This is a genomic window from Pseudomonas serboccidentalis (genome assembly GCF_028830055.1).
Lineage (GTDB): Bacteria > Pseudomonadota > Gammaproteobacteria > Pseudomonadales > Pseudomonadaceae > Aquipseudomonas > Aquipseudomonas serboccidentalis.
The window spans coordinates 4442270-4491679 of sequence record NZ_CP101655.1; the positions used below are offsets into that span (position 1 = coordinate 4442270).

Here is a 49410-nt window from a genome sequence, read left to right on the forward strand (position 1 = left end):
GGTTTATTCATTCTTTGTACGTTTATCGGCGCGGGTGTCGCCAGTTTGCTGTGGCTGCTGATCGCGCCAAGAGTCTGGCTTCATACGAGTCAAGGGCTTAGAGAACATCTTCGATATATGGAGCCGGGAGTGTCAAAGAAGCAGCCTTTTGCACCGTTCGTGCTGGTGGGAGTACTGCTGTCAGTGCCTTGGATCCATTAGTCGCAACTTGCCACTAGTCCTATGTACATAGTCGGAAAGTGCGTCTACTTTCAAAGGAAGTCGTTACACCGCCAAAGTGCAGAAAAAGTCAGCTTTGGCCCGAGCAATGGAGTGGTTCGTGAACAAGCTTACGTCTGCGGTAAAAGTGCTCGTGGTCGATGATCAACCGTTGATTGTCGAGGAGTTGTGCGAGTTTCTCGAAAGCAGTGGTTACCGCTGTGTGCCATGTGAATCCAGTCAGCAGGCGATTGAACGTTTCAGCCAGGACGCGGAAATCGGCCTGGTGCTGAGCGATCTGCATATGCCGGACATGAATGGCATCCAGTTGGTGCAGGAGCTGCAACGTATCGGCGGCAAACACCGGGTGTTCGAAGCGATCATGCTCACCGGTCGGGCCGATAAACAGGACGTGATCAAGGCTCTGCGCGCAGGGATTGCCGACTACTATCAGAAACCGGTCGATCTGGATGAACTGCTCGAAGGCGTGAAACGTCAGGAAGCGGCGCTGCAGGATCGGCACAAGAATGTGCAGTTGGGTCATCTGAACCAGAAGCTGCAATTTCTTTCCGAGTCCATCGACGATCTCTACCAGGACCTGGACAAGGTCCGGCGCAATCCGGCGGCGGTGGTCAGCGACATGCTCGGCGGCGAAGGCGCAGGCGCCGCGCAGGAGATTCCGGCGATCTTCAATCAGTTGTCGCCACGGCAACTGGATGTGGCGCGCCTGGTGGGCAAAGGGCAGACCAACTATCAGATCGCCTGCGAGTTGGGCATCACCGAAAACACCGTAAAGTTGTACGTCTCGCAGGTGTTGCGCCTGACCCACATGCACAACCGCACCCAGCTGGCACTGGCGCTGTCGCCGAGTGCTTCGGCGGCTCGTCAGCGTGTAACCGCACACTGATTTCGATTGCCTGTCCATCCCGGACAGGCAGTCAATTCTGCCAAAAACACCTCGCCTGAATTACTCTGGCTACGTCTTCGGTTTGGGGAACAGATTGTCCAGGGTTTCCAGCAGGCGCACGTGGTAGATCGGCTTGCGAAACAGGTCCAGCACCTGCAGGCGCAGCATGTCGCTGACGTCCTCCATGTCGGCGTGTCCTGACGTGACGATCACCGGCAGATGCTGGCGCGAAGTGTGCTCGCGCAGGCGCTTGATCAGCGACATGCCGGACTCTTCCGGCATGCGCAGATCGGTGATCACCAAGGCGATATCCGGATTGCGGGTGAGGTGGTGCAGGGCGAGCTTCACCGAAGTCGCGGTGTGGCAGGTAAAGCCCTCGCCCTCCAGTAACTCGGCCAGCTCAAGCAACGCATCCTCTTCATCGTCAACCAGAAGCAACTGTTGGCGGGGGAGTGAGGAAGCATTCATGGGCAATCCCTGAGAAGCTGAAAGTGCAATCGAGTGTAGCGCGACATTCGCCTGACGCGACTCACATCAGGGGGTCTGCACCGGAGCCGTTTGCGCAGTGCCGCCGAGCGCCACCAGAACGTTGTTGAAAATCGCAAAGATCTTCGCGCCCAAAGGTGTGATGAACACAACGACGACGACCGCCACCATAGCCACCACAATGGCGTATTCGATGGCTGATGCAGCCTCTGTGCTTGCCAGAAACGACCTCAGGCGCAATATCAGGTATTCAAGGAACATTGACATTCTCCTTCGTAACGGCGGGTGATCGGACTTACGAAATCCGATGAGTTGCCAGTGCCTGAGCGCTGCTGAACGTCAGCATGGGCACGAGCACTGGAAGAGGGGAAAGGTTTTGATCAGGGCGTCGTTCTGACCTGTGCCGTGCCACCGAGCTTGGTCAGCACCACGTTGAAAATGGCCAGCACCTTGTCGCCGATGGGCGTTACGAATACCACGACAACGACCGCCACCATTGCCACCACGATCGCGTATTCAATGGCAGACGCACCTTCTTCGCTTCTGCACAGCAGCCTGGCCCTGGCCAGTAGATAGTCGATGATCATCCGAAACATATGTCCACTCCTTCGCGCCTCTGGCGCCGATCCAACGCTACAGCGGCATGCTTGCACCGTGCTATCAGAGCATTGTCAACAAACCCTCGGTCAACAACTGTAAGAACGGATTAATCACAAAGGATTAACCGGATCGTTAGTCGGGCCGCTCCCTACAGTTAATTGGCCAGGACTCATACTTTAGTGAGTTATTTTCCTGTCAGTAATGGCGTTTTGGCACGGATCAGCTAGCTTGGAAATAGCGAAATAGTTGCATGTTCATAGCTGCCTGATCGCGAAAAATTCTCTCATCGGAAGTACAGGTCGTCGGTGCAGCAGGAAAGGGAGAGCCGTCATGAACAGTCGCGTCACCATGGGTCTTGCAGCGGTGCTGTTGCTGGGTGCAATCATCGTCGGTTACTGGGGTCTGGTTCTCAGTCGGCAACCGGCTCCCGTCGCCCAGGCGCCTGCTGCCCCGGTGGTCGTTATGGAAAAAACCGTCGCCGCCGCCGAAGACCAGACCCGTCAGCCAGTGGTCGTGCTGTTGCACGATGTTCCGCCTTTCACCCCTCTTACAGCTGCCGATGTGGCGCTGGAAAAACTGCGCAGCGCCCCGGCCGGCAGCCTTTCCAGTGTTGATCAAGCGGTGGGGCGCACGCCGTGGCGGCACCTCAGCGCCGGCACCTGGCTCAATGATCAAAGCTTCGAAGCCGGCGGCGCGCTGGCGCGGATGATCCACAGCGATGAGCGCGCGCTCACCGTGGCCGTGGACGAGGTGATCGGTGCCGCCGGGCAATTGGTTCCCGGCGACTACGTCGACGTGCTGCTCTATCTGCGGCAGGACGCGAGCAATCTGCAGCAGTCGGCGCAGATTGTGGTGCCGGCCATGCGCGTGCTTGGCGTCGGTGACCAATACGGTCTGACCAACGATGGCCAACCTGCCAACCCGGCCCTGAGCGCCGACGACAAACTCAAACAGGATCAACGCCGGATCGCCGCACGCACCGTGGTGCTGGCGGTGCCTGAGCAATTGCTGAGCCGGATGATGCTCGCCACCCAGGTCGGCACGTTGCGCCTGGCCGTACGCAGCAGTGAGGAGCAGCGTCTGGCGAAATACTGGGCCGGTGAAAAGCAGTCGCCGGCGCACCTGGACAACGCCAACAGCCAACTCTTCCAGTTCACGCAACTGGCCCTGGGCGCCGCGCCGAAAGCGCCGGCCATTGGCGGCCATGCGCGGACGCCGATGGAAGTGATCCGCGGCAATCAGGTTACCCAACAAGTCCCATGACTGAGCAAGGATCCACGTGCATGCAGAGTCGATTTCGGCCGCTATTAAAACCTGTAGTCCGGGCCTTGGTACTGATGGGACTGTCGATAAACGCGGCCATGGCGGCCACGGGCAATTGCTCGGCACTGGGTCGTATGCCACCGGTGATCGAGATCGGCGAAGGGTTCCAGCAGGACATCCAGTCACCCGTGGCAATCACCCGCGTGGCCATTGGCGACCCGAAAATCGCTGATGTGCACGACACCGGCAGCGCGTCGTTTTTACTGACCGGCGTGGCCCCCGGCGCTACCAGCCTGATGGTCTGGACGGCATGTTCCAGTGAACCTCGCCAGAGCATGGTCTTCGTACAAGGCAGTGCCACCGCGGCATTGACCAGTGCCAACCGCATGCCTTCCGATGATCCGACGCTGCCCTCGCAAGTGCAGACCGACATTCGTTTCGTCGAAGTCAGCCGCACCAAACTCAAGGAGGCCACCGCGTCACTGATTGGCACGCGAGGCAATTTCCTGTTCGGCTCCCCCGGTACTTTGCCGCCCATCGACGGCGTGCCGACGCCGAGACTGCCGGTGGACAACGGCCTGTTCAACTTCTCGTGGATCGGCGGCAAGACCATGGCGATCATCAACGCGCTGGAAACCAGTGGCTTCGCCTACACCCTCGCGCGGCCGAGTCTGGTGGCACTGAGCGGGCAGAGCGCAAGCTTTCTGGCCGGGGGGGAAATTCCGATTCCGGTGCCCAGCGCCGGCAGCGACAACGTGTCGATCGAATACAAGGAGTTCGGCATCCGGCTGACCCTGACCCCGACCGTCATCAGCCACGACCGCATCGCGCTGAAAGTCGCACCGGAAGTCAGCGAACTGGATTTGAGTAACGCCGTGCAGATCGCCGGTACCACTGTGCCGGCCCTGACTATCCGCCGTACCGACACCAGCGTCTCGCTGGCCGACGGCGAAAGCTTCGTGATCAGCGGCTTGATCAGCACCACCAACAGTTCACAGGTGAACAAGTTTCCGGGACTGGGCGATATCCCGGTGCTCGGCGCCTTTTTCAAAGGCTCGCAGATCAAGCGCGAAGAGCGCGAACTGCTGATGATCGTCACTCCGCATCTGGTCCAGCCGTTGGCGGCCGATGCGCAACTGCCGTCGCTGCCGGGAGAAAAACTGCGCAACTACGACCCGAACTTCTACCGCATGTTCTTCCTGGAAAACGGCAACTTCGACAAGCGCAGCGGACTGTCCCAATGAACCAGAACCTGAGCCAGACCTTTCTTGCGATCACCCGTAACAGCACTGATCTGGAGTGGCTGCAAGGCGCTCTCGCGCCGCTGGGCCAAGTGGTGAGCGCCGGGGCCGGGAGCCTGGATGAACTGCTGGCGCTGGTGGACGTCACCTTTGCCAGCCTGGTGTTCGTCGGCCTCGACCGTGACCATGTGGTGGCGCAGAGTGCGTTGATCGAAGGTGCGCTGGAAGCCAAGCCGATGCTCGCCATCGTTGCGCTCGGCGACGGCATGGACAATCAACTGGTGCTCAACGCGATGCGCGCCGGCGCCCGGGATTTCGTGGCGTACGGTTCGCGGGCCAGTGAAGTCGCCGGGCTGGTGCGACGCCTGAACAAACGTCTGCCACCGGTGACGGCCAACACCCAGCTCGGTGGCCTCACCGTGTTGTACGGCGCACAGAGCAATTCCGACGGTGCGTTGTTGACCAGTCACATGGCGCAGGTGGTGCAAAAGAGTGGGCAGCAAACTCTGCTGCTGGATCTGGGCCTGCCCCGTGGCGACAGCCTGGCATTGCTCGGGCTCGAGAGTTCGTTTCATTTCGGCGATGCCTTGCGTCATTTGCGCAGGCTCGACGCCACGCTGATCGACAGCGCCTTCACCAGCACGGACGCCGGCTTGCGGATTCTGGCGTACGCCAGCAGCGACGAGCCGCTGGAAAGCACCAGCGCCGCCGAGCTGTACATGTTGCTCAGCGCCCTGCGCCAACACTTCCAGCACATCGTCGTGAACCTCACCGGGCAGTCCGAGAGCGAAGCCTTACGCACGTTTGTCAGCCATTGCGACAAGCTGCTGTGGTACACCGATCAGAACGTGCTCAACTGCCGCCGCAACCTTGCGGTGCTCAACCTGTGGCGCGAGAAGGGCATGAAGCTCGACCACGCGCGTCTGCTGGTGGACGGCTATCTGGGCAACGTTGCACCGGATGCCGAGACCCTGGGCAAAACCTTCAATCTGGAAGTGATCGCGGTGTTGGCCGCCAACGCCGAAGTGCGCCTGAACGCCAAGAACCAGGGCGTCAGCCTGTTCGAACTGGCCCCGCGGGAAAAACTCACGCAGAGCCTGCGCGCCCTCGGCGAGCTTCTGGCCAAGCGCTCCGAAGGCCTGGCCAAACCCAAGGTCACCTGGTTCGACCGCTTGCGAGGCACCTCATGAGCGCAGAAAAACTGTTCGGCGCGGTGCCGCACGGCGCGGTCGGCAATACCGATCACGAAGGGCTGAAGCTGGTCCTGCACCGCTACATCATCGACGCCATCGAAGAGTCGGGAAAAAACCTGCTGGAAGGCTCGCGCCAGTTGCTGGCGCAGTTTGTCACCGACAAGGCCGCCGAATACATCGCCCGCTTGCACCTGGCGATTTCCCGTTATGAGATGGAGCGCCTGGCTGAGGAAATCGTTGATGAACTCACCGGCTTCGGTCCGCTGGAAGTGCTGCTGCGCGATCAGTCGGTGACCGAGATTCTGGTCAACGGCCCGCACCGGGTGTTCATCGAACGCGATGGCGTGCTGCATCAAAGTGACCTGCGTTTTATCGATGCGCATCACGTCGAGCGGGTCATGCAACGGATTCTCGCGCCGCTCGGGCGACGCCTCGACGAGTCTTCGCCGATGGTCGATGCGCGCCTGCCGGACGGCAGTCGGGTCAACGCGATCATTCCGCCGATCGCCCTCGACGGCCCTTGCCTGTCGATCCGCAAGTTTCGCAAGGACATGCTCAAGAGCAGCGACCTGATGGCGATGCAGACCATCGATCTGGCGATTTTCGAGTTTCTCCAGGAGGCGGTGGGCAAGCGCTGCAACGTGCTCATCAGCGGCGGTACCGGCACCGGCAAAACCACGTTGCTGAACATTCTCAGCCAGTTGATCAACCCGCACGAACGGCTGGTGACCATCGAGGACGTCGCCGAACTGCAGCTCGGCCACCCGCACGTGGTACGTCTGGAAACCCGTCCGCCGAATGCCGAGGGTCATGGTGAAGTGAAGGCCAGCGACCTGATTCGCAACGCCCTGCGCATGCGCCCCGACCGGATCATCCTCGGCGAGATTCGCGGCGTCGAAGTGGTCGATGTGCTGACCGCCATGAACACCGGGCACGACGGCTCGATGAGCACCGTGCACGCCAACAATGCGCAGGATGCGTTGCTGCGCCTGGAGACGCTGGTGGGGCTGACTGGCCGCTCGATCGCCGAGCGCACCTTGCGCCAGATGATCTGCGCCGCCCTCGACGTGATCATCCAGCTGACCCGCATGCCCGATGGCCGGCGCTGCGTCAGCGAGGTGGTGGAAGTGGTCGGCATTCGTGAAGACGTTTACGTCACCAACACCCTGTTTCGCCTTGATCGACGTACCGGTTTCGGCTTCCTGCGCGAAGCGGTCAATCCGGCGGGCGACAAGTTGCGGCACGAGACGAACCTGGGCTGACAGCATGGAACTCGCATCATGATCGGACCGGCCATTCTCATCCTGCTTTGTCTGATCCTGCTCGGGCTGTCGATCTGGTTGTTCCTGCGCGGCATCCACAAGACCAGCAACGAGCGCGTGCTCAACCGCCTCGCGGCGGGGCAGCCACAACTAGCCGCGCAGAAACCGACCTGGGTCGGGCTCGAGCGGATGTTTTTGCGCGCCGGACTGGGGCGGCCCAACGAGCGCTTCGGCCTGTGGCTGACGTTGTGGGGTGTGGCGATTGCCCTCGGTTATCTGCTGGCGAGCTGGATCGGTTTGCTGGCGATGCTGTTGGCGCCGCCGCTGATCTTGCGCCTGTACATTTCCTGGCTGTACCACCGCCGGATCAGACGCATGATCGAGCAGTTGCCGGCGTTGCTCGACCACACCGTGCGCAGCCTCAAGTCCGGACGCACCCTGAGCGATGCGGTCATGGGCAGCATCGAGGCGAGTGACGATCCGCTGAAAGAAGCCATGGGCCGGGTTCAGCGCAACGTGCAGCTGGGCGTCAATCTGCCGGATGCGGTCAGTGACCTTGCCGAACTGTATGAACAGGACGAGCTGCGCATGTTCGCCCTCGGCCTCAAGGTCAACCATCGCTACGGCGGCAATGCCAGCGAGTTGCTGGAGAACCTGATCAAGTTGATCCGCGAACGTGATCAGGGCGCCCGGCAACTGCGCGCGCTCACAGGCGAGACGCGCATGACCGCCTGGGTGCTCGGTTCGCTGCCGGTGATCCTGGTGAGTTACTTCATGCTGACCAACCCCGGCTACATGCTCGGCATGTGGCACGACTCCGGCGGCCAGACCATGTTGATCATCGCCGTGGTGTTGCAAGTGACCGGTTGCCTGGCGCTGTGGCGCATGTTGCGGAGTATTTGAAATGGTTTATCTCGCCGCCCTGATGCTGTTGCTCGGCGCCCTGTTGCTGGTGGTCAACCATCTGCTGACGGAGCGGCGTCGGGTGCGCCAGGTCAACCAGCGGTTGCAGGGACATCTGGTGCGCGAGAGCCGCTTCGGCCATTGGCTGCGCGCATTGGGCAACAGCAAGTTCGGCCAGCGCTCGGTCAGCATCGACAGCGAAACCCAGACCTTGCTCAGCCGCCTCGGCTGGCGCCGCGCCAGTGAGCGCTCGCTGTACGCCGCCTGCCAGATTGGCACACCACTGCTGATGCTGGGGTTGGCAATTTTTCTGCAGGAAGTGTTTTTTCCTCACGCGGCCAATCGCTGGATAGTGCCCATGCTCGCCACCGGCGCCGGTTATCTGCTGCCCAAGCGACTGCTGGCGTACGCCGCCGGGCGTCGGCAGAAAACCATCGCGGTGGAAATCTCCACGTTCATCCCGCTGCTGCGCATCCTCTTCGAATCGGGGATGGCGGTCGAACAAGCCTTGCGCGTGCTCAGCAGCGAAGGGCAAAAACTGCTGCCGGAACTGACCCGCGAGCTGCGCCTGATTCTGGCGCGGGTCGACTCGGGACTCGAGCTGGGACAGGAACTGCACAAGACCTCGGTGATGCTCGCGGTCGATGAGTTCACCGACACCTGCGTGATCCTGCAACAGCTGATTCAGCAGGGCGGCGGGGCGATGAAATCGCTGTTGGCGCTCAAGCAATTGCTCGACGACCGACGCCTGACCCGACTGCAGGAATATATCTCGAAGATGTCCGCGAAGATGTCGGTGGTGATGATGCTGTTTCTGTTTCCTGCTTTGCTGATCGTACTGGCCGGCCCGGGATTCACCGCGATTACCCGGGCGTTTGCAAACTGACGTTGGCTCACGGAGAGCATTTGATGAAAGCACTGATTGTCGTGGCAAGTCTGTTGATGCTCGGTGGTTGCGCCACCGACGGTCAGGCGCCGTGGTCGGCGCTGCTGGCGCCGACCAGTTGCAGCAAGCTCGATTCCGAACAGGAACTGGCCCTGAACCTGGCCGACGACCTGGCCAACGACGGCAAGCTGCACGCCAGCCTGGCCAACCTGCAAAGCCTGCCCGACAACCTGGTCGAGGTGCGCCTGCGCAAGGCCAAGGTCTACCGCTTGCTCGGGCGCAATGAGGCCGAGCCGTTATATCGCGGACTGCTCGGTACGTGCCTGACGGCGGACGCCGAACATGGTCTGGGCCAGCTCTATGCGGCCCGTGGCGATAACGCTCAGGCCCTGACGCACTTGCAGCGCGCGGTGCGTCTGGCGCCAACCAATGAAAAGATTCGCAACGACCTGGGCGTGGTCTACCTCAACCAGTTGCGCCTTGAAGACGCCCGTTTCGAATTCCTCACCGCCATCGAACTCAAGCAGAACGATCAACTGGCACCGCTGAATCTGGTGACCTTGCTGCTCTATCAGAACAACTGGCAGCAAGCTGCCGAAATCGTCAGCCGCGCGCACCTGACGCCGGAGCAATTCTCCGAAGCCCAGAGCCGTGCGGAAAAACTCAAGGTACCGGCCAAGGCCCCGGCGGCGGCCGGCAATCAGGTGGCGGTAGTGGCTGACCCACAACCGTCGACGCTCAAGTGACACTCCGGGAGATCACCATGAACACCTTGCACCGCGTGTGCTGCCTGACCCTGCTCAGCCTGCCGCTTGCAGCCCAGGCAATCGACGCCGGCCCGGCCTCGGCGCAGCAACAGGAAACCGAAGGCTGGCTGGTGCTGCAAAGCCGCAACCAGGCCGCTTCGCCCAAACCGCAAACCGCCACGGCGACCGAGAGAGAACTGGCGATGCAGCGCTGGCTGAAGAAGTACAAGTACGAGATTCCGGATTTCTACGACCCGGATGCCGGTGGCAAGATCGAGACCAAAAACTAGCTTGAGGGCGACACCTGATCCAGCGTTGATCACAGGCGAGGCCGGCTCTCACTCATGACCTTGTGAGAGCCGGCCTCGCCTGTGACCGACGTTTACAACTGATAGCTGAAACTGATGCTGTAACGCGCCCGGCGATTGAACGTATCCAGCGCTTCATCCGACATCGGCTTGGCGGCCTCCAACGCAATGTTGTAGTACTTGGCATCGCCAAAACGCAGCCCCACCGCCGCTGATGACAGGTCGTTGCTCTGCACCTGCAGTTTGTTGAACCAGGTTTTGGAACGGTCCAGCACCACGTACGGCTGCAGAATGCGCACCCAGTTGCCGTCGCGATTGAAGCTGTAGTTGACCTCGTAAGCCGCCCCCCAGCCCTTGTCACCCGACGCTTGATCATCCGGGTAGCCACGGCCGAAGTTTTGCCCGCCAAACACCGCTCGCTCGCTGTCGGGCAAGGTGTCGTCGCTCCAGTACAGGGCGGCCGACAGCACCCCTTGCCAGTTGTCGAAGAACTTGTCGCTCTGCACCCCGGAGAGGCGCAGGCGCAGGAAGTTCAGGTCCAGCGCCGGGTTGTTGGAGTGCGCGCCCATGCTGTCGAGGCCTTGATACAGGCCGCCACTGAGAATCCGTAGCTGCCGGGTATCGGCCTTGCGCCAGTCGCCTTCGAACGCGAGGGCGCGCACGTTGGTGCGCTCCTCGATACTCACCGGGTAGCCGACCACGTCGTAACGGTTTTTGTCATCCACCGCGTACAGCCGCGCTCCACCATTGAGCAGCTCGTTGGATGCCGCAATGAACGGGTGGCTGACGCCGATGGAATAACGATCGTCCTCCTTGTGCGGCTTGAGTTCGAAGCCGTCGCTGGTGAGCACGTTGGTGCCCGGGTCGGCCCGGTAGCGAGAGGCGAACAGGCTCAGTTGCGTGCCTTCGCTGTTGAGGAACTGGTTGTAGTCCAGGCGGTAGTAGTGCTCGTGATCGTCCCCCGGCGGAAACAGACCGCTGAGGGTCAACTGCTCGCCCATGGCCGTCTGAGAATTGCTGCTGACGCCCAGCAGTGCCTGAGTACCGTTGCGATTGTCTTCGGTGGTGTTCAGGCTGCTGGTGAACGCTTTGCGGCTGGCCTGGGCCACCAGCGTGGTGGCGCCGTCGGTGGTGCCGGGCGGCGGTACTTGCGCCTGAAGGGTCACACCGGGGATGCGGGTCATCAGCGTGGTGTAGCGTTCGAACGTCTTGCGGGTCAGCGGTCGTTCGGCCTGGATTTTTGCTGCCAGTTCGTCGAGCAGACCTTTGACCCGACCGATATCGCCCTGCACCTGAACATCACGCACATAACCCTCCACCAATACCACCCGGGCCACACCGCCATCGAAGCGCTGTTGCGGCAGGAAGGCATAGGACAGCAGGTAGCCGTCCTTCTGATAGCGACGGGTGATGTTGCGTGTGGCTTCGATCAGATCGGCCAGGCTGGTCTGGTGGCCGATCAGGGGTTTGTAGACTTCGGCCAGTTCGTTGAGCGGGTAGATCGTGCCGCCTTCGATCTGCACGGTTTTCAGATTGATTTTTGTCTCCATCAGCAATGGTTGCGCTGCGGCCGCGCCAGGTTCTGGGACTTGCAGGGGCGTGGCGGCCGGACGATAGGCATCCGCCGGCAGGTTCGGCACGGGTAGATTGCGAGTGGTTTCGTTGCTGTTGAGAAAGCTGGGAAGGGTGTCGGCGAGGGCGGCGGAACTGATACTGAGGAACAGCAGGGATGCCATTACGCGCATAGGACACTCCATGGTCAGATCACAGCGCTGGACTGAAGTTCTTCTAAGAAAAAAGCGGAAGACTCGTGGGAATCTTCCGCCTTCAACCAAGCGTAGGCGCTGTAGGTGAGGCCGTCGAATCGGCCAGGTGCAATTTAATGTGTGACGCCACCCAGAGTGCCGGTCAGGCCTCCGAGTACACCGCCCAGGCCGCCGGTGGTGCCGCCGGTGTTGGTTGTGCTGGTGGCGGTATTGAGCAGACCGCCGACCGTGCCGACGACCCCGCCGACCGCACCGGCAGTCCCGCCAGTGGTTGTGCCGGTACCGCCGTTGAGCAGGCCGCCGACCGAGGCGACAGTGCTGCCGACATTGTTGACCACCCCACCGACTGCAGTCGTCACCGGGTTATTGGTGGACGCAATGGTGGTGCCGATGCTGCTCACCGCGCCGCCGACCTGACCGGTGAGACCGGCGACCGGTGCGCCCAGGCCCGTTGTGGCGCCGACTTGTTGGGTGACGCTGGTGACCGCGCTGGTCACCGGATTAAGCGCTGCGCCGACAGTGGCACCGACGGTGGCCAGCGGCGAAGTGGTCGCGGTGATCGGTGTGCCCGAGCCGCCGAGCACAGTGTTGACCGAGGCAATGGTGTTGCCCAGCGAGGCGGTGGTGACGCCAGCGGCGCTGACCGTGCCGTTGGTGTTACCGGCGTTCAGCCCGGAACCGACGTTGACCACTGCACCGCCGACGGTTTGCAACAAGCCCGTACCGCCCAGGCCACCGCTCAGTCCACCACCGGAAGTGGTGCCGTTGTTTGCCAGCCCGCCCGCTGTGCTGACGGTGGTGCCGACGTTGCTCAGGGCACCGCCAACGGTGTTGGTCAGGGCATTGCCGCCGCCCGCGCCTGTGACCTGACCGCCGAGGCTTTTCACCGCGCCACCGACCTGGCCGATGACGCCATTAAGCGGAGCGCCGAGGCCGGTCGTGCTGCCCACTTTGTTAGTGGTGCTTTCAACCATCGCAATGACTGGTACCAGGCTGTTGCCGACATTCTTGGTCACCGAGCCGAGTGGGCCGGTGGTGGTGGCCAGGCTCAGGGTGTCGCCGAGCATGGTGACTTTCTCGCCGACGCCGTCAAGCACGGGTGCGACTTTGGTGACCACGCCGCCGACGACCGGAACACTGCCGGTGGCGGTCGCCAGTTTGCCGCTCAGGTCCGAAACACCAGTGCCGACATCCGCGACCACGCCGCCAACCGATGACGCGGTAACGCCCAGGCCATTGTCGACAGTGCCCAGTTTGCCGATGCCGTTGGTCACGCCATCACCCAGGGTGCTGACGACGTTGCCGGCGGTGTTGGCCGCGCTTTGCACGACGCCACCGACCACCGGAACGGTGCTCAACGAGTCGCCGACCTGGCCGACGCCATCGCCAACGCCGCTGACAGTTTTGCCGACATCCTGTACCAGAGTTGTCGTTACCAGTGGGGTAGTGGTCGGGGTGGTCGGCCCAGTCGGATCAGTTCCGCCTGTCCCCCCCGTGCCGCCTGTACCTCCGGTTCCTCCAGTGCCGGTGCCGCCTGTACCGCCTGTGCCAGCGGTACCACCTGTGCCTCCGGTTCCTCCTGTGCCACTCGTCCCACCGGTTCCTCCGGTACCACTGGTTCCGCCAGTTCCGCCTGTGCCTGCGGTTCCTCCGGTTCCGGAATCCGAGCCGCCAGTTCCGCCAGTTCCGCTGGTACCACCGCTGCCACTTGTTCCACCGCTGCCTGCTGCGGCGCTGTCCGGGGAAGAGCTGCCGGAACTGCTGTGATGGCCGCCACCGCCGCTGCTGCAGCCCGCGAGACCAAGGGAGAGGATCAAAGCCAGCGCTGTTGCCGATTTGCACCACACTTGAGTTTTCATGATTGAGATTCCTTGCACCTGTCACAACGTTCGTTGCATTCGATGGCTCACCGATCTGTCGTCGGTAATGCCTCGTCCGTGGTGCCAATCTCGATCGCGTCGCGGGTTCCCGCCATTCTCAAGTTGGTATTAACGCCTTTATATATAGGGCGCGGCGCAGCGCCTAAGGACTAATACCCAGGATATAAAGGCGCAAAAAAAAGCCTTGAAAATCAAGGCTGGATTTTTTTCAGGGCCCTGTGTCGGGCGCGGAAAAACTTAAGTGATATATACACAATTTACAGGTTTGGCCGCCCCGTGACGGCCAGAAAACCTTGTGGCGAGGGATCAGGCGATCGGCTGCCACTGCCCGACCATGTGCTCCAGATCCCCGGCACCGATCAGGCGCAACTCTCCGCTCGACCCCGGCGCACTGGCCAACAGTGAAACCGCACTGGGCAAGCGCACCGGTTTGCGAAAGTGCACGGCAATTTCAAGGTTGGCCTTGGGCAAGTGATCGGCGAGTGCCGCGAGGGTTCGCGCCTTGTTCCACAACCCGTGGGCGATGGCAGTGGGAAAACCGAACAGCCTGGCGCTGGCGGCGCTCAAGTGAATCGGGTTGTAGTCACCCGAGACCTTGGCGTATTGCCGACCGATGTCGGCCGGCGCTGTCCACTGCGCCACTTGCGTCAACACCTGGGAGGTCTCCCAGCTTCGCTCGACGGGTTCGCCATCAAGCTTCACGCCGCGACAGAGCATCTGACTTTCCGCTTCCCACAGCGGCCCGAGTTGGTCATCCAGGGTGGTCAACACCTCGAAGGTCGCGCCTTTGGAATGCGGTTGCAGGTTGTGCACCCGGACACCGACTTGCGCACGACTGATCCCGCCCATCGGGCGCAATACGCGAATGCGGTTGCTCAGGTGAATCAGTCCCAGCAGCGGGAATGGAAAGTCTTTTGCCGTGAGCAATTGCATCTGCAGAGCGAATGCCAGGATATGCGGATAAGTCGGCGGCAACAGGCCGTCATCAGCAAAGCCGCAAACCTTGCGATAGGCCGCCAGTTTCTGCCCGTTGACGTCGACCCAACAGCGCAAACCGTCGTCGGGCAGTTGGGTGCCGGTGATTTTGCGCCGGGTTGCGGCCCGCGCATACAGGCCGGGCAAGCTCGGTTCACGGTCGAGGGTGTGCCATTCAATGCTCATGTCTACGCCCCCAGAACACTTTGTCCACAGACCCGCAGCGCCTGGCCGGTGAACGCGCCGGTGCCCGGTTGCGCCAGCCACGCGACGGCTTCGGCGACATCTTGCGGCAAACCGCCCTGGCCCAACGAACTCATGCGCCGCCCGGCCTCACGCAGGCCGAAAGGGATGTGCGCGGTCATCTGGGTTTCGATGAAGCCCGGCGCCACCGCGTTGATGCTGATGCCGCGTTCGAGCAGTGTCGGCGCCCAAGCCTGGGCCAGGCCGATCAAACCGGCCTTGCTGGCCGCGTAGTTGGTCTGCCCGCGGTTGCCGGCGATGCCGCTGATCGACGCCAGCAGAATCACCCGCGCATCGTCGTGCAGGGTGCCGCTGTCGAGCAGGGCCTTGGTCAGCACCTGCGGGGCATTGAGATTGACCGCCAGCACCGCATCCCAGAATTCCGGGGTCATGTTGGCCAGGGTCTTGTCGCGGGTGATGCCGGCGTTGTGCACCAGAATATCGAGGCCGTCCGGTAACTGTTCGATCAGTTGCGCGGCGGCGTCTTCGGCGCAGATGTCGAGGGTGATCGCCCGGCCAGCGAGGCGAGCGGCGAGGGCTTCCAGATCGGTTTTGGCCGGAGGAACGTCAAGCAGAATCACCTCGGCACCATCGCGGGCCAGGGTTTCGGCAATCGACGCACCGATCCCGCGTGCCGCGCCGGTGACCAGCGCCTTGCGCCCGGCCAGTGGCCGAGTCCAGTCGCTGACTTGTGTGGCGCAGGCGCTCAGGCGAATCACCTGTCCGGAGACAAACGCACTTTTTGGCGAGAGGAAAAACCGCAGCGGGCCTTCCAGCTGGTCCTCGGCGCCTTCTCCGACATAGATCAGTTGCAGCGTACCGCCGCTGCGCAGCTCCTTGGCCAGTGAGCGCGAAAAGCCTTCGAGCGCCCGTTGCGCGCTGGACGCAAAGGGCTCGCTCAGGGTTTCCGGGGCGCGGCCGAGAATCACCAGATGCGCGCTGTGGTCGAGATTCTTCATCAGCGGCTGGAAGAACTCGCGCAGCTGTTTGAGCTGGTCGGTGTGCTGCAGGTCGCTGGCGTCGAACACCACGGCCTTGAGTTTCGGCCCGTGCCCGGGGATCCACGCAGTGGCCATCGAAGGCTCGGTGCCGTAGCTGTAGATCGCATCGGTCAGGCGGTTGGCGAACGCATTGACCCGCTCAGCCAACGGCCCGCCGCCGATCAGCAGCGCACCGTCCACCGGCCGCAGGCGTCCGGCCTGCCAGCGTTCCAGCCGCACCGGCGACGGCAGGCCCAAGGCCCCGACCAAACGGTGGCCGATGGACGAGTTGGCGAAGTCGATATAGCGGTCAGACATGGAACGCTCTCCAAAAGTTGGGGTTCAAAGTGTGGACTACCAACGGCAATCAATCGTTCGATCCACGCAATAAGGCCTACGCTAGAACAGCAGAGTAGTTGGCCGCCGAGGGTTTTGTGGCCGAACACAGATTCAGTAACAACGCTGAACCCTGTAGGAGTGAGCCTGCTCGCGATGAGGCCAGCACATTCGGCATTGTGGTTGGCTGACCCTCCGCCATCGCGAGCAGGCTCACTCCTACAAGAGATTCAGGTGAATTCGACCATTTGGAAAAGGAGCTTTTCATGAGTCAGCTGCGCCGCGTCGCCATCATCGGTGGTAACCGTATTCCTTTCGCCCGCTCCAACGGGCCGTACGCCACTGCCAGCAATCAGGTGATGCTCACCGCAGCCCTTGAAGGCCTGATCGAACGCTACAACCTGCACGGTCTGCGCATCGGCGAAGTGGTGGCGGGTGCGGTGCTTAAATTGTCACGGGATATGAACCTGACCCGCGAATGCGTGCTCGGCTCGCGGCTGTCGCCCACCACCCCGGCCTATGACATCCAGCAAGCCTGCGGCACCGGGTTGGAAGCGGCACTGCTGGTGGCGAACAAAATCGCCCTCGGCCAGATCGATTGCGGCATCGCCGGCGGTGTCGACACCACTTCGGACGCGCCGATCAGCGTCAGCGAAGGCCTGCGCAAGATTCTGCTTCAGGCCAACCGCGCCAAGACCACCGGCGACAAACTGAAAACCTTTCTGCAATTGCGACCACGACACCTGATCCCGGAGTTCCCGCGCAACGGCGAGCCACGCACCGGTCTGTCGATGGGCCAGCACTGTGAGCTGATGGCGCAGACCTGGAACATTCCCCGTGAAGAGCAGGATCAACTGGCCCTCGAAAGCCATCAAAAACTCGCCGCCTCTTACAGCGAAGGCTGGCACAACGACTTGATGACGCCGTTCCTCGGCCTGACCCGCGACAACAACCTGCGCCCGGACCTGACCCTGGAAAAACTCGCCGCGCTCAAACCTGCTTTCGAAAAAAGCGCCAAGGGCACGCTGACGGCGGGCAACTCTACGCCGCTCACCGACGGTGCGTCGTTGGTGCTGTTGGCGAGTGAGGAGTGGGCGAAGGAACGTGGCTTGCCAATCCTCGCCTATCTGCGCGATGGCGAAGCGGCGGCGGTGGATTTCGTCAACGGCGCCGAAGGCCTGTTGATGGCGCCGGCGTATGCGGTGCCGCGTTTGCTGGCGCGCAACGGGCTGACCTTGCAGGACTTCGACTACTACGAAATTCACGAAGCGTTCGCCGCGCAGGTGCTGTGCACGCTCAAGGCCTGGGAAGACCCCGAATACTGCAAAACCCGTCTTGGCCTGGATGCACCGCTGGGCTCGATCGACCGCAGCCGGCTGAACGTGAAGGGCAGCTCACTGGCGGCGGGGCACCCGTTTGCCGCGACCGGTGGACGGATCGTCGCCAACCTGGCGAAACTGCTGGATGCGGCGGGCAAGGGCCGCGGGCTGATCTCGATCTGCGCAGCAGGGGGGCAGGGCGTCACCGCGATCATCGAACGCTAAAAGATCGCAGCCTGTGGCAGCTCCTCCAGGGTGCTCGGCGATCTCATGTAGGAGCCGCCGCAGGCTGCGATCTTTTGATCTTGAATCTTCTGGACGCTGCCGCGTGTCAGATTCTGTCGCAAATGCCTTTGGCTGCCGATAACAACAAGCAAGGTGGGCTCGGCTATGATCGGCAACGGTCGATTATTTCGGCACAGTGTGTGCATCCACAGGGTTCACAGGTCGGCAACCCCTCCCCGTAGCGCGAGGATTGCCGTATAACGAGTGACATTCGCGTGTTTGGTAATAAAGGACCCACAATAAAAGCTGATGAAGACTCCAAAACGCATTGAACCCCTGATCGAAGACGGTCTGGTCGACGAAGTGCTGCGCCCACTCATGAGTGGTAAAGAAGCAGCTGTTTATGTGGTGCGCTGCGGTAACCAGTTACGTTGCGCGAAGGTCTACAAGGAGGCGAACAAACGCAGTTTCCGCCAGGCAGCCGAGTATCAGGAAGGCCGCAAGGTGCGTAACAGCCGGCAAGCCCGGGCGATGGCCAAGGGCTCGAAGTTCGGTCGCAAAGAGACCGAGGACGCTTGGCAGAACGCCGAAGTCGCGGCGCTGTTCCGTCTGGCCGGTGCCGGTGTGCGAGTGCCCAAGCCGTACGATTTTCTCGATGGCGTGCTGCTGATGGAACTGGTAGCCGACGAATACGGCGATGCCGCACCGCGTCTGAACGACGTGGTGCTGGAACCGGATCAGGCCCGCGAATATCACGCGTTCCTGATCTCGCAGATCGTGCTCATGTTATGTACCGGTCTGGTGCACGGTGACCTCTCTGAGTTCAACGTGCTGCTGACCCCGACAGGTCCTGTGATCATCGACCTGCCGCAGGCGGTGGATGCCGCGGGCAACAACCACGCGTTCAGCATGCTGGAGCGGGATGTGGGCAACATGGCTTCGTATTTCGGGCGCTTTGCCCCGGAGCTGAAACAGACCCGCTACGCGAAAGAAATGTGGGCGCTGTACGAAGCCGGCACCTTGCACCCCAACAGCGTGCTGACCGGTGAGTTCGACGATCCGCAAGATCTGGCCGACGTCGGCGGCGTGTTGCGTGAGATCGAAGCGGCGCGTCTGGATGAAGAACGCAAGCAGGCGATCCGTGCGGCGGATGACGAGCCCAAAGGCAAGTCCGACGAACCACCACCGCCACCGTGGATGCAGTAAGCGTTTAAAAAGAAACCGGCTTCGGCCGGTTTTTTTGTGCCTGCTCGAAAACGCCGCAAGTCCCCTGTAGGAGTGAGCCTGCTCGCGATGACGGTGTGTCAGGCAACACTTTTGCTAAATGACACACCGTCATCGCGAGCAGGCTCACACCTACAGGGGTTGTGGTGTTCTGGAAGTGCGTGTGGGATCTTGTCAGCCCCCGCACACTCAAGGATTGAATGTGAACGCTCGCCTTATTGTCACCGCTCGGCTGATCTCCGACTTCGGTGCCTTCCTCAACATGGTCGCGCTGGCGACTTACGTCTACCTGCTGAGCAACAGCGCCATGAGCGTCGGGATCTTTCTGGCCAGCCGTGTCGGCGGGGGGATTTTTGCCAGTCTGGTCAGCACGCGATTCTATCGGCGCTGGAATGGCCGGGTGCCGCTGATCGCCTTCGATCTGTTGCGCGCGGCGCTGCTCGGCGGGTTATTGATCCTGCCGGTCAGTCAGCAGGCCTTGCTGTTGCCGGTGATCGCCTTCGGCCTGGGTTTTGGCAACTCGATGTTCGCCATCGGCCTCAACAGCCAGTTGCCGCGATTGATCGAACCGGCGCAGTTGTTGAAAACCAATGCCTGGATCACCTCTGCGTCATCGGCGGCGATGGTCGGTGGCAGCCTGGTCTCTGGTTTGCTGGTGGCGGCATTCGGTTTCGAAACAGTGTTCGCGCTCAACGCGCTGACCTATTTGCTGGCGGCGCTGTTGATCGCACCATTGCGCTTCGACGCATCAGTAATCAACGTACAATCGGCCAGCGAACAGGGCGAATGGTCTGCCCTCCGGCAGGGCCTGCGCAGTGCTCCGGTGGTCGCGGCGATGCTCGCCGTAACCATGGCCGACACTCTGGGCAGCGCTGCGCACAACGTCGGGTTCCCGATCATTTCCAGACTGCTGACGCCCGATTCGGCCAGCACTACGCTGGGCCTGATGCTGGCGGTGTGGGCCAGCGGCAAACTGCTTGGTGCGCGGATTGCCAGTCGCCTCGAAGGCTCGGACAACCGCCATCTGGAGCGCCGGTTTTTCTTTGGCGTGGCGTTGATGTCCTGCGGTTTTATCCTGATGTTCCAGCAGCACAGTCTCTATGGTCTGTTGCTCTTTTCATTGCCGGCGGGGTTGGGTGACGGTTTTTCCGAGGTCGGCCTGATGTCGCGCCTGCAACGCGAACCGGAGCATCTGCGCCTGCCGATCTTCAGCTTCCTGACCTTGTTGCAAATGACCGGGTTCGGCATCGGTATGCTGATTGCCGCGTCGTTCTATGGCTGGTGGACGCCGGGTGCCGTGGTCCTGTTGTTCCACGGCATCCCGCTCGGCACCTTGTTGACGGTGAAGGGGCTGGCGCTCAGGCGCGAGCGGGTTGCGCGCAGCAGCCCGACGCCAGTTCCTTGAGGATCGGGCAATCGGGGCGCTGGTCGCCGTGACAGTGCTCGACCAGGTCCTGCAAGGTGTCGCGTAGCTCGCCGAGTTCGCGGATCTTCTGATTCAACTCGTCGATGTGCTGACGGGCCAGGGCCTTCACATCGGCACTGGCGCGTTGGCGATCCTGCCAGAGGGTCAGCAACTTGCCGACCTCCTCCAGCGAGAACCCCAGATCCCGCGAGCGCTTGATGAACGCCAGCGTGTGCAGATCGTCGTCGCCGTAAATCCGGTAGCCGCTGTCGGTACGATGGGCCGCCTTGAGCAAACCGATCGACTCGTAATAGCGGATCATTTTCGCGCTAAGGCCACTGTGCCGGGCTGCTTGGCCGATGTTCATCGGTGCTCCTCCAGATCCTTCGGTTTCCAGGTTTTCAACAGTAGCGCATTGCTCACCACGCTGACGCTCGACAGCGCCATCGCCGCGCCGGCCAGTACCGGGTTGAGGAAGCCGAACGCTGCCAGTGGAATGCCGATCAGGTTGTAGACGAAGGCCCAGAACAGGTTCTGGCGGATTTTCGCGTAGGTCTTGCGGCTGATCTCCAGCGCCGCCGGTACCAGCCGTGGATCGCCGCGCATCAAGGTGATGCCGGCCGCGTGCATCGCCACGTCGGTGCCGCCGCCCATGGCAATGCCGATGTCCGCTGCGGCGAGTGCCGGGGCGTCGTTGATGCCGTCGCCGACCATGGCCACCACACCGGTTTTCTTCAGTTCGGCGACGGTGGCGGCTTTGTCGGCCGGCAGCACCTCGGCGTGCACGTTCTGGATGCCCAGGGCTTCGGCGACCACTTTTGCGCTGCCGCGGTTGTCGCCGGTCAGCAGATGGCTGTGGATACCTCGGGCGGCCAGTTGCTGCACCGCTTGCAGTGCGCCGGGCTTGAGTGTGTCACCGAAGGCGAACAACCCGAGCACACGCGGTTCAGGGCTTTGCTCAATCAGCCACGACAAGGTCCGGCCTTCGCTTTCCCAGGCCTTGGCGGACTCGGCGAGGTTGCCGGTGCTCAAACCGCTTTCTTCCAGCAAGCGCCGGTTGCCCAGCGCCAGACGCCGACCCTCAAGATTGCCGGCAATGCCTCGGCCGGTCAGGGATTGGCTGTCGCTGACATCCGGCACACTCAGGGCGCGCTCGGCAGCCGCGTCCAGCACCGCTTTGGCCAGTGGATGCTCGCTGCCGCGCTGCAGGGCACCGGCCAGTGTCAGCAGGGTATTTTCGTCGCCATTCACTGCGCTGAAATGCGCGATGCGCGGGGTGCCGGAAGTCAGGGTGCCGGTCTTGTCGAAGACTACGTTGTCGACTTCATGGGCGCGTTCCAGCGCTTCGGCGTCCTTGATCAGAATGCCGTGGCGCGCCGCCACGCCAGTGCCGGCCATGATCGCCGTCGGGGTGGCGAGGCCGAGGGCGCACGGACAGGCGATCACCAGCACGGCGACCGCGTTGATCAACGCGGTTTCCATCGGCGCGCCGTACAGCCACCAACCGATCAGGGTGGCGAGAGCAATCAGCAACACGGTGGGCACGAACACCTGGCTGACTTTATCCACCAGTTTCTGGATCGGCGCTTTCGCCGCCTGGGCGTCTTCCACCAGCCGGATGATCCGCGACAGCACAGTTTCTGCGCCGAGGGCGGTGGTGCGCACCAGCAGACGACCTTCACCGTTGATCGCACCGCCAGTGACCTTGTCGCCGGGCTGTTTCGGTACCGGCAGGCTTTCGCCGCTGATCAGCGCTTCGTCAGCGTGGCTCTGGCCTTCCAGCACTTCGCCGTCCACCGGGAAGCGTTCGCCGGGTTTGACCAAGACCTGATCGTTCAGGCGCAGGGCGCTGATCGCCACATCTTGCTCGCGGCCGTCGATTACTTGAATCGCCCGTTCCGGGCGCAAGGCTTCGAGCGCGCGAATGGCGCTGGCAGTCTGGCGTTTGGCGCGGCTTTCGAGGTATTTGCCGAGCAGCACCAGGGCGATCACTACGGCTGACGCTTCGAAATACAGATGCGGCATGCGCCCGGCAGCGGTCGCCCATTCGTACAGGCTCAGGCCATAACCGGCGCTGGTGCCGAGGGCGACCAGCAAGTCCATGTTGCCGGCCCCGGCGCGCACGGCTTTCCACGCGGCGACATAGAAACGTGCACCGAAAATGAACTGCACCGGCGTGGCAAGGGCGAATTGCACCCAGGCCGGGAGCATCCAGTGAATGCCGAACGGTTGCAGCAGCATCGGCAACACCAGCGGCAAGGCCAGGGCGATCGCGCAGATCAGCGCCCAGCGCTCATGTTGCAGGCGTTGTTGCTGGTTATCGTTGGCGGGATGTTCGGCTTGCCAGACGCTGGCCGAGTAACCGGCCTTGCTCACGGCGTCGAGCAGCGACTGTGGATCGACCTGACCGAGCAATTCGAGGTGCGCGCGTTCGTTGGCGAGGTTGACGCTGACGCTTTTAACACCGGGGACTTTGTTCAGGGCGCGTTCGACACGGCCAACGCAGGAGGCGCAGGTCATGCCCTCGATGCTCAACTCGACAGTCTGCTGCGGTACGCTGTAACCGGCGTGCTCCACCGCCTCCATCAACGCCGGCAAGCTGTCGCCGGGGGCCTGGACGCGGGCCCGCTCGGTGGCGAGATTGACGCTCACGGCACTGGCACCGCTGACTTTGCTCAACGCCCGCTCGACACGCCCGGCGCAACTGGCGCAGGTCATGCCGGCAATCGGCAGATCGAAAGTGATGGAATCGGACATCGGTCGTACTCCCTGTAGTAGATACCTACAAGGATCAACCTTGCCATGCGGGCAAGGTCAAGCGCAAAAGATCGGACGATCGCTGCCCGAGCCTTCGGCAGCTCCTGCATTGGAATGCAATCCCACCTGTAGGAGCTGCCGAAGGCTGCGATCTTTTACTGGCGACTCAATATTCGAGGGCGGCAGGTCGCAGGTACATACCTTTGGCAGATGCCGCGATCCGGTACTTCACCACGTCTCCGGCCTTGAGTGTGATTTCCTGAGCCGGTGGTGCCAGCATGCCTGGCTTGCAACCCGGGACCTGACTCGGCTCAAGCTTCAGGCGTATGGAAAACGTGCCATGTTGCAGGTTGAACGAGGTGGACTGCTCCTGCAGCAGGCGCCCGGCAAACTGGTCCTGAATGTACACGCCGATCTCGCAGGACGTCGGCACTTCCAGGCGCTCGCGCGAGATGATCAGAACCGCGTAGTCCTCACCGGTCGCATTGGCCTGGGGCAGGGCGGCAAAGAGGCTGAGCAAGCCAAACAGGCTGAAAGCTGACCAGCGCATGGCTGAATCTCCTGAATTTGAGTCATTGATGCGCGCAGCTTGGCTGAGCGCGACGCCGAATGCCAGCCCGGCAGTTTTTTGCAGAACTTGACCTTGCCATGGTGGCAAGCTCGACACTGCCGGCAACCTCACTCAAAGGAGTCAATCCATGCAAGTGTTCAACGTTCAAGGCATGTCCTGCGGTCACTGTGTCAAAGCCATCACCAATGCGCTGCAGGCCAAGGATCCGGCAGCCAGCGTACGGGTTGATCTGGCGGCCAACGAAGTCGGCGTCGAGAGTTCGCTCAGCCCCGAGCAGGTGATCGAGGTCATCAGCGAAGAGGGCTACCAGGTAAAATTGGCCGGATGATCAAAAGCAAAAAGATCGCAGCCTACGGCAGCTCCTGCAAGGTATTGGTGTGGCTCCAGTAGGAGCTGCCGAAGGCTGCGATCTTTTGATCTTTGCAGGCAAGCTCCACAGTGCAGTTCGTCTGACTTTCTAATAGTTAGCGAGCTATCGGAATGTTCAAGGCGTCCCGGCGCGGCTAGACTGTCGGGCTGCCGACTTCAATCCCACCTGGATGCCTGATGAACTTCCGTACCATTCTGATTCTCGGTGCCCTGAGCGCCTTCGGTCCGCTGGCGATCGACTTCTATTTGCCGGCGTTCCCGTCGATGGCGTTGGCCTTTGGCACCGATGAAAAACACGTTCAGTTGACACTGGCAGCGTATTTCGCTGGCCTGTCGATCGGGCAGTTGCTGTATGGCCCGGTGGCCGACCGTTTCGGTCGGCGTGTGCCGCTGCTCGTCGGCGTCGGCCTGTTCACGCTGGCCTCGCTGGCGTGCGCCTACGCACCGAATCTGGAGTGGCTGATCGGTGCACGCTTCGTCCAGGCCTTGGGCGGTTGTGCGGGGATGGTGATTTCCCGGGCGGTGGTCAGTGACAAGTGCGATGCCGTCGGTTCGGCCAAAGTCTTCTCGCAATTGATGCTGGTGATGGGCCTGGCGCCGATCCTGGCACCGCTGCTCGGCGGTCTGTTGGTCAACACCACGGGTTGGCAATCGATCTTCCTGGCACTGACCGGCTTCAGTGCCCTGGCTGGCCTCGCCGTGGCGCTCGGCCTGCCGGAAAGTCTGCCGGATTACGTGCCGCGCCAACCCTTGTCCGGGGCGCTGCGCCAATACGGGCGCTTGTTCGGCGACCGGGTGTTCCTCGGCCACGCTCTGACCGGCGGCATCGCGGTCGCCGGGATGTTTTCCTATATCGCCGGTTCACCGTTCGTCTTCATCAAACTCTACGGCGTGCCGGCCGAGCACTTCGGCTGGCTGTTCGGCGCCAATGCAGCGGGTTTCATTCTGGTGGCTCAGGTCAACGCGCGTTTGCTGGCCAAGCGCGGTCCGGCGTTCTTGCTGGCGCGCGCGGTGTGGGTGTATCTGTTGGCGGGGGCGACTTTGCTGGCGGTCAGCGCGTTGCACACCGAGGCGTTGTGGCCGTTGTTGATTCCGCTGTTCGTGTGCATCGCCAGCCTCGGCTGCATCCTGCCCAATGCCTCGGCGTGTGCGATGAACGGCCAGGGTGCACGCGCCGGCAGTGCCTCGGCGCTGATGGGCTGTCTGCAGTTCAGTGTGGCGTCCGGTGCGGCGTCACTGGTGGGGATTCTGCACGACGGCAGTGCCATGCCGATGGCTATCGTCATCAGCTTGTGTGGATTGCTGGTGGTGAGCGTCGCGATGTACACCCGGCGTTTGCAGAATGCCCGGGCGCTGGCGCAAGCACAGGCCGAAGCCTGATGGCTCAGCCGGCGGCGCGTTGCTGTCCGGGTTGGGGAATCTGATGGGGTGCGTGCAGGCGCGCTTCGAGGGTGCGGGTGAAGGCGAGAGCCTCGGCTTCACTGCGAAATGTCACGGCGTGCTGGTCCAGACGAACCTGCCATTGGGACTTTGCCACTTCTTTTATCAGGATCTTCATTGCTGACCTCCCTTGTGTAAAAGATGCATCGCAGAGGTTTCGAGTGTAGACCTGAATACGATCGGATTTGTGACAACGATCAAGCATCTGACTGACGGCAAAAATCAGCGCCAGCCCTTGGAGAGACTGGCGCTGATGACGACTTTCGGATTCTCAGAAACTTTCTAAAACAATTTTGCCCTTGGCCTTGCCGCTTTCCAGCAGCTCGTGCGCGCGACGCAGGTTCGCCGCATTGATCGTGCCGAAATGCTCGCCCACGGTGGTCTTCAACGTTCCCGCATCAATCAGCGCGGCCACGCGGTTGAGCAGGTTGTGCTGCTCGATCATGTCCGGGGTTTCGAACAGCGAGCGGGTGTACATGAATTCCCAATGCAGCGACAGGCTCTTGCGCTTGAGTTTGGTCACGTCCAGCGACTTCGGATCGTCGATCAACGCCAGTTTGCCCTGCGGTGCCAATGCCTCGATCAGTTGATCGAGGTGATGCTCGGTCTGGGTCAGGCTGGCGACGTGGGTCACGTGGTCGATTCCGGCGCGTTTGAGTTCTTCGCTCAGTGGCTGGCTGTGGTCGATCACCAGATCGGCGCCCAGCGCCGTCACCCAGTCGCGAGTTTGCGCGCGGGACGCGGTGCCGATCACTTTGAGCCCCGTCAACTGCTTGGACAATTGAGTGAGGATCGAGCCCACCCCACCGGCAGCGCCGACGATCAGCAGGCTCTCGCCTTCATCGGTTTGGCCTTCGCGGACCTGCAGGCGCTCGAACAGCAGTTCCCAGGCGGTGATGGCGGTCAGCGGCAGGGCGGCGGCTTCGGCGAAACCGAGGGACTTGGGCATGTGGCCGACAATGCGCTCATCGACTACGTGCAGCTCGCTGTTGCCCCCGGCGCGAGCGATGGAGCCGGCGTAAAACACCTTGTCACCGGCCTTGAACAGGGTCACTTCGCTGCCGACGGCCTTGACCACACCGGCCACGTCCCAGCCCAGCACTTTCGCCGCGCCGTTTTCCGGCGCTACGTTCTGCCGCACTTTGGTATCGACCGGGTTGACCGAGATGGCTCTGACTTCCACCAGCAGGTCGCGCGGCCCGGCGACCGGTTCTGGCAGTTCGATGTCCTGCAGGGATTTTTCGTCGCTGATCGGCAGGGAGGCGTAATAGGCGATGGCTTTCATGACTTGCTCCGTAACGGTAATAGAAGAAGGGCTCGGTGGCTCAAGCCGTGATCAATTTCGATGGACAGATCATTAGCTATTTCTCGGCGCGATAAAACCGGCTAAAAGAGCAGTCTCTTTCAATGATTTTTTGATAATCGAGGCTGAGAATGCTGCGTTTCGATGATTTGCAGTTGTTCGTCCGCGCGGCGGATCTGGGCAGTCTGTCGGCGGCGGCGCGGGTCATGGACATGTCTGCTGCAGTGGCCAGTGCCGCACTCAAGCGCATCGAACAGCAACTGGGCGCCCGTCTGCTGGCCCGCTCGACCCGCAGCCTGCGCCTGACCGCCGAGGGTGAAGGCTTTCTCGAATACGCCCGCGTCGCCTTGAGCCAACTGGACGAGGGACGGCGCTACCTGTCCAGCGCGCAGGATCAGGTCTGCGGGATCCTGCAGTTGTCGGCGCCATCGGACTTCGGCCGCAACCTGTTGCTGCCGTGGCTCGACGAGTTTCAGCGCGAACATCCGAAGCTGACGGTGCGTCTGCTGCTGGGTGATCGCATCGCCGACCTGTTCCGCCAGCCGGTGGACATCGCCTTGCGCTACGGCGAGCCGGAAGACTCCAGCCTGGTGGCCCTGCCTATCGCGCCGGACAATCGCCGCGTGCTTTGTGCATCGCCGGCGTACCTGGCGCGTCACGGTGAACCGCGCCAGCTCGAACAACTGACGCAGCACAATTGCCTGCTGTACATGCTCGGCAGCCGGGTGCATGACCGTTGGAGTTTTCATGATGGCAAACGCGAGATCGGCCTGACCGTCAGCGGTGACCGCTTCAGTGATGACGCCGACGTGGTGCGGCTGTGGGCGGTGGCGGGGGCGGGAATCGCCTACAAGTCGTGGCTCGATGTCGGGGCGGACGTCCTTGCCGGGCGTCTCAAGGTGTTGCTGCCGCAATTGCAGTGCGAGCGTGCTCCGCTGAATCTGTTGTGCGCTCATCGCGCACAATTGAGTAAGCCGGTGAACCTTCTAAGGGAAATGCTCGCCAGCCGATGCGCCGAACTGAGTAGTCAATTTCCGCATTTCCCGAAAGTTGATCATTAGTCGCAGGCAATTAGCGAAATTTCACTCAGGAACTATCACCATTCGTGTCAGCCACGGCGCAGGAAGCGGCGTGCATCCCGCTTATACTAGCGACCGCCTCAAACCTGCACCGATAACCGGCCAGGACCGAATCAGGCCGGTTCCTCCAGAGCCGGGTCAGCGGTGCGCAAACACCGCAGACACGCCCTTGACGGGTGCTGCACCACCGGCCGGCCTTGCTCCGGTTGATGGCGTTTTACGCGTCTTGGCCGACGACACATTACTGGTCAAGATGTCTTCGAGCAGTAGACGATACGATTCAACAGGGAGTGAATACATGGAACATGCACCTTGCATCAGCCAGATCGCCACGCTGCTGGCCGACCCCAAGCGCAGTGCGATGATGTGGGCGTTGATGGATGGCGCGGCCCGCCAGACCGAGGAGCTGGCGCTGCTGGCAGGGTTGTCGCCATCGTCTGCCAGTGCGCACCTGGGGCGCTTGTCCGCCGGCGGTCTGTTGAAAGTCGAGGCCCGTGGGCGCAAGCGCTTTTTCCGCCTGGCCGCCCCGGAAATCGCCGCAGCCATCGAAGCGCTGGCCAGTGCCACGATCGCCAGTGCACCGCGCGACATTCCTCACGTATTCAAGCGCTCGACACCGATCGCCAATCCCCAGACCGCACCGTCTTCGCTGTTGCGCGCGCGTTTTTGCGATGACCATCTGGGTGGCACGCTGGCCGCCGATCTGTATCAGCGCCTGCTCGATACCGGCTGGATCGAACAGATCGAGCAGCGCGTCATGGTGACTCTCAAGGGGTCGACGCAACTGGCCAACCGGGGCGTGTTCATCCAGGCCCTGGCCCATCGCAAGGCTCAGGTGGCGTGCGCCTGTCCGGACTGGAGCGAACGGCGTCCGCACCTGGGGGGCGCGCTCGGAGCGGCGCTGCTGCAGCTGTTCATGCAGTCCGGCTGGCTGACGCTGCCCAAGGACTCGCGTGCCTTGCAGGTGACCCCGGCCGGACAGCGGGAAATTCACCGTTTTGCCAAGGAAACCGAGCTGGAGTTGGCGTAACAGAGCGTTCGCCGGCTGCCAGTTGGGCGTGGGCGTCGCCGGTGACTGCGAACAGGTCGTATCCAGAAAGTGCGCTGAACCGTTATCCCGCACACTCGATCCGCACACATTACGGAGGGGGAGACGGGCCATGGAGACGCGACACTTCAGCGCGGCAGAACGACTGGAGCGGCTGCCGCTCAGCGGTTATCACCGCGTCATTTTCATCATCATTGCCCTGGCGTTCTTTTTCGACTCCATGGACCTGGCGATGATGACGTTCCTGCTCGGTTCGATCAAAAGCGAGTTCGGTTTGAGCAGCGCACAAGCCGGGTTGCTCGCCAGTTCGAGTTTTTTCGGCATGGTGCTGGGGGCGTCGCTGTCGGGCATGCTCGCCGACCGTTTCGGGCGCAAACCGGTGTTCCAGTGGAGCATCGTTCTGTGGGGCGTAGCGAGTTACCTGTGTTCAACCGCGCAAACGGTCGAGAGCCTGACGCTGTTCCGCATCCTGCTGGGGATCGGTATGGGCATGGAGTTTCCCATCGCGCAGTCGATGCTGTCCGAGCTGATTCCGGCCCGGCGGCGAGGGCGTTATATCGCGTTGATGGACGGTTTCTGGCCGCTGGGTTTTGTCGCGGCGGGTGTGTTGTCCTACTTCCTGTTACCGCTGATTGGCTGGCGCGACATCTTTCTGGTGTTGGCGGTGCCAGCGGTGTTCGTTCTGGCGATCCGTTTCTTTATCCCCGAATCACCGCGCTGGTTGGAGCAGGCCGGGCGGCACGAGGCGGCGGACAAAGTACTGGGCGCGATCGAACAGCGTGTGCGCACATCGCTCGGGGTCGCGACATTGCCTGAGCCGGTGCGCTTGCCACGGACGGTGACGCCACCGGGCAACTTCTTCTCGGCCCTCAAGCAGATCTGGTCGCCGCAATACCGCCAGCGCACCACGATGATCTGGAGCCTGTGGTTCTTCGCCTTGCTCGGTTTCTACGGACTGACGTCGTGGCTCAGCGCGTTGCTGCAACAGTCGGGTTTTGCCGTGACTCAGTCGGTGTATTACACCGTGCTGATTTCGCTGGGCGGGATCCCCGGGTTTCTGATGGCGGCGTGGCTGGTCGAACGCTGGGGGCGCAAGCCGGTGTGCATCGTCACCTTGCTCGGCGGCGGGGTGATGGCGTTTCTTTATGGTCAGAGTGCGGTGTTCGGCGGCAACGTCGCGTTGCTGATCGGTACCGGTCTGCTGATGCAGTTCTTCCTGTTCGGCATGTGGGCGGTGCTCTACACCTACACGCCGGAGTTGTACCCGACCTCGGCGCGGGCCACAGGCTCGGGCTTCGCCTCGGCGATTGGGCGTGTCGGCTCGTTGCTGGGGCCGCTGGTGACCGGCTTGGTGTTCCCGATAACCGGGCAGGGCGGGGTGTTCGCCTTGGGGGCGCTGTGCTTTGCGATTGCGGCGGGGGTGGTGTGGCTGTTCGGGATGGAGACGCGCGGCAAGACGCTGGAGGAGCTGACTGAAACCCAAGCCGCCGGCTGAACACAAATCCAATTGCAGGAGTGAGCCTGCTCGCGATGGCGGTGTGTCAGATACAGATGTTTCGACTGACACAACGCCATCGCGAGCAGGCTCATTCCTACAAAGCGTTATGCGCTGAGGCTTACGGTTTTACCAGACGCGCATCCAGGCTGTTCTGCGCCAGGCGCTTGGCCTGATCCTGGGTCATGCCCAGGTGTTCGTGCAGCGCATGGAAGTTCTCGGTGACGTAACCGCCGAAGTACGCCGGGTCATCGGAGTTCACCGTGACCTTCACCCCGCGTTCGAGCATGTCGAGAATGTTGTGCTGCGACATGTGATCGAACACGCAGAGCTTGGTGTTCGACAGCGGGCACACGGTCAGCGGGATCTGCTCGTCGATGATCCGCTGCATCAGGCGTTCGTCTTCGATGGCGCGCACGCCATGGTCGATACGCTGGATTTTCAGCAGGTCGATGGCTTCCCAGATGTACTCCGGCGGGCCTTCTTCCCCCGCGTGGGCGACGGTCAGGAAGCCTTCGTGGCGGGCACGGTCGAACACGCGCTGGAACTTGCTCGGCGGGTGGCCCATTTCGGAACTGTCGAGGCCGACGGCGACAAATGCGTCACGGAACGGCAGCGCCTGATCGAGGGTTTTCTGTGCTTCGTCTTCGCTCAGGTGGCGCAGGAAGCTCAGGATCAGACCGCTGGTGATGCCCAGTTGCTGCTCGCCATCCTTGAGTGCGGCGGCGATGCCGTTGAGCACCACTTCGAACGGGATGCCCCGGTCGGTGTGGGTCTGCGGGTCGAAGAACGGTTCGGTGTGAATCACGTTCTGCGCTTTGCAGCGCAGCAGGTAGGCCCAGGTCAGGTCGTAGAAATCCTGGGAGGTGCGCAGCACGTCGGCGCCCTGGTAATACAGGTCGAGGAATTCCTGCAGATTGTTGAAGGCGTAGGCCTTGCGCAGGGTTTCGACGTCGCTCCACGGCAGGGCGATCTTGTTGCGTTCGGCCAGGGCGAACAGCAGCTCGGGCTCCAGCGAGCCTTCCAGATGCAGGTGCAGTTCAGCCTTGGGCAAGGCGTTGAGCCAGTCGTACATATTCTTTTCTCATCAGGTGCAATGACGGCATTCTACAGATGCTCGCCGAAACAATTGGCAAAACCTGACCAAGCGATCCATCAGACCGCTTCCTGCTCGCGACGATAGGCGTAGGTATCGGCGAAGCGCGAGAGCAGGAATTGCGCGCAAGTGGTGGTCGGATATTTCGCCGGGTGCTGTGCGTCCTGGCAACCGGGCAGGCATTCGATGCGGGTGTCCGGGTGTGGCTCGGCGAAGAACGGCATCGAATAGCGATCCACCCCCAGCGGGCTGATCACTCGATGCGGTGTCGAGCGATAACGGTCGTTGCTCCAGCGCGCCATCATGTCGCCGAGATTGACCACGAAGGTGCTGTCAATCGGCGGCGCGTCGATCCATTCACCGTTGACGTTCTTTACTTGCAGGCCGCCGGCGCTGTCCTGATAGAGCAACGTGATGCAGCCGTAATCAGTGTGTGCCCCGGCGCCTTGCTGCTCGGCGCTGCTGGCGGTGTGGCGCGGCGGGTAGTGGATCATGCGCAGCACGCTGACCGGTTCAACGAAGCGTGAATCGAAGAAATCGCGCTCGATGCCCAGCGCAATCGTCATCGCCCGCAACAGGGTTTGCGCGAGTGCCTGCATGTCGAGGTAATGCTGCTCCATCAACGCCTCCCAGCCTGCTTGCGCCGGATGGCGATTGGGCCCGCGTAGCGGTTTTTCCGCGAGCACGTCGGGATGATCTGCCGGCAGGTGCAGGCCCATGTCGAAGGTTTCTTTGAGGTCGCTGGGTTTGTCCGGGTCGAGCTGCTCGGTGGCGATGGCGCCGTAGCCACGGTGGTGACGGGTCTGGGTGATGTCGATCTGGAGTTTTTCTTCTACCGGTTGCGCAAAAAAGCGCTGCGCGTGATCGAGCAGGGCGGCGATGCGCTGAGCGGAGATCGGATGACCCTTGATGTAGAAGAAGCCCCATTCGCGGCAGGCCTGGTCGATATGCGCGGCGACGGCGGGCCAGGCGTTTTGGTCGTTGGTGTAGAGCGGGCTGATGTCGATGACGGGAAGACTGTTCATGCACAATCCTTGAGAACGCTGAAGAGCCATTGTAGGAGTGAGCCTGCTCGCGATAGCGGAGTGTCAGATGCAGATATCTCGACTGACACTCCGCTATCACGAGCAGGCTCACTCCTACAGGGGATTTGTGTTTTGGCAGGAGGGTTACTTCGGCATCTCGGCCTTCATCCCTTCCACGTAATAGTTCATCGACGCCAGTTCCGCATTCGTCGCGCTCACGCCCGCCGGGATTTTTTCCACGCCAGCCTGATCCTTGATCGGCCCGGTGAACGGCTGCAACGCGCCGCTCTTGATGTCGGCGATGATCTGTTCGGCCTCGGCTTTCACCGGGGCCGGCACCAGGTCGCTGATTGGCAGCTCAACCGTGCCTTCCTTCAGCCCGCCCCAGTAGTCCTGCGACTTCCAGGTGTGGTCGATCACGCTTTGCGTGGCTTGAATGTAGTGCGGTGCCCAGTCGTTGACGATCGAAGTCAGCACCGCTTTCGGGCCGAAGTGCGCCATGTCCGAGGCGTATCCCACGGCGTACACGCCACGCCGTTCGGCCGCCTGGATCGGCGCCGGGCTGTCGGTGTGCTGGAACACCACGTCCACGCCCTGGTCGATCAGCGCGTTGGCGGCATCGGCTTCCTTGCCTGGGTCGAACCACGAGTTGACCCACACCACCTTGATCTCGGTGCCGGGGTTGTACTTGTTCAGGGCCAGCTGGATGGCGTTGATATCGCGGATCACTTCCGGAATCGGGAACGAGGCAACGTAGCCGATCTTCTTGGTCTTGGTCATCTTCGCCGCGAGGAAGCCGCCAACGTAACGGCCTTCATAGGTGCGGGCCAGGTAGGTGCCGAGGTTCTTGTCCTGCTTGTAGCCGGTGGCGTGTTCGAAGGTCACCTTGGGAAACTGCTTGGCGACTTTCAGCGTCGGGTTCATGTAGCCGAAGGAGGTGGTGAAGATCAGGTCATAGTTGTCCTTGGCCATGTTGCGGATTACCCGCTCGGCGTCGGCGCCCTCGGCAACGTTCTCGACGTAATTGGTGGTGATCTGCGGGCCGAACTTTTCCGCCAGCGCCTTGCGCCCCTGTTCATGCTGATACGTCCAGCCGTGGTCGCCGATCGGGCCGATGTAGACGAAACCGACCTTCAGCGGATCGGCGGCGCTGACGCTCAGGCTGATCCCCAGACCGATGGCGGCGCACAGCAGTTTGTGCAGCGGACGTATTTGCATGAATTGGAACTCCATTTTGTTGTGTGTGGTCAGGGCCAATGCAAATTGCTGACCAACAGGACAACAAAGCAGAAGATCGCAGCCTTCGGCAGCTTCTACAGGGGAATGCGAAACCTGTAGGAGCTGCCGAAGGCTGCGATCTTTTCAGCGACGGAACCAACGCAGTGCAAGCCAGTGGATTCACGCTATCGGCTGGTGCGCTAAGGTGTAACGAAACGTTAGCGCCGCCCCGCAGTCAGTAGCTCATTCGAACCTCTCGGCAAAAAGGCCCGTCATGTTCACGATCCTCAAGCAAGAAAGCTTTCTGTTGCTGGCGGTGATTGCCGCATGCATCGCCTACCCGCTGGAACACTGGATGATGCACAGCGGGCAGATCGTCGCGCTGATATCCGGCCTGGTGCTGATCGCCTTCATCGTCGCCGCCTCGATGCGCGTCGCCCATCACGCCGAACTGCTCGCGGAAAAAGTCGGCGACCCCTACGGCACGATGATCCTGACCCTCGCTGCGGTGCTGGTGGAAGTGGTGATCCTGGCGATCATGATGAGCAACGAAGCGTCGCCCACGCTGGTGCGTGACACGATCTATTCGGCGGTGATGCTCGACATCAACGGTATCCTCGGCCTTGCCGCGCTGATGGGCGGGCTCAAGCATGGCGAGCAGTCGTACAACGATGATTCGGCGCGCAGCTACAGCGTGATGATCCTCACCGCCATGGGCGTGTCGATGGTGGTACCGGAGTTCATTCCGGCGGCCAACTGGAAGATTTATTCGGCGTTCACCATCGGCGCGATGGTGGTGCTTTACGCGTTGTTCCTGCGCATGCAGGTCGGCCCGCACAGTTACTTTTTCAGTTACAGCTACCCGGACAAGCGCCGCAAGAAAGAACCGGTGGAGGAGGAGCCGAAACCGCTGAGCCTGGCGTGGTCGATCGGCACTCTGGTGTTCGGGGTGGTGGTGATCGGCGCACTGGCCGAAGTGATGTCCAAGACCCTCGATCTGGGCCTGGAAGGCACGGGCGCACCGCCGGTGATCACGGCGATTCTGGTGGCGGCGATTTCGGCGGCACCGGAGATTCTCACCGCGTTGCGCGCAGCCTTGGCCAACCGCATGCAATCGGTGGTCAACATCGCCATGGGGGCGTCACTGTCGACGGTGATCCTGACGGTGCCGGTGATGGAGGCGATGGCGCTGTACACCGGCCAGCCGTTTCAAATGGCGATGACCCCGGTGCAGACGGTGATGATCTTCATCACGCTGATCGTCAGTGCGATCAACCTGAACGACGGCGAGACCAATGCCATCGAGGGCATGACCCATTTTGTGCTGTTTGCGACGTTTATCATGTTGTCGCTGCTGGGCCTCTAGACCCACCACAAAACAATTGTAGGAGTGAGCCTGCTCGCGATAGCTGAGTGTCAGTCGAGATATTCATATCTGACACACCGCAATCGCGAGCAGGCTCACTCCTACAGGGTTTAACCAGCGGTGGATCAGGTCCCGGCGATCAACTGCCGAGCCGCCTGGCTGTGATCAGCGATCAGCCCCTTCAGATCCAGCCCTTCGACCTGGCCATCCACCACGCGCCACTTGCCACCAATCATCACCCGATCCGCGCGATCCGCACCGCACAACAACAACGCCGAAATCGGATCATGGCTGCCCGAGAAGCGCAGCTCATCGAGCTTGAACAACGCCAGATCCGCCTGCTTGCCCAACGCCAGTTCACCAATGTCGGTGCGCCCCAACAGGCTCGCCGAACCTTTGGTTGCCCAGCCCAGCACGCGTTCCGGGGTGATCTTTTCCGCGCCATAACGCAGACGCTGGATGTACAGCGCCTGCCGTGCTTCGAGGATCATGTTCGACGCGTCGTTGGAGGCCGAACCGTCCACACCCAGACCAAACAACGCGCCGGCATCGGTCAGCTCGATGCTCGGGCAGATACCGGAAGCCAGGCGCATGTTTGAGCTCGGGCAATGGCAGATACCCGTGCCGGCCTGGCCGAGGCGGGCGATTTCGTCCGGGTTGAAGTGGATGCCGTGGGCCAGCCAGGTGCGCGGGCCGAGCCAGCCGACGCTGTCCAGATAATCCACAGTGCGCAGGCCGAAACGCTGCAGGCAGAAATCTTCTTCGTCGAGGGTTTCCGCCAGATGCGTGTGCAGGCGAACGTCGAGCTGGTTCGCCAGTTCGGCGCTGGCCGACATGATTTCCGGGGTCACCGAGAACGGCGAGCACGGCGCCAGGGCGATCTGGATTTGCGCACCGTCGCCGCGCTCGTGGTACTCGTGAATCAGGCGCTGACTGTCGTCGAGAATTACCTGGCCTTCCTGCACGGTCTGCTGCGGTGGCAGGCCGCCGTCCTTCTCGCCGAGGCTCATAGAGCCGCGAGTGAGCATGGCGCGCATGCCCAGTTCGCGTACGGTTTCGACTTGCACGTCGATGGCGTTTTCCAGGCCGTCCGGGAACAGATAGTGATGGTCGGCAGCGGTGGTGCAGCCCGACAGCAGCAGTTCAGCCAGCGCGACTTTGCTGGCGAGGGCGAGTTTTTCCGGGGTCAGCCGCGCCCACACTGGGTACAGGGTTTTCAACCACGGGAACAACGGCTGATTGACCACCGGCGCCCAGGCGCGAGTCAGGGTTTGATAAAAGTGATGGTGGGTGTTGATCAGGCCCGGCAGGATCACATGCTCGCGGGCATCGAACACTTCGTTGCACGGCGCGGACGGTTGTTGACCGGCTGCCAGCACTTCGACGATGACGCCGTCTTGCAGCACCAGACCGCCACGGGCATCGAGCGCGTTGGCCGTGAAAATGGCGAGGGGATTTTTTAACCAGGTACGGGTCGCGGGCATTTTGCCGGCTCCTCTGAAAGTGGGGTTCAGGGTTGCCAGCTCAGTGTTGCCCTGTCTGCTGATCCAGGGTCGCCGCTTGGGCGAGGCGCGCAGTTTCAAACAAATCGCCGGATCGGGCAAGCCCAACCCGACAGCCAACGCATCACCCCCTGTAGGAGCTGTAGGAGCTGCCGAAGGCTGCGATCTTTTGACTTGTTTTTTCAAGATCAAAAGATCGTCCGATTGCGGCCCGAGCCTTCGGCAGCTCCTACAGGTATCTGGGGATTTCAGAGGTCTCGTGTGCTTACCAGGGAATGGTTTCACCCTTGTAGTTGATGAAGTGATGTCCGCCCTTGCCGGTATACGCATTCACCTGATCAATCAGCCCACGCGTGCTGGTGTCCACATCGAGGTCGGCACCTTCGCCGCCCATGTCGGTCTTCACCCAACCCGGGTGCAGCGACAGCACGGTGAGTTTCTGCTCGCCCAATTGCGTGACGAAGCTGTTGGTCATCGAGTTCAGCGCGGCTTTGCTCGCCTTGTACAGCGCCAGCTCCGGTGCGTCGGGTACGGTGACGCTGCCCAGACCGGAACTCATGAACGCCAGCACGCCGCTGCCATCGCGGATCTGCCCGACAAAACGTTGCGCCAGATTGATCGGCGCTACGGCGTTGGTGAAGAACAGCTGGCCGACTTCGGCCAGTGTCGCGCCACCGGGTGTCTGGACTTCCGGGCCTTTGACCCCGGCGTTGACGAACAGCAGGTCGAAGGTTTCGCCCTTGAGTTGCTGACTCAGGGCGATTACCGCCTGCTGGTCATCCATGTCGAGTTTCTCGATGCGCACACTGCCCAGCGCTTGCAGCGCCTCAGCCTTCTGCGGATTGCGCACGGTGGCGGTCACCTGCCAGCCATCGGCCAGCAGGGTTTTCACCAGCCCGAGGCCCAAGCCACGGGAGGCGCCGATGATCAGTGCGTTTTTTGCCTGGGACATGAAGGATTCCTTGAAAGTTACGGTTCACGGATTCAATGGACACGCCTGACCGAGCCGTTGTTGCAACGCTCGTCGCAACACATCGAGCCGGGTCTCTAAAGAGGTATTGACCTTGGAGCATACTCCAGGCTTTACCGTGGTTGCTCCTCAAATTTTGGAGCATGGATGATGTGGACTTCGACGCAGTATCGCAATGTGGTGCGCGGCAGTGCCTGGTATGACCTGATCGTTACAGCGGCGTTTGCCACGCCGTGGAGTTTCGCCGCGTTGCATGGTTTTTTGACGTCGCTGGAATTGCCCGGTGAACTGCCGGCGTTCGCGCCGGCGCACATGTTGATGGCGAACCTGTTGGGTTCGGTGGTTTGTGTGTGGGCGGTGCTGCGCATTTGTGATCCGCAGGCGCTTTATGGGCGCTATGACGCGGTGGCGCGGTTTCTGTTTGCGGCCTGGCAGGCGTATGCCTTGGCCCATGGCGCCAGTTCACTGTTGGTGGTTTTTCTGGTCTTCGAGTTGGCGTGGGGCATCGCTCAGACGCTACCCATTTGTGGCGAGGGAGCTTGCTCTCGCTCGGCTGCGCAGCAGTCGTAAATCCTGAGTGCGAGGTCTTCCAGGCTCAATGTTGAGGGCCACTTCGCGCCCCAGCGGGAGCGAGCTCCCTCGCCACCGGTTTTGTGTCTGCCTAATGCCCTGCCTGCCACGGCTGCCCCAACGAAACCGGTGCATACAACCGAGTTCGAACGGCATCGCGCGACAACAACACCAACACCACAATCGTCGCCACATACGGCAGCATCGCGAGCAGACTTGACGCAATCGCCAGCCCCAAGCCCTGCGCCACCAGGTGCAGGATGCTGGCGAGCCCAAACAGATAGGCTCCGAGCAACAAGCGCCACACCCGCCAACTGGCAAACACCACCAGCGCCAAGGCGATCCAGCCACGTCCGGCGGTCATGTTCTCGGCCCACATCGGCGTGTACGCCAGCGACAGATACGCCCCGGCCAACCCGGCCATCGCCCCGCCGAACAACACCGCGAGGGTACGCACGGTCAGCACCGGCAAGCCCATCGCGCTGGCCGCATCCGGGTTCTCGCCGACCGCCTGAATGATCAGCCCGACACGACTTTTGATGATCACCCACGCCACCAGGGCAAACAGCGCGAACGACAGATACACCAGCAGATCCTGAGCAAACAGCATGCGCCCGATCAGCGGAATCTCACTCAAGTAAGGAATCGCCATCGGCTCGAATCCGGCCAGCGGCTTGCCGACCCACGCGGCGCCGACAAAGGTTGAAAGCCCCACACCAAAAATCGTCAGTGCCAGTCCGGTCGCGACCTGATTGGCATTGAACACCAGCGCCACCAAAGCGAACAGTGACGACAGCAGCATCCCCGCGAGCATCGCCAGCACCACGCCGAGCCACAGGTTGCCGGTATTGAGCGCGACGATGAAACCGATCACCGCGCCGAACAGCATCATCCCTTCCTGGCCGAGGTTGAGCACGCCGCTCTTCTCGCAGATCAGCTCCCCCAGCGCAACCAACAGCAGCGGCGTGCCGCAACGCACCATGGCGTAGAAAATATTGCTCAACAGATCGATATCCATCACAGCGCTCCGGCGGTTACGGCAGTGGTCGACGTGCGCCGTGCCCAGCGCAGTTTCAGGCGTGGCCGATAGAGAATCAGCACGTCACAGGCGAGCAGGAAAAACAGCATCATTCCCTGAAACAGTTGGGTGATCGCTTGCGGCAGATTGAGGGTCATCTGCGCACTTTCGCCACCGATGTACAGCAGCGCCATCAGCAGGCTGGAAAACAGAATGCCGAGCGGATTGAGCCGCCCGAGAAACGCCACCGTGATCGCTGCGTAGCCGTAGCCCGGCGACACTTGCGGCACCAACTGGCCGATCGGTCCGGTCACTTCGCAGACCCCGGCCAGCCCGGCCAAACCACCACTGATCAGTAGCGCGAGCCAGATCAGACGCTTCTCGCGAAAGCCGACGAACCCCGCCGCGCGCTTGTCCAGCCCCAGCACTTTGATCTGGAAACCGACGAAGCTTTTCTGCAGCAACACCCACACCGCGACCAGCGCGAGCAGGGCGAAATACGCCCCGGCGTGCACCCGCCCATCCTCCATCAGCAACGGCAAGCGACTGGCGTCACCGAACATCGCCGACTCGGGAAAGTTGTACCCGGCCGGATCCTTCAGTGGCCCGTGTACGCAGAACAGCAACAGGTTCAGCGCGATGTAATTGAGCATGATGCTGGTGAGGATTTCGTTGGCGTTGAAGCGCGTGCGCAACCACGCCGTCAGCCCGGCCCATGCGGCGCCGGCGAGGGTGCCGGTGAGCAGAATCAGCACCAGCGCCCAACGGCTTTGCATATCAATGATGTTCACCGCCAACGCACTGCCGGCAAGTGCACCGAGCAGCAGTTGACCTTCGGCGCCGATGTTCCAGATTCGTGCTTGATATGCCACGGCCAGACCGAGTGCGCAGAGCAGAATCGGCAGCGCCTTGACCAGTAATTCGGAGACGCCATACAAATCGCTGATCGGTGCAATCAACAGCGTGTGCAAGGTTTGCAGCGGATCATGGCCGAGGGCGATGAACAGCAGCGAGCCGCAGCCCAGTGTCAGCAGCGCCGCCAGCAGGGGCGAGCACCACAGCATCAGGCGCGATTGCTGACCACGGGGTTCGAGGGAAAGCAGCATGTGGGGAAACTCCGTCAGAGCGTGGCCGATGAAGGCGCGTCGTTGAATTGCCCGGCCATCCAGCCGCCGACATCGCTCAGCAAGGTGTCGGTGGTGTTTTGCAGGGGCGACAGGCGTCCGGCGCACAAGGCACCGAGGCGGTCGCTGATCTGGAACAGTTCGTCGAGGTCTTCGGAAATCACCAGAATCGCCGCGCCGGCATCGCGCAAGGCGATCAGCGCCCGATGAATGGTGGCCGCCGCGCCAACGTCGACGCCCCAGGTCGGGTGCGCCGCGACCAGCAGTTTCGGTTGCTGGAGGATTTCCCGCCCGAGGATGAATTTCTGCAGGTTGCCGCCGGAGAGACTGCGTGCGGCGGTCTGGCTATCCGGCGTTTTGACCCCGAAGCGCTGAATGATCTGTTGGGCGAGGGCGTCGACTTTGCCGCGCTCGATCAATCCGTGGCTCACCAGCCCTTGTTGAAAAGCCGTGAGCAGGGCGTTGTCGGCCAGGCTCAATTCCGGCACCGCGCCGTGGCCCAGACGCTCGGCCGGAACAAACGCCAGTCCGAGTTTGCGTCGCGCATCCGGACGCAGATCAGCGACCGCTTGATCAGCAAAACGAATCGTTGAGGCGCTGTCGCGGGGCAGCGGTTGTTCGCCACTGAGCAGGGCGAGCAATTCGTCCTGGCCATTGCCCGCGACCCCGGCGATGCCGACGATCTCCCCGCTGCGCACTTGCAGGTTGATCGCGGCCAGCGAGCAGCCGAACGGATCGGGGTTATGCCAACTCAAGCCGTTGACCTGCAAAAACGCCGCGCCACCCTTGACCTTCGGGTACTCGCCAATCAAGGCCGCCGCTTCGCCGACCATCAACTGCGCCAATTGTTGGTCCGAGCACTCGGCGGGCACGCAATGCCCGGCCACCCGTCCGCCGCGCAGGACCGTGGCGCTGTGGCACAACGCACGCACCTCACCGAGTTTGTGGCTGATGAACAGAATGCTGCAGCCCTCGGCCGCCAGACGACGCAGGGTGGTGAACAACTCGTCGGCCTCCTGCGGGGTGAGCACCGATGTCGGTTCGTCGAGAATCAGCAGGCGGATGTCCTGCATCAGGCAGCGAATGATCTCCACCCGTTGCCGTTCACCGATCGACAGGCTGTGGACAAGTCGCTCCGGCTCCAGCGCCATGCCGTAGCGGCGCGACACTTCACGAATTTTCGGCTCCAGTTGTTTCGGCGTGCCGGCCTTGGCGCCCATCGCCAAGGCAATGTTCTGCGCCACGCTGAGGGTTTCGAACAGCGAAAAGTGCTGGAACACCATGCCGATCCCCAACTGCCGGGCCTGCGCCGGGTTGCGAATATTCACCCGCTGGCCCTGCCAGAGCATCTCGCCCATATCGGCCTGGGTGACGCCGTAGATGATCTTCATCAGCGTACTTTTCCCCGCGCCGTTCTCGCCGAGCAGGGCGTGGATTTCCCCAGGGGCGATGCTCAGGTCGATGGCGTCATTGGCCAGACAACCGGGGTAGCGTTTGCTGATGTGGCGCAGTTGCAGGCGCGGGGTAGGATCGGTGGTCGTAGAAGGGGTGTGCATGACAGGCTCGTCTGGCTTGGCGTTGTGCCTGTGGATAAAGCAATTTCCTGGCCATTGAGTCAGGAACGCCCGCAACCGCTGTTGCTACGCGCCGGCAATAGAGCCCCCTGCTAAAAAACGCCAGGCGGGTGGGCACCAATTCGGAGCAAAGCTGTTGATCCGGCTCCACTTTTGCACTGTGACAAACTGGTTAAAAAACGAGCAACCGCTGCGAAGCTATGCAGAACCTGCGACTGCGCCAGCCATGAACGGGTTATCCACAGGTTGTTCCACAGTATTTGTGCGCAAGCCGCCTGGCCGGGCATAAGCGCTGCGATGCTTTCTTCTAATGGTGATAAACGTAGCTAACCGATTGTTTCTGTATGGAATTTTCGTTTCGTCGAGAGAATTGAACGAAAAATGAACAATCCGCGCAAAGCCACGTGACAGAAGGGTTACAGCGGAATGTGCTCAGGTTATCCACAGTCGGGTGCACAGCAGGTGTGGGCAACTCTGGGGAATAAGGGGAAACGGGGATGCCCTAAAAGATCGCAGCCTTCGGCAGCTCCCACAGGTCGGCGTATTCCAATGCAGGCGCTGCGGCACGCTGTGATCTTTTGATCTCGCTTTTAACGTTGAAGCAGAATCCGCCCCCGGCTCACATCCGCCAGTTGCGTCTGCAGCAAATCAATCTGCGCCTCACCCACCGCCAACTGCAATTCGACGCCGTTGGCGGTGAAGTTTTCTTCCACCACCAAACCACCCAGATCCGCCACCCGCAGCTTCACCAGCGGTAACTCGGCAAAGCCGCAGGCACAGCGCAGCGGCACACGGCTGATCAGCTCGATTTTTTCCGCGTTTTGCAGGCACTTGTTCGCGCCGCCGCCATAGGCTCGGGCCAAACCACCGGTACCCAGTTGAATACCGCCATACCAACGGATCACCAGCACCGCGACCTGATCGCAATCCTGCGCTTCGATCGCCGCCAGAATCGGTCGCCCGGCGGTGCCACCGGGTTCGCCATCGTCGTTGCTGCGGTACTGGTTACCGAGCTTCCACGCCCAGCAGTTGTGCGAGGCGTTCAAATCACTGTGCTGTTCGAAAAACGCCTGCGCCTCGGCAGGGCTGCCGATCGGCGTGGCGAAGGTGATAAAGCGGCTCTTGCGAATCTCTTCGCGGTACTCGCAAAAACCGCTGAGGGTGAAAGGCATAAACGTCTTATACAGAAGGAGTGAGGCCGCAGCCTTTGAGGATGATCCGGATCAGGTTATTGCCGGCGTCTTCCATGTCTTGCTTGGTCAACTTGCTGCGCCCGCTGACCCGGCAGATTTGCGTGGCGAAGTCGGCGTAATGCTGGGTGCTGCCCCACAGCAGGAAAATCAGGTGCACCGGATCCACCGGGTCCATCTTGCCCGCGTCGATCCAGGCCTGGAACACTGCCGCGCGACCCTGGAACCAGGCGCGGTAATCCTGGTTGAAATATTCGCTCAGGCATTCGCCACCGCTGATCACCTCCATGGCGAAAATCCGCGAGGCCTGTGGCTGGCGGCGGGAGAACTCCATCTTGGCGCGGATGTAGCGGGTCAGCGCCTCGGCCGGATCGTCCTCGGCGGTCAGGGTGTTAAAGGTGCTGTCCCACAGTTCGATAATGTTGCTCAGCACCGCCACGTACAACCCAAGCTTGTTGGTGAAGTAGTAATGCAGGTTCGCCTTGGGCAACCCGGCATTCTGGGCGATGGTGTTCATGCTGGTGCCTTTGTAACCGTGACGGGCGAACTCGTCTTCGGCGGCTTTGAGGATGGTCTCTTCGTTCTTCTGACGAATGCGGCTGGCGGGTTTGCCGCCGTGAGCGGGAACTTCAAAGGTCATAGGCACTTCCGGTTTGTCTGTGGGCGCAACCAGTTGCGTTGATAACGCACCCACAGGCATCCGACAAGTCCTGATGCAATAAAACCGTTACGCCTGTTCGATCTTGTTCAACGATGCGACGGACGCGACGGCCGGGGCTTTCGCCTCCGGCAGCAACAGGCAGAGGAGGATCGCGGTCAGCCCGCCGCTGGTGATCGCCGAGTCGAACAGGTTCTGCACCAGTTTCGGCATCAGGTGCAGAAGGTTCGGTTGCGCGGCAATGCCCAGGCCGACCCCGAGCGAGGTGGCGATGATCAACATGCTGCGCCGGTCCAGCGGCGACTGCGCGAGAATCCGCACCCCGGCCGCCGCGACGCTGCCGAACATCACCAGCGTGGCGCCGCCGAGTACCGGTTTCGGGATTTGCTGCAGCACCGCGCCGATCATGGGAAACAGGCCGAGACAAAACAGGATTGCGCCGATGTACAGCCCGACGTAGCGGCTGGCGACACCGGTCAACTGGATCACGCCGTTGTTCTGCGCAAACGTGGTGTTGGGGAAGGCGCTGAAGGTGGCGGCGATCATGCAGCTCACGCCGTCGCCCAGTACGCCGCCGCGCAAGCGGCTTATATAAGAAGGGCCGCTGATGGGCTGGCGGGCGAGCATGCAATTGGCCGTGAGGTCACCGACGGTTTCGATGGTGCTGATCAGATAAATCAGCGCGACGGGCAGGAAAGCCGTCCAGTCGAAGCTGAAACCGAACTTGAATGGTGCAGGAAGACTGACCAGCGGCAGGTCAGGCAATGCCTGTGGAACCAGTTTCCCACTGAACCACGCGGCCAGGCTGCCAAGCAGCAGTCCGATAATGATTGCCGACAGCCGCACCCATGGCGTGTTCGAGCGGTTGAGCAGGATGATCGTCAGCAACACGAACACCCCCAGCGCCAGATTGCCCGGCGCACCGAAGTCCGGCGCATTGAAGCCACCGCCCAGATCGGTGATGCCGACCTTGATCAGGCTGATGCCGATCAGGGTAATGACGATCCCGGTCACCAACGGCGTAACGACTCTGCGCAACTGGCCAATGAAGCGGCTGAGGACGATCTGCACCACGGCGCCGAAAAAGCACACGCCGAAGATCATCGCCAGAATGTCCTCGGGGCTGCCACCGCGCTGCTTGACCAGAAACCCGGCGGACAGCACGGCACCAAGAAAAGCAAAACTGGTGCCCTGCAAACAGATCATCCCGGCGCCGATACCGAACGGGCGGCGCGCCTGAATAAAAGTGCCGACCCCGGACACCATCAGCGCCATGCTGATCAGGTACGGCAGGTGCGCGGTCAGGCCGAGGGCCGAGCCGATCACCAGCGGCGGGGTGATGATGCCGACGAAGCTGGCGAGCACGTGCTGCAGGGCGGCGAGGATCGCGGCGGGAGGTTTGGGGCGGTCGTCGAGGCCGTAGATCAGTTCGCTGGACGGTTCAGAATCTGGCTGCATGGATTAAGGCTTCTTGTTGAAGGATCGGGGTTGATCCTGCTTTGCAAAAAGCTGTCCACTTGCTCAACTTTATCGGCTGAAGACCCGCAAACGTAGGAGCTACCGAAGGCTGCGATCTTTTGATCTTGTTTTCAACGCGTCGCCGCCAGACTCTCTAAAAAGCTTTCCAGCACCAAATGAGGGCGCCGCCCCTTACGCGTGACCGATGCCAGACTCAAATCGTAAAACCGCGTTCCTGCTTTTAAAGCACGCAACCGCCCCTGTTGCACCCAAAGACTGGCGTAGTGGTCCGGCAGATAACCGATGTAGCGCCCGGTCAGAATCAGAAACGCCATGCCCTCACGGTCAGACGCACTGGCGGTGCAATTGAGCGCCTGGTAATGCGCCTGAATCTCCGCCGGCAAACGAAACGTCGGGGCAATCGCGTCCTGACTATTAAGACGCTCATCATCCAGTTGCTTGTCATCGACATAAAACAGCGGATGACCCACCGCGCAATAAAGCAGCGAGCGTTCGCTGTATAACGGCTGATATTCCAGCCCCGACAAGGCACTGGCCTGCGGCACTACACCGACATGCAGGCGGCCGTCGAGCACGCCTTGTTCGACTTCATTGGGCGCAATCATGCGGATCTGGATCTGCACGTCCGGGCCACGCTCCTTCAATTGGGCGAGGGCGTGAGTGATGCGCATGTGCGGCAGGGTGACGAGGTTATCGGTCAGGCCGATGATCAACTCGCCGCGCAGGTGCTGGTGCAGGCCGTTGACCTCGGTGCGGAAACTTTCCAGCGCACTTAACAGTTGCAGCGCCGACTGATAAACCTCGCGACCTTCTTCAGTCAGGGAGAACCCGGCGCGACCGCGTTGGCACAAGCGCAGGCCGAGGCGCTGTTCGAGATCGCTCATCTGCTGGCTGATCGCCGAGCGGCCAATGCCGAGCACGGTTTCCGCCGCCGAGAAGCCGCCGCATTCCACCACGCTGCGAAAAATCCGCAGCAGGCGGATATCAAAGTCACTGACCTGGGCCAGCGGATCGGGGCGACGGCTGCTCATGTTTTTATTCTCAATGTTTAGCAGGGTTCTAACTGAAGGTTAGAAAAGTTGGATTTCACCGACTTTATCGCCGTGGCAATTTAGCTGCAACAACGCTTTCTATCTCCCTGATGCTTATGCCCTGCGAGGTTTTGCCCGATGAACTTGCCTGAAAACGCGCCGTCGCCACTGGCCAGCCAACTGAAGCTGGACGCGCACTGGATGCCGTACACCGCCAACCGTAACTTCCAGCGCGATCCGCGTCTGATCGTCGGTGCCGAAGGCAGCTGGCTGTTCGATGACAAGGGGCGCAAGATCTACGACTCGCTGTCCGGTCTGTGGACCTGCGGCGCCGGGCACACCCGCAAGGAAATCCAGGAAGCGGTCGCCAAGCAATTGGGCACCCTCGATTACTCGCCGGGCTTCCAGTACGGCCACCCGTTGTCGTTCCAGTTGGCGGAAAAAATCACTGATCTGACCCCCGGCAACCTGAACCACGTGTTCTTCACCGACTCCGGCTCCGAGTGTGCCGACACCGCGGTGAAAATGGTCCGTGCCTACTGGCGTCTGAAAGGTCAGTCGACCAAAACCAAAATGATCGGCCGTGCCCGTGGTTACCACGGCGTGAACATCGCCGGTACCAGCCTCGGCGGCGTCAATGGCAACCGCAAGCTGTTCGGTCAGGCGATGATGGACGTCGATCACCTGCCACACACGCTGCTGGCCAGCAACGCCTTCTCCCGTGGCATGCCGGAGCAGGGCGGTATCGCCCTGGCCGATGAGTTGCTGAAGTTGATTGAGCTGCACGACGCGTCGAACATCGCGGCGGTATTCGTTGAACCAATGGCCGGTTCCGCTGGCGTACTGGTTCCGCCACAGGGTTATCTGAAACGTCTGCGCGAGATCTGCGATCAGCACAACATCCTGCTGGTGTTCGACGAAGTGATCACCGGTTTCGGCCGCACCGGTTCGATGTTCGGCGCCGAGAGCTTCGGCGTGACCCCGGACCTGATGTGCATCGCCAAGCAAGTGACCAACGGCGCGATCCCGATGGGCGCGGTGATTGCTAGCTCCGAGATCTACCAGACCTTCATGAATCAGCCGACCCCGGAATACGCTGTCGAATTCCCGCACGGCTACACCTACTCGGCACATCCGGTGGCGTGCGCTGCAGGTCTGGCGGCACTCGACCTGCTGCAAAAGGAAAATCTGGTACAGAGCGTGGCCGACGTTGCGCCGCATTTCGAAAATGCGCTGCACGGTCTGAAAGGTTCGAAAAACGTCATCGACATCCGTAACTACGGTCTGGCCGGTGCGATCCAGATCGCGGCCCGTGACGGCGACGCCATCGTGCGCCCATTCGAAGCCGGTATGGCCCTGTGGAAAGCCGGGTTCTACGTGCGCTTCGGCGGCGACACCCTGCAGTTCGGCCCAACCTTCAACAGCAAGCCGCAAGACCTCGATCGTCTGTTCGACGCGGTTGGCGAAGTGCTGAACAAGCTCGACTGATTTTCCTTCTATATATACCTAAAAAACAGGCGTCTCTCGCGGGCGCCTGTGGACAAGAATTCAGGAGTTACTCGATGAGCGTTATCCCGCATTTGATCAATGGCGAACTGGTGACCGAGAACGGTCGCGCGGTTGATGTGTTCAACCCGTCCACCGGTCAGGCGATCCACAAGCTGCCACTGGCCACCCGCGAAACCATCCAGCACGCGATCGATGCCGCCAAGGCTGCCTTCCCGGCCTGGCGCAACACGCCACCGGCCAAACGCGCCCAAGTGATGTTCCGCTTCAAGCAACTGCTGGAGCAGAACGAAGCGCGTATCTCGCAATTGATCAGCGAAGAGCACGGCAAAACGCTGGAAGACGCCGCCGGTGAGCTGAAACGCGGTATCGAGAACGTTGAGTTCGCCTGCGCTGCCCCGGAAATCCTCAAGGGCGAATACAGCCGTAACGTCGGCCCGAACATCGACGCCTGGTCGGACTTCCAGCCGCTGGGCGTAGTGGCCGGTATCACTCCGTTCAATTTTCCGGCGATGGTGCCACTGTGGATGTACCCACTGGCGATCGTTTGCGGCAACTGCTTCATCCTCAAACCGTCCGAGCGTGACCCAAGCTCGACGCTGTTGATCGCTCAACTGCTGCTGGAAGCCGGCCTGCCGAAAGGCGTGCTGAGCGTGGTGCATGGCGACAAGACCGCGGTAGATGCGCTGATCGAGGCGCCGGAAGTCAAAGCGCTGAGCTTTGTCGGCTCGACGCCGATTGCCGAGTACATCTACGCCGAAGGCACCAAGCGCGGCAAACGTGTTCAGGCACTGGGCGGGGCGAAGAACCACGCAGTACTGATGCCGGATGCGGACCTGGACAACGCGGTCAGCGCACTGATGGGCGCGGCCTACGGTTCCTGCGGCGAACGTTGCATGGCGATCTCGGTCGCGGTGTGCGTTGGCGACCAGGTGGCAGATGCGCTGGTGGCGAAACTGGTTCCGCAGATCAAGGCGCTGAAAATCGGTGCCGGCACTTCGTGCGGTCTGGACATGGGGCCGCTGGTCACTGGTCAGGCACGTGACAAGGTCAGCGGTTATGTCGATGACGGCGTGGCGGCGGGCGCGACCCTGGTGGTCGACGGTCGTGGCTTGAGCATTCCAGGCCATGAAGACGGCTTCTTCCTCGGTGGCTGCCTGTTCGACAATGTCACTCCTGAGATGCGCATCTATAAGGAAGAGATCTTCGGACCGGTGTTGTGCGTGGTTCGGGTCAACAGCCTGGAAGAGGCGATGAAACTGATCAATGATCACGAATACGGCAACGGCACCTGCATCTTCACTCGTGACGGTGAAGCGGCGCGCCTGTTCTGCGACGAGATCGAAGTCGGCATGGTCGGCGTCAACGTGCCGCTGCCGGTACCGGTGGCTTACCACAGTTTCGGCGGCTGGAAGCGTTCGCTGTTCGGCGACCTGCATGCCTATGGCCCGGATGGTGTGCGCTTCTATACCCGTCGCAAAGCCATTACTCAGCGCTGGCCGCAGCGTGCGAGCCATGAAGCTTCGCAATTCGCGTTCCCTAGCTTATAAGGAGAAGGGCATGACAAAGGCCGACCTCTAGAGGTCGGCCTTTGTGTTTTCGGGCTTTTTTGGTCGATATGACAGAAATGTGAAAATAGCGGTTGACGGCAGATTCTGGAGGTCTATAATTCGCC

46 protein-coding genes (1 of these 46 running past the window's edge) are annotated in these 49410 nt (G+C 61.5%); 22 read left to right on the forward strand and 24 right to left on the reverse strand.

Translation table 11 applies throughout. The annotated features are described in order from the left end of the window. Window positions 1–201: the final stretch of an A24 family peptidase gene (locus tag NN484_RS20245; protein WP_274657724.1), read on the forward strand. 270 nt of this gene lie to the left of the window's left edge; the window shows 201 of its 471 coding nt (coding positions 271–471); its start codon lies off the left edge, out of view; the stop codon is at window positions 199–201. 118 nt (window positions 202–319) lie between these two features. Further along, window positions 320–1105 carry a response regulator transcription factor gene (locus NN484_RS20250; RefSeq protein ID WP_274657725.1) on the forward strand — a complete coding sequence of 262 codons (786 nt, stop codon included), beginning with the start codon at window positions 320–322 and terminating at the stop codon, window positions 1103–1105. A gap of 69 nt (window positions 1106–1174) precedes the next feature. Here the strand turns inward: NN484_RS20250 and NN484_RS20255 are convergent, their stop codons facing one another. The 3 genes from NN484_RS20255 to NN484_RS20265 all read right to left on the reverse strand — a co-directional run bounded on the left by NN484_RS20255 (window position 1175) and on the right by NN484_RS20265 (window position 2187). After that, a complete protein-coding gene (locus tag NN484_RS20255) occupies window positions 1175–1573 on the reverse strand; it encodes a response regulator (protein ID WP_215501376.1) in 399 nt (132 codons plus the stop codon). A 66-nt stretch (window positions 1574–1639) separates the two neighbouring features. Further along, complete coding sequence (locus NN484_RS20260) at window positions 1640–1852, reverse strand: Flp family type IVb pilin (RefSeq protein WP_127649144.1); 213 nt, start codon at window positions 1850–1852, stop codon at window positions 1640–1642. 119 nt (window positions 1853–1971) lie between these two features. Beyond that, window positions 1972–2187, reverse strand: a complete 216-nt coding sequence (locus NN484_RS20265) for a Flp family type IVb pilin (RefSeq protein ID WP_373557745.1) — start codon at window positions 2185–2187, stop codon at window positions 1972–1974. A 334-nt stretch (window positions 2188–2521) separates the two neighbouring features. Here NN484_RS20265 and cpaB point away from each other — a divergent pair, with 334 nt between their 5' ends. Genes cpaB through NN484_RS20305 form a run of 8 tightly spaced genes read left to right on the forward strand, consistent with a single transcriptional unit; the run spans window position 2522 to window position 9975 of the window. Continuing rightward, window positions 2522–3454, forward strand: a complete 933-nt coding sequence (cpaB, locus tag NN484_RS20270) for a Flp pilus assembly protein CpaB (protein ID WP_274657726.1) — start codon at window positions 2522–2524, stop codon at window positions 3452–3454. Window positions 3455–3474: 20 nt separating this feature from the next. Then, window positions 3475–4698 carry a type II and III secretion system protein family protein gene (locus NN484_RS20275; protein ID WP_215501378.1) on the forward strand — a complete coding sequence of 408 codons (1224 nt, stop codon included), beginning with the start codon at window positions 3475–3477 and terminating at the stop codon, window positions 4696–4698. Then, entirely contained in the window at window positions 4695–5885 is a 1191-nt protein-coding gene (locus NN484_RS20280; RefSeq protein ID WP_274657727.1) for a CpaE/TadZ family protein, read from the forward strand. The genes NN484_RS20275 and NN484_RS20280 overlap by 4 nt, the downstream gene beginning before the upstream one ends. Continuing rightward, a complete protein-coding gene (locus NN484_RS20285; RefSeq protein WP_274657728.1) occupies window positions 5882–7150 on the forward strand; it encodes a TadA family conjugal transfer-associated ATPase in 1269 nt (422 codons plus the stop codon). Before NN484_RS20280 ends, NN484_RS20285 begins: the two co-directional genes overlap by 4 nt. 18 nt (window positions 7151–7168) lie before the next feature. Next, window positions 7169–8053 carry a type II secretion system F family protein gene (locus NN484_RS20290; protein ID WP_215501381.1) on the forward strand — a complete coding sequence of 295 codons (885 nt, stop codon included), beginning with the start codon at window positions 7169–7171 and terminating at the stop codon, window positions 8051–8053. 1 nt (window position 8054) lies between these two features. Further along, the gene (locus tag NN484_RS20295) at window positions 8055–8939 is read left to right on the forward strand and encodes a type II secretion system F family protein (protein WP_274657729.1); all 885 of its coding nucleotides are present in this window, start codon (window positions 8055–8057) and stop codon (window positions 8937–8939) included. 23 nt (window positions 8940–8962) lie between these two features. Further along, entirely contained in the window at window positions 8963–9685 is a 723-nt protein-coding gene (locus NN484_RS20300) for a tetratricopeptide repeat protein (protein WP_215501383.1), read from the forward strand. A 17-nt stretch (window positions 9686–9702) separates the two neighbouring features. Beyond that, window positions 9703–9975 (forward strand): DUF3613 domain-containing protein, encoded by a 273-nt coding sequence (locus tag NN484_RS20305; RefSeq protein WP_127649160.1) that lies wholly within the window; start codon window positions 9703–9705, stop codon window positions 9973–9975. Between the two features lie 92 nt (window positions 9976–10067). Here the strand turns inward: NN484_RS20305 and NN484_RS20310 are convergent, their stop codons facing one another. The 4 genes from NN484_RS20310 to NN484_RS20325 form a co-directional block, all read right to left on the reverse strand. Beyond that, on the reverse strand, window positions 10068–11738 hold the full coding sequence (locus NN484_RS20310; RefSeq protein ID WP_127649162.1) for a ShlB/FhaC/HecB family hemolysin secretion/activation protein: 1671 nt from the start codon (window positions 11736–11738) through the stop codon (window positions 10068–10070). A gap of 134 nt (window positions 11739–11872) precedes the next feature. Further along, complete coding sequence (locus tag NN484_RS20315) at window positions 11873–13618, reverse strand: collagen-like triple helix repeat-containing protein (protein ID WP_274657730.1); 1746 nt, start codon at window positions 13616–13618, stop codon at window positions 11873–11875. A 327-nt stretch (window positions 13619–13945) separates the two neighbouring features. Continuing rightward, the gene (locus tag NN484_RS20320) at window positions 13946–14800 is read right to left on the reverse strand and encodes a MaoC family dehydratase (RefSeq protein ID WP_274657731.1); all 855 of its coding nucleotides are present in this window, start codon (window positions 14798–14800) and stop codon (window positions 13946–13948) included. A 2-nt stretch (window positions 14801–14802) separates the two neighbouring features. After that, a complete protein-coding gene (locus NN484_RS20325; protein ID WP_274657732.1) occupies window positions 14803–16155 on the reverse strand; it encodes a 3-oxoacyl-ACP reductase in 1353 nt (450 codons plus the stop codon). Between the two features lie 284 nt (window positions 16156–16439). On the opposite strand from NN484_RS20325, the gene NN484_RS20330 reads away from it, so the two are divergent. From NN484_RS20330 to NN484_RS20340, 3 genes are all read left to right on the forward strand, one after another. Continuing rightward, window positions 16440–17717 carry an acetyl-CoA C-acetyltransferase gene (locus tag NN484_RS20330; RefSeq protein WP_215501388.1) on the forward strand — a complete coding sequence of 426 codons (1278 nt, stop codon included), beginning with the start codon at window positions 16440–16442 and terminating at the stop codon, window positions 17715–17717. Between the two features lie 309 nt (window positions 17718–18026). Continuing rightward, window positions 18027–18923, forward strand: coding sequence for a PA4780 family RIO1-like protein kinase (locus NN484_RS20335; RefSeq protein ID WP_025111724.1), 897 nt, complete (start codon window positions 18027–18029; stop codon window positions 18921–18923). Window positions 18924–19143: 220 nt separating this feature from the next. After that, on the forward strand, window positions 19144–20346 hold the full coding sequence (locus NN484_RS20340) for an MFS transporter (RefSeq protein WP_274657733.1): 1203 nt from the start codon (window positions 19144–19146) through the stop codon (window positions 20344–20346). On the opposite strand, the gene cueR is transcribed toward NN484_RS20340, so the two are convergent. The 3 genes from cueR to NN484_RS20355 form a co-directional block, all read right to left on the reverse strand. Then, the gene (cueR, locus tag NN484_RS20345) at window positions 20300–20713 is read right to left on the reverse strand and encodes a Cu(I)-responsive transcriptional regulator (protein ID WP_127649174.1); all 414 of its coding nucleotides are present in this window, start codon (window positions 20711–20713) and stop codon (window positions 20300–20302) included. The two genes, NN484_RS20340 and cueR, sit on opposite strands and share 47 nt — an antisense overlap. Next, window positions 20710–23103, reverse strand: a complete 2394-nt coding sequence (locus NN484_RS20350) for a heavy metal translocating P-type ATPase (protein WP_274657734.1) — start codon at window positions 23101–23103, stop codon at window positions 20710–20712. The genes cueR and NN484_RS20350 overlap by 4 nt, the downstream gene beginning before the upstream one ends. Window positions 23104–23269: 166 nt before the next feature. After that, window positions 23270–23653 carry a hypothetical protein gene (locus tag NN484_RS20355; RefSeq protein WP_127649178.1) on the reverse strand — a complete coding sequence of 128 codons (384 nt, stop codon included), beginning with the start codon at window positions 23651–23653 and terminating at the stop codon, window positions 23270–23272. Between the two features lie 148 nt (window positions 23654–23801). Here NN484_RS20355 and NN484_RS20360 point away from each other — a divergent pair, with 148 nt between their 5' ends. After that, window positions 23802–24002 (forward strand): heavy-metal-associated domain-containing protein, encoded by a 201-nt coding sequence (locus NN484_RS20360; RefSeq protein ID WP_127649180.1) that lies wholly within the window; start codon window positions 23802–23804, stop codon window positions 24000–24002. A 218-nt stretch (window positions 24003–24220) separates the two neighbouring features. Then, entirely contained in the window at window positions 24221–25423 is a 1203-nt protein-coding gene (locus NN484_RS20365; protein WP_127649182.1) for a multidrug effflux MFS transporter, read from the forward strand. Window positions 25424–25427: 4 nt separating this feature from the next. Here the strand turns inward: NN484_RS20365 and NN484_RS20370 are convergent, their stop codons facing one another. After that, the gene (locus NN484_RS20370; RefSeq protein ID WP_164747848.1) at window positions 25428–25601 is read right to left on the reverse strand and encodes a hypothetical protein; all 174 of its coding nucleotides are present in this window, start codon (window positions 25599–25601) and stop codon (window positions 25428–25430) included. Between the two features lie 153 nt (window positions 25602–25754). After that, window positions 25755–26768: a zinc-binding alcohol dehydrogenase family protein gene (locus tag NN484_RS20375; protein WP_274657735.1), complete on the reverse strand. Its 1014-nt coding sequence runs from the start codon at window positions 26766–26768 to the stop codon at window positions 25755–25757. 149 nt (window positions 26769–26917) lie between these two features. Between NN484_RS20375 and NN484_RS20380 the strand changes: the two genes are divergently transcribed. The 3 genes from NN484_RS20380 to NN484_RS20390 all read left to right on the forward strand — a co-directional run bounded on the left by NN484_RS20380 (window position 26918) and on the right by NN484_RS20390 (window position 30408). Next, window positions 26918–27847: a LysR family transcriptional regulator gene (locus tag NN484_RS20380; protein WP_127649186.1), complete on the forward strand. Its 930-nt coding sequence runs from the start codon at window positions 26918–26920 to the stop codon at window positions 27845–27847. A gap of 316 nt (window positions 27848–28163) precedes the next feature. Continuing rightward, window positions 28164–28895, forward strand: coding sequence for an ArsR/SmtB family transcription factor (locus tag NN484_RS20385; protein WP_127649188.1), 732 nt, complete (start codon window positions 28164–28166; stop codon window positions 28893–28895). A gap of 130 nt (window positions 28896–29025) precedes the next feature. Then, on the forward strand, window positions 29026–30408 hold the full coding sequence (locus NN484_RS20390) for an MFS transporter (RefSeq protein WP_127649190.1): 1383 nt from the start codon (window positions 29026–29028) through the stop codon (window positions 30406–30408). 121 nt (window positions 30409–30529) lie between these two features. On the opposite strand, the gene NN484_RS20395 is transcribed toward NN484_RS20390, so the two are convergent. The 3 genes from NN484_RS20395 to NN484_RS20405 all read right to left on the reverse strand — a co-directional run bounded on the left by NN484_RS20395 (window position 30530) and on the right by NN484_RS20405 (window position 33747). Beyond that, on the reverse strand, window positions 30530–31483 hold the full coding sequence (locus NN484_RS20395) for an adenosine deaminase (protein ID WP_003221371.1): 954 nt from the start codon (window positions 31481–31483) through the stop codon (window positions 30530–30532). A gap of 80 nt (window positions 31484–31563) precedes the next feature. After that, the gene (locus NN484_RS20400; RefSeq protein WP_274657736.1) at window positions 31564–32529 is read right to left on the reverse strand and encodes a 2-oxoglutarate and iron-dependent oxygenase domain-containing protein; all 966 of its coding nucleotides are present in this window, start codon (window positions 32527–32529) and stop codon (window positions 31564–31566) included. A 144-nt stretch (window positions 32530–32673) separates the two neighbouring features. Beyond that, the gene (locus NN484_RS20405; protein ID WP_215501394.1) at window positions 32674–33747 is read right to left on the reverse strand and encodes a BMP family ABC transporter substrate-binding protein; all 1074 of its coding nucleotides are present in this window, start codon (window positions 33745–33747) and stop codon (window positions 32674–32676) included. 274 nt (window positions 33748–34021) lie between these two features. On the opposite strand from NN484_RS20405, the gene NN484_RS20410 reads away from it, so the two are divergent. Next, entirely contained in the window at window positions 34022–35113 is a 1092-nt protein-coding gene (locus NN484_RS20410; RefSeq protein ID WP_274657737.1) for a calcium:cation antiporter, read from the forward strand. Between the two features lie 125 nt (window positions 35114–35238). Here the strand turns inward: NN484_RS20410 and NN484_RS20415 are convergent, their stop codons facing one another. Next, window positions 35239–36597 carry an 8-oxoguanine deaminase gene (locus NN484_RS20415; protein ID WP_274657738.1) on the reverse strand — a complete coding sequence of 453 codons (1359 nt, stop codon included), beginning with the start codon at window positions 36595–36597 and terminating at the stop codon, window positions 35239–35241. Between the two features lie 283 nt (window positions 36598–36880). Continuing rightward, window positions 36881–37567 carry an SDR family oxidoreductase gene (locus NN484_RS20420; RefSeq protein ID WP_215501397.1) on the reverse strand — a complete coding sequence of 229 codons (687 nt, stop codon included), beginning with the start codon at window positions 37565–37567 and terminating at the stop codon, window positions 36881–36883. 168 nt (window positions 37568–37735) lie between these two features. On the opposite strand from NN484_RS20420, the gene NN484_RS20425 reads away from it, so the two are divergent. Continuing rightward, window positions 37736–38155: a hypothetical protein gene (locus tag NN484_RS20425; protein ID WP_274659322.1), complete on the forward strand. Its 420-nt coding sequence runs from the start codon at window positions 37736–37738 to the stop codon at window positions 38153–38155. 91 nt (window positions 38156–38246) lie between these two features. Here NN484_RS20425 and NN484_RS20430 read toward each other — a convergent pair whose 3' ends face one another. The 7 genes from NN484_RS20430 to NN484_RS20460 all read right to left on the reverse strand — a co-directional run bounded on the left by NN484_RS20430 (window position 38247) and on the right by NN484_RS20460 (window position 46229). Continuing rightward, window positions 38247–39173, reverse strand: a complete 927-nt coding sequence (locus NN484_RS20430; protein WP_127652656.1) for an ABC transporter permease — start codon at window positions 39171–39173, stop codon at window positions 38247–38249. Beyond that, window positions 39173–40279: an ABC transporter permease gene (locus tag NN484_RS20435; protein WP_215501398.1), complete on the reverse strand. Its 1107-nt coding sequence runs from the start codon at window positions 40277–40279 to the stop codon at window positions 39173–39175. Before NN484_RS20435 ends, NN484_RS20430 begins: the two co-directional genes overlap by 1 nt. A gap of 14 nt (window positions 40280–40293) precedes the next feature. Next, window positions 40294–41853 carry an ABC transporter ATP-binding protein gene (locus NN484_RS20440; RefSeq protein WP_274657739.1) on the reverse strand — a complete coding sequence of 520 codons (1560 nt, stop codon included), beginning with the start codon at window positions 41851–41853 and terminating at the stop codon, window positions 40294–40296. A 608-nt stretch (window positions 41854–42461) separates the two neighbouring features. Further along, a complete protein-coding gene (locus tag NN484_RS20445; RefSeq protein ID WP_215501400.1) occupies window positions 42462–43043 on the reverse strand; it encodes an IMPACT family protein in 582 nt (193 codons plus the stop codon). Window positions 43044–43050: 7 nt separating this feature from the next. Next, window positions 43051–43701, reverse strand: a complete 651-nt coding sequence (locus NN484_RS20450) for a TetR/AcrR family transcriptional regulator (RefSeq protein WP_127652652.1) — start codon at window positions 43699–43701, stop codon at window positions 43051–43053. Window positions 43702–43788: 87 nt separating this feature from the next. Further along, complete coding sequence (locus NN484_RS20455; RefSeq protein ID WP_215501401.1) at window positions 43789–45177, reverse strand: uracil-xanthine permease family protein; 1389 nt, start codon at window positions 45175–45177, stop codon at window positions 43789–43791. Between the two features lie 131 nt (window positions 45178–45308). After that, the gene (locus NN484_RS20460; RefSeq protein WP_102901587.1) at window positions 45309–46229 is read right to left on the reverse strand and encodes a LysR family transcriptional regulator; all 921 of its coding nucleotides are present in this window, start codon (window positions 46227–46229) and stop codon (window positions 45309–45311) included. Between the two features lie 138 nt (window positions 46230–46367). On the opposite strand from NN484_RS20460, the gene aptA reads away from it, so the two are divergent. Both aptA and NN484_RS20470 read left to right on the forward strand, forming a co-directional pair. Next, window positions 46368–47717, forward strand: coding sequence for an omega-aminotransferase AptA (gene aptA, locus NN484_RS20465; RefSeq protein WP_215501402.1), 1350 nt, complete (start codon window positions 46368–46370; stop codon window positions 47715–47717). Window positions 47718–47791: 74 nt separating this feature from the next. After that, a complete protein-coding gene (locus NN484_RS20470; protein ID WP_102357029.1) occupies window positions 47792–49285 on the forward strand; it encodes a CoA-acylating methylmalonate-semialdehyde dehydrogenase in 1494 nt (497 codons plus the stop codon). The last annotated feature ends 125 nt before the right edge of the window (window positions 49286–49410 follow it).

What these genes read in the sequence shown, in the direction of transcription:
- NN484_RS20330 (WP_215501388.1), top strand. Translation starts at nt 16,440, where the DNA reads ATGAGTCAGCTGCGCCGCGTCGCCATCATCGGTGGTAACCGTATTCCT.
- NN484_RS20320 (WP_274657731.1), bottom strand. Translation starts at nt 14,800, where the DNA reads ATGAGCATTGAATGGCACACCCTCGACCGTGAACCGAGCTTGCCCGGC.
- NN484_RS20360 (WP_127649180.1), top strand. Translation starts at nt 23,802, where the DNA reads ATGCAAGTGTTCAACGTTCAAGGCATGTCCTGCGGTCACTGTGTCAAA.
- NN484_RS20460 (WP_102901587.1), bottom strand. Translation starts at nt 46,229, where the DNA reads ATGAGCAGCCGTCGCCCCGATCCGCTGGCCCAGGTCAGTGACTTTGAT.
- NN484_RS20285 (WP_274657728.1), top strand. Translation starts at nt 5,882, where the DNA reads ATGAGCGCAGAAAAACTGTTCGGCGCGGTGCCGCACGGCGCGGTCGGC.
- NN484_RS20265 (WP_373557745.1), bottom strand. Translation starts at nt 2,187, where the DNA reads ATGTTTCGGATGATCATCGACTATCTACTGGCCAGGGCCAGGCTGCTG.
- NN484_RS20315 (WP_274657730.1), bottom strand. Translation starts at nt 13,618, where the DNA reads ATGAAAACTCAAGTGTGGTGCAAATCGGCAACAGCGCTGGCTTTGATC.
- NN484_RS20310 (WP_127649162.1), bottom strand. Translation starts at nt 11,738, where the DNA reads ATGCGCGTAATGGCATCCCTGCTGTTCCTCAGTATCAGTTCCGCCGCC.
- NN484_RS20305 (WP_127649160.1), top strand. Translation starts at nt 9,703, where the DNA reads ATGAACACCTTGCACCGCGTGTGCTGCCTGACCCTGCTCAGCCTGCCG.
- NN484_RS20405 (WP_215501394.1), bottom strand. Translation starts at nt 33,747, where the DNA reads ATGCAAATACGTCCGCTGCACAAACTGCTGTGCGCCGCCATCGGTCTG.
- aptA (WP_215501402.1), top strand. Translation starts at nt 46,368, where the DNA reads ATGAACTTGCCTGAAAACGCGCCGTCGCCACTGGCCAGCCAACTGAAG.
- NN484_RS20415 (WP_274657738.1), bottom strand. Translation starts at nt 36,597, where the DNA reads ATGCCCGCGACCCGTACCTGGTTAAAAAATCCCCTCGCCATTTTCACG.
- NN484_RS20435 (WP_215501398.1), bottom strand. Translation starts at nt 40,279, where the DNA reads ATGCTGCTTTCCCTCGAACCCCGTGGTCAGCAATCGCGCCTGATGCTG.
- cueR (WP_127649174.1), bottom strand. Translation starts at nt 20,713, where the DNA reads ATGAACATCGGCCAAGCAGCCCGGCACAGTGGCCTTAGCGCGAAAATG.
- NN484_RS20300 (WP_215501383.1), top strand. Translation starts at nt 8,963, where the DNA reads ATGAAAGCACTGATTGTCGTGGCAAGTCTGTTGATGCTCGGTGGTTGC.
- NN484_RS20255 (WP_215501376.1), bottom strand. Translation starts at nt 1,573, where the DNA reads ATGAATGCTTCCTCACTCCCCCGCCAACAGTTGCTTCTGGTTGACGAT.
- NN484_RS20370 (WP_164747848.1), bottom strand. Translation starts at nt 25,601, where the DNA reads ATGAAGATCCTGATAAAAGAAGTGGCAAAGTCCCAATGGCAGGTTCGT.
- NN484_RS20375 (WP_274657735.1), bottom strand. Translation starts at nt 26,768, where the DNA reads ATGAAAGCCATCGCCTATTACGCCTCCCTGCCGATCAGCGACGAAAAA.
- NN484_RS20410 (WP_274657737.1), top strand. Translation starts at nt 34,022, where the DNA reads ATGTTCACGATCCTCAAGCAAGAAAGCTTTCTGTTGCTGGCGGTGATT.
- NN484_RS20420 (WP_215501397.1), bottom strand. Translation starts at nt 37,567, where the DNA reads ATGTCCCAGGCAAAAAACGCACTGATCATCGGCGCCTCCCGTGGCTTG.
- NN484_RS20350 (WP_274657734.1), bottom strand. Translation starts at nt 23,103, where the DNA reads ATGTCCGATTCCATCACTTTCGATCTGCCGATTGCCGGCATGACCTGC.
- NN484_RS20295 (WP_274657729.1), top strand. Translation starts at nt 8,055, where the DNA reads ATGGTTTATCTCGCCGCCCTGATGCTGTTGCTCGGCGCCCTGTTGCTG.
- NN484_RS20280 (WP_274657727.1), top strand. Translation starts at nt 4,695, where the DNA reads ATGAACCAGAACCTGAGCCAGACCTTTCTTGCGATCACCCGTAACAGC.
- NN484_RS20455 (WP_215501401.1), bottom strand. Translation starts at nt 45,177, where the DNA reads ATGCAGCCAGATTCTGAACCGTCCAGCGAACTGATCTACGGCCTCGAC.
- NN484_RS20430 (WP_127652656.1), bottom strand. Translation starts at nt 39,173, where the DNA reads ATGGATATCGATCTGTTGAGCAATATTTTCTACGCCATGGTGCGTTGC.
- NN484_RS20355 (WP_127649178.1), bottom strand. Translation starts at nt 23,653, where the DNA reads ATGCGCTGGTCAGCTTTCAGCCTGTTTGGCTTGCTCAGCCTCTTTGCC.
- NN484_RS20390 (WP_127649190.1), top strand. Translation starts at nt 29,026, where the DNA reads ATGGAGACGCGACACTTCAGCGCGGCAGAACGACTGGAGCGGCTGCCG.
- NN484_RS20400 (WP_274657736.1), bottom strand. Translation starts at nt 32,529, where the DNA reads ATGAACAGTCTTCCCGTCATCGACATCAGCCCGCTCTACACCAACGAC.
- cpaB (WP_274657726.1), top strand. Translation starts at nt 2,522, where the DNA reads ATGAACAGTCGCGTCACCATGGGTCTTGCAGCGGTGCTGTTGCTGGGT.
- NN484_RS20395 (WP_003221371.1), bottom strand. Translation starts at nt 31,483, where the DNA reads ATGTACGACTGGCTCAACGCCTTGCCCAAGGCTGAACTGCACCTGCAT.
- NN484_RS20445 (WP_215501400.1), bottom strand. Translation starts at nt 43,043, where the DNA reads ATGCCTTTCACCCTCAGCGGTTTTTGCGAGTACCGCGAAGAGATTCGC.
- NN484_RS20335 (WP_025111724.1), top strand. Translation starts at nt 18,027, where the DNA reads ATGAAGACTCCAAAACGCATTGAACCCCTGATCGAAGACGGTCTGGTC.
- NN484_RS20425 (WP_274659322.1), top strand. Translation starts at nt 37,736, where the DNA reads ATGTGGACTTCGACGCAGTATCGCAATGTGGTGCGCGGCAGTGCCTGG.
- NN484_RS20440 (WP_274657739.1), bottom strand. Translation starts at nt 41,853, where the DNA reads ATGCACACCCCTTCTACGACCACCGATCCTACCCCGCGCCTGCAACTG.
- NN484_RS20325 (WP_274657732.1), bottom strand. Translation starts at nt 16,155, where the DNA reads ATGTCTGACCGCTATATCGACTTCGCCAACTCGTCCATCGGCCACCGT.
- NN484_RS20275 (WP_215501378.1), top strand. Translation starts at nt 3,475, where the DNA reads ATGCAGAGTCGATTTCGGCCGCTATTAAAACCTGTAGTCCGGGCCTTG.
- NN484_RS20470 (WP_102357029.1), top strand. Translation starts at nt 47,792, where the DNA reads ATGAGCGTTATCCCGCATTTGATCAATGGCGAACTGGTGACCGAGAAC.
- NN484_RS20365 (WP_127649182.1), top strand. Translation starts at nt 24,221, where the DNA reads ATGAACTTCCGTACCATTCTGATTCTCGGTGCCCTGAGCGCCTTCGGT.
- NN484_RS20260 (WP_127649144.1), bottom strand. Translation starts at nt 1,852, where the DNA reads ATGTTCCTTGAATACCTGATATTGCGCCTGAGGTCGTTTCTGGCAAGC.
- NN484_RS20380 (WP_127649186.1), top strand. Translation starts at nt 26,918, where the DNA reads ATGCTGCGTTTCGATGATTTGCAGTTGTTCGTCCGCGCGGCGGATCTG.
- NN484_RS20385 (WP_127649188.1), top strand. Translation starts at nt 28,164, where the DNA reads ATGGAACATGCACCTTGCATCAGCCAGATCGCCACGCTGCTGGCCGAC.
- NN484_RS20290 (WP_215501381.1), top strand. Translation starts at nt 7,169, where the DNA reads ATGATCGGACCGGCCATTCTCATCCTGCTTTGTCTGATCCTGCTCGGG.
- NN484_RS20450 (WP_127652652.1), bottom strand. Translation starts at nt 43,701, where the DNA reads ATGACCTTTGAAGTTCCCGCTCACGGCGGCAAACCCGCCAGCCGCATT.